The following is a 57,671-nucleotide window of genomic DNA, read 5'->3' on the forward strand; positions in this document are numbered from 1 at the left end:
GATCAGATTAAGTGGCGTAAGTGGGCAATAAGAGGCAGCCTTCACATTGGCGTTATTTCACGTCTCATTGCACAAAAGGATGTAGAACTCTATGGAAATTAAGACATTAAATACCGAGTCTAGTAAAGACAAAAATAGCCCGATGGTCAGTGTCATTATTACTTGTTATAACTATGAAAAATTTATTCAAACCAGTATTGAAAGCGTACTTAATCAAAACTACCCCCATATAGAGCTGATCGTGGTGGATGATTGTTCAAAAGACAATTCACGTGCGCTAATTATGGAGTATCAAGACCAATTAATTCCTGCTTTTCATGAAGAAAACAAAGGCCATGGCGGTGCATTCAATACGGGCTATGATACTTCTAGTGGCGATATCGTTATGTTTCTTGATGCCGATGACTACCTACTACCTAACTCCATAGAAGACGCTTTAGCGCAATTTCCTGCACAAAGTGGTATGTGCCAGTATAGAATGCACCTTGTCGATGACCAAGGATCTCAGTTTGATATATTTCCAAAAAAAGAACTGCATTTTGATGAAGGGAATAAGGCAAAAGAAAAATTACTCCACTGTGGACAATATCAATCTACAGTTACATCTGGCTTACTATTTAAACGCGAATATCTAGATCAAGTGATGCCGATTCCACAAGAATCTTTTCGTCAAGGTGGGGATGGCTACTTAGTGACTCTAGCACCCATTTTTACAACGGTATCAAGCAGTGAATATTGTTTATCTGCATATAGACAACACGGACTCAATCATTCCGCATTTTCATGTCAATTAACTGATCGTGCAAAGTGGCTTCTAGATCATAACAAAATGCGACATTCTGCTCTTATGAACGCCAGCAAAAATAAATCACTACCACTAAAAAACGAGTTTTGGTTCAACGACATGGTTCATTTGAATCAAATCATGTGTTTGGCACTGTTCGAGCCCAACAATAGCTTTGCTTCTACATCCCGTCTCAAGATCGTCACAAAAGCGATGAATAGCATCAAAAGTCAGAACTTAAGTACAATAAATCGATTGATTTTATCCATGTGGTGGATTTCTATTTCTTTTTCTCCACGCGTTATTGCAAAGCCACTCTATTCATGGCGTTTATTAGCATCAAGTCGACCTAAATTTGTGCAACAAGCTTCGACCTTTTTAAGACGGTTGTAAAGGAGCGCTTGGTGAACACTTCCCCATTAAATCGAGCTATCAATATGTTCAAAACCTTAAGCATTATATCCCTATTGCTTTTCAATACTGTTATTTCTGAAGCGAGTGAATGTGATCGTCAAGACTACGAGTTAGTGTGGGCAGATGAATTTGACTATTTAGGACTCCCTGACGATAGTAGATGGAACTACGAGGAAGGATATGTTCGAAATAAAGAGCTTCAATATTATCAAGTTAAGTCGTTGGAAAATACCTATGTTCAAAATGGCATGCTAACCATTGAAGCAAGGCGCGATTCATCCACTCTGAAACCCTACACCTCTGCTAGTATAACCACCGAAAACAGGGCGACTTGGAAGTATGGCAAAATAGAAGTACGTGCAAGCATACCTATCGCTTCAGGTACCTGGCCTGCAATATGGATGCTTGGTGCGAACATAAGGCAAGTCTATTGGCCAAGGAGTGGGGAAATAGACATCATGGAGCATGTTGGCAGTAACCCTAACTTTATTCATGGCAATGCCATTTATTATGATTATGAGACGAATGCGAATGGAAGTGATAGTGCACATATTGCGCACGATTCAGTGAATTCGTTTAACCGGTACGCAATTGAATGGACACAGCAACACATTACATATTTCATCAATGATAAACCATTTCACCAATTCGATATCAACACCGCAGGCAACAAAAATAACCCTTTCCATAAACCATTCTATCTCATCATTAACCTAGCCCTTGGGGGGTGGGGAGGAGAATTGAATGATGATTTCACCTCAGAAAAACTAAAGATCGATTACGTTAGGGTCTACCAAAAATTCTGTCATCAATAATATAAATTCATACTTTTTTAATCTGATGTGTTTTGCACTCATTAAAATGTAGGGCTATCACCAAAGCACAGAACAACTAAAAAATAAATCACTGAAAAATAAGTACATTACTTTAATGCTTATATCGTACATATGAATCATTGAATTCCATTATATTTACCGTGTCCATTCGACATTTCAGTTTCAGCTTTTGAAAAATGGACGCTGCTTAACTAGCAATGTTTTTTTTCAAAATATAACTTATCACTGAAAGAGGAATTCACATGTTTCAACATATTTACGACGTTTTAGAAGAAGCTAAAACTCTTACTGACACTTCTGCAAGCACAAACCAAAACGATACCATCGTAACAGGACAAGAAAACACAACCGTTTTTGCTAAACATGGTGATGACGTTATCTTTAGTGGTGCGGGCGATGACATCCTATCTGGCAATACTGGCGATGATATTATCGATGGAAATGCAGGCGATGACATAATTGTTGGTGGTGTAGGAGAAGATACACTGAGAGGTGGTGCCGGTAACGACCAACTCGTTGCAAGTGTTGATGATAAAATGGTTGCCGGTGGTAATGGCTTTGACACTGTTTACATGCGCGCCGAAGAGGGTGATGACAACTTTTTCGACTTGGTTACTCAAGCTCGATCAGTGGAAGCCATTGTAGGCTACGGTACCGAAGACGTTTTCGCTAATGTCAGCCTTTCAAATATTCTGTTTCAATCTCAAGATGATGGTAACGAAGAGACGCCAGATACAGATAACACATTCATCGCTGTTGGGTTGGAAGGTTTATCACTAGAGGGGATTTGGCGATTCCTAGAAGACGGCGAACTGAACTTCACATCAGAAGACATTACGGGCGAGCAAGAGCAAGCTTATATCGAGATGCTTGGTCTATCATACGTACCTGACGGTGTACTTGATCTGCATGCATATACCTTCGGTGAAGGTGAAAATGCCGTCACTATTGTTACTGATCTATCGGCAGATGACATCACTGTAGGTAATGAGTCACTCGCAGAAATGTCAGACATGATGCCTGTATAAATTAAATAGTTAATCAATAGTTAACTAACCAAAATATCTAAGGTGAAAGTTACGGCTTTCACCTTTTGTCGTCAATGAACGACTTCTGTCGAGGAAGAGACATTGCACCGTAACAACAATCAGGATAACTCTCCCAAAGTCGCATTTTCTCTTGCTGCGGCACAGCTTAGAACTAGCCTACTCTGGGTGCTCTTTTTTTCATTTTTCATCAATATTTTTGTCTTAGCACTTCCCTTTTATTCACTCCAAGTTTTTGACCGTGTACTCACCTCTCAAAGCCTTGATACTCTATGGCTACTTTCAATCATTACCATTGCATTCATCATATTGCATTCTGTTCTTGATTGGATAAGACAGCGTATGTTGCTGTCTATCAGTGAAAATTGGAGCACTGGAGTCGGAGCACCTCTCCATAGCGCCTCTATTTTTGCTAGTAACGGTAACAATGCTAACAATTCACAAATAATCGACTTAATGAAAGGCGTTCGCAATACGCTCTCTTCTTCTCTAGGTCCGCTATTCGATTTACCTTGGACACCGTTGTTATTACTATTTTTAACGGGGCTACATCCTTTATATGGCGCTATTTGTCTGGTTGTAATCGCTTTGCTTTTTGGCTTGTCATTACTGAATTTTCGCCACAGAACCAATACCAATATCCATCAATTAACTCTCACTCAGAGCTCGATTGATGATACAAATAGCGTAAGAGCGATGGGGATGACTCAAAACATTGCCGCTCTAGCGAATGCTCAGGATACGACACTCTACCAAAAACTAGTCAATGGCTTAGGCCTGACAGCAAATCTTACCAGCATAACCAAATTTATCCGCGCACTGGCTCAAGTGTCCCTTGTCGCGATAGGCGCTGTTTTAGTCATTGAACGAGAAATAACCGCTGGTGCTATGATAGCGGCAACAATGCTATCAGCCAGGGTATTTTCTCCATACGAAGCACTTGTAAATAGCTTATACCCCTGGATTAATGCCATTAGATATTGGAAAGAGCTCTCTCAAATCGCATTAAACTGCCCAAAAGAACCTGAAGAAGCGAGCTTGCCAGCAGCACAAGGTAAACTCATCGTAGAAAACCTCATGATTCTTTACCCTGACAGCAATAAGCCTTTTTTATCTCGTATTAATATCGATATCCCATCAGGCAGCTGCATCGCGATAGTAGGAGACTCGGGAAGTGGGAAAAGTACACTTTTGAAAGCACTAGCAGGACTTATTAGACCCAATCTAGGGCAAGTCCGACTTGACGGCGCTACTTATCTTCAATGGTATTCTGAAGGGCTCTCTGATGTATTAGGGTACTACTCCACTGACTCCAAATTCTTACCAGGCTCTATCGTCGACAACCTATCTTTATTCCAACCTCAGTTCGATGTGCAAACCGTCTACAACGCCTGTAAAGCCGTTGGCATGCACGAACAAATTTTGAAGTGGCCAAAAGGATACGAAACCGATATAGAAAAAGATCTGGTTCCTTCAAGCTCCGAATACCATAAGTTACTCTTAGCTCGCACCCTCTTTTCTACCCCAAAAGTACTTATTTGGGATCAACCAGATGCTTTTCTAGGGCCTACATCAGAAAAATTGTTACACCAAATTCTGATAGCCCGGAAGCGACTCGGCCTAACGACTCTTTACACTACCAATCAATCACCATTGCTCGGGTTTAGCGATCGCATCATATTCTTAGAGAACGGCACTATTAAAAGTGATACCGAAACCAAACACATTGCGGCAGCGCAAAAAGTACCAATGAAAAAGGTGTCCAATAATGGCTGAACAACAAACAACGATTGAACACCAAAAATCTACGACTCAATATTGGATAAAATGTGGAATTGCGCTGTTGGTATTAGGTGGAGGGATTATTGGAAACTGGGTTTATTTTGCTCCACTCAGCAGTGCTGCGATTGCTCAAGGCCATGTCATTGTTGAAGGTTATAGAAAAAAAATACAACATCTTGATGGGGGTATTGTTGAAGAGATCTACGTCAAAGACGGGCAACTGGTTTCAGTCGGTGACCCTTTAGTTACGCTCAACTCCACGAAAGCAAAAACGCGTTTCTTACAAATTAAATCCCGTTATTACAATGCGTTAGCAAAATACAATCGCCTTCAAGCAGAAATCAACGAAACACCAGACATTGCATTCATACGCTCTTTAGACAAATCGGATGCATTGATTGCTCAAGCTATCGCAACTCAAACAAAGCTGAGGCAAATCAGAATGGAAGCCCTTGATGGCGCCATTCAGATCGCGAATAAGAAAGTAGAGCAGGCAAAACAAAACCTGAATTCCTATGTCGCCCGGAGTAAAGTGGATGCACAAGCCCTCGGATTACTCGATGAACAAGTGAACATGTTAGCCAAGCTTTCAAAAAAGGGGTTTGCATCACGTGAACAGCTTTTATTTTCACAACGTGAAAGGCTTGATATCCAACGACGAATCGATGATTACGATGCTGTTATGGCAAGAGAGGAATTACTGATTGCCGAAGCAAAACAGAGCATTGCTAACTTAAGATTAGAGTTTATAAAAGACGCGTCTGAAGAACTAGAACTTGCAGAGCGAGATATTATAGAACTTAAAGAACATTTATCCCAAGCAGAAGAAGAGCTAGGCAGGTCAACTATCGCTAGCCCAATCAACGGCAAGATCGTTGAGCTCAACATTCACACCTTAGGTGGTATTGTCACCAGTGGCGAAGTTCTTATGGAAGTCATACCTGTAGATAGTAACCTTATTGTCGAAGCCAATGTTACCCCTCAAGATATTGATGCGCTGCAACTTGGTCAAATGGCTGAAGTTCGTTTAACTTCATATAACTATCGCCGCTTATTACCTATTACAGGTAAGGTTGTTTACATTTCTGCTGACAGCATTATCGACGAGCGAAAAGATCAATCTAGCTACACCATAAATATTGAGCTAGATATGAAGACAGTTGAAAAAAACACCCACATAAAGCTCTACCCAGGCATGCCCGCCGAAGTACTGATTCTTTTAGATGAACGTACTGTGCTGGATTATTTGTTAAACCCGTTACTAATATCGCTGAACAGAGCATTTAGAGATTCGGATCTATAGGGCCTGTTGATCTTTCAATAAAAAAGAGTCTATAAACTAGTTCATAGACTCTTTTTTTGCATTACAGCGAATCACTATAAGTGTTTTTTAGCCCAAGCCATTGCCTGAGTTCTATTCTTTACTTCTAACTTCTTAAAAATATTATACAAATGGGATTTAATTGTATGCTCACTTACAAACAAAGAGTCTGCTATTTCAACATTAGAACCTCCTGTTTTAAGAGATTCCAATATTTCTAGTTCTCGTCGTGTTAGCTCAGTTGCTAAATACCCCAGATCTTGAGTCGTATTTATATTTAGTTCATAGTAACTGATTAATTTACTGATTATTTTCCTAGGTAGCCAATTATCGCCACTAGCAATGGATTTCAAACCTTGGCAAACCTGTGGTAGCGTATCTTTAGCACTAAAAGTACCACGTAGAGATTTCCAACTAAGAACCTCTTCCACGCTCATATCTTCATCTGCATTGAATAAAACGGTTCCTATTACTTTATCTGATTCTTGGATTATTCGACTTACCTCTTCAAGCTGTTCCGACGCTGAAACATCAACGATAACAATACTGTTATAAGGAATAGTAGCGACATCCATTTTTTTAGACGGATCAACGCTACTGATACTAAGCTGAGTTGCTTGCTGCAGCATCTGACAAAAGTTTTCACTCTGTAGATTGTATTGAGTCATCATTAAAATCTGAACCTCTGGCTCAGATAAACCCATATTTAGACCTTTCATACATTCCCTTTAACTAATACTTCCAAAGTGCTAACAACACTAAATCTACAAACACAAAGACTCGAATAACAAGATGGTCAATATATAGTAAAAATTAGGTCATTAATATTTGGAAACATTAGGAAAGTATTAGAATCTCAAAAGTGAAACATCAACTTTACTATTATTCTAAACTTTTGAATGAACTCGCGTTAGATATAAAAAAGTCTTTATAACTAGGTTTGCACTTTCTACGCTATATTCAAATATGATTATTTGCCCACAGTAGTGCTTGTAATCGATTTTTTGCATTTATCTTCTTAAATATATTGTGTAAATGCGTTTTAACCGTATTTTCGCTGACGAATAACTTGTCTGCAATTTGCATGTTTGAAGCCCCATGACCAAGTAGCTGCATGATCTGCTTCTCTCTTTTGGTCAAACTAGCAAACTCCCTAGTTCCCGTATGCTGTCTACTGCCACGAAAATACTGAATGTAATCTTGAGCAAAGCGCCTAGATAACCACATTTCGTTCTGAAGAATCTTTGTCATACCTTTTACGAAATTGTCTATATTATCATCAATATAAAATACGCCGACAAGGTCTCTCCACCTGAATAGCTTTGAAGACTCTACATTTTTAGGGCAGTTTATAAGCACTTCTTTTAGCGAGTTAGATTCTTGAACACGAAGGCGGCCATAAACTGAAAAGTCTTCATCACTGAATACTGAAAAGTCCGCTAACACGATAGGGTGAATAACAGGTTGCTGACTTCTATGGTCTGAAAGAGAAGTAAGAGGAACAATCTCTACAGAAAGATCCAAATTAGATTCTAACGATTGCTTAAGCAGGTTAGATTGCATACTAAGTTCAGATAGTAAGGTTACCTTAGTACGCTGGCTTTCATTCATGTCTGGCTCCTGGTGACGCATTTTACTAAAATTAAATGACAGTAAATGAATCTAACCGCCACACTGGATATGTGGCTATTTTAACAACACATTGTGATGACAAAAAGAATGAAAATATCAGCATTTTGGCCCTAGTTTGAGATCATACTTTCTCATGCTTTAGACCTAGAGACGAGCACAAGCATCGTTCCACAGGAGAAGAGAAGCCGCTATCTACTCACTTGTTAGTCGTCTAACGCTGTCTAATGGTAAGTTTGGTAGAAGAAGTAAAGTGTAATCGCAACACTAGAACCGATCACAAAGTAACGAATGTACGCTTGAGGTATTTTTGAAGATATTCTCGCCGCAGCATAACCACCAACTAAAGAGCCAACCAATACCGCGCCGCCGCGCTGCCAATCAATCATATTCTCAACAACAAACAACACAATAGCCGAAAGAGACACGCAAGAAGAGATAACAAGCTTAAGCCCGTTCATTTGGTGAATATTTTGACAGCCCGCCAAAACCAGATAACTTAAGGCGACAACACCTAATCCTGCGTTGAAAAAACCACCGTACGCAGAAACAAACAACAAGGTCAGCGCCAACGTAATGCTTGCCAATCTTTTTGAATATTGACCCTGGGGAACGAAACGTTTAACCATCTGTTGCATCGGTTGACCAAAGATGAACAGAAGGGTTGCAAACCCAAGTAACCATGGAATAGAAACGAGAAAAGTGTTCTCAGGAATACTCAAAAGCAGGTACGCACCCAGGGCCCCACCTAAGAGGCTGATGACGATGAGTTTGAGTAATTGCTTATCGTTTGTCAGTTCATGCCGAAAACCATAAGCACCACTTAAGTATCCAGAACTGACTGCAAACGTATTCGTCGCGTTAGCGGCAATAGGCGGAACTCCACACGCAAGAAGAGCAGGAAACGTTATAAAACTGCCTCCACCAGCAACAGAATTCAATATTCCACCAGCAACACCTGCGCTAAACAACAACATCCACTCTAATAGCATTGACTTTCCTTGTCTCAAGCTAGAACGATACGTTAACCCAACATACACGTTATTGATTTAAAAGTAATCAGCCTACTTTTTTAATCAATAAGAAGGCTTCACATGATGTTAGCAAAAAACCTTGCGGCGATAAGTTACCTCAAATTATGGAGTTTGTAGATCCGCTACGATCTCTTTCCATTCGGTTAATTCACTGCGAAATCGTTTCAACTGCTTATCACTCACGGTTTTAGACAACTCAACAATGTAGCGTTGACTCACTGAGCGGTTGTACTCAATTATTTTTTTAAGCTCAGGCGAAAAATACTGTTCAGATTCAAACAGTAGTCGATGAAAGTTGGGCTGGAAATAACTCAAGTCATCTCGCTTATCCAAGAGGCGCTGCCATTCTTCACGCATTCTCGTTTGATAGGCCATCCACTCATAGGCTGAAATCCTAAAATCTTGGGACCAACGCTCTACGATTTTCTGCTGTTCGTTATTCAGACGGCCTAACCAAGTCTCAACTCGATCACTAATACGCTCTTGATACCGTGCATAGATTTCTTGCTCTGACAAATCTTGGTACTTATTTCTGTATTCCTCGTGCCGCTTAGAAAGATTCTCAAGAAGTTGCTCTACCTGCTCATCGGTCAACGTTTGAATCAGCGAGTAAAGATCCGGAGCGACTCGTGTTAACAATCGCTCGGAGTGCTGCTCTATTTGTTTTAAATGTAGGGCTATGGCATCTTGCGTTAGCGTGTCGGGGGAAATCAGTAACAGCGAATCAATATGTGCTTCATACAGAGGAAGCTCTTCCTGTCTATGCCAATCTTTTAATTGCTGAATTTGGAGTGTCAAGATGTCGTCTTGATCGCCGGTTAGATCAACAAAATCATCAAGATACTCCAGGATAAACCAGTCTACGTTGCGATAGGCAAATTTCGTCCCGCAACTCATTAATAACATACAAACTAACACGATGACTGCGCTTCTCAATGTTCACCTCCTTTCTACTGATCATAGGCATACTCAAAATATAGCACCTATTGTATTGATATCGCGAGGGTCTTGATTGTTTTGGTTCACCCCTTTAAGTGAGACCACAGGACGGCTTCAAAAACAGATTACCTTGCAGAGAACTAGTAATTGAGGAACAGACGAGTAAAATCAGCATTCACTTCATCATTAAGCCAGTTTTAGTCTAGATATGAATATCTCAGAGCCCTGTTTTACTCGATTTATCGCTTCCCCTAACGGGATCGCCATGCCCGAGCGTTTTACTTTTCCGTTCTACTATCAGCCTCACCCACTGTGTGAGCAAGCGGCTCATGAATTACAACATAGGCTCGACACTCAAACAGACTGGGTACATGATTTTGGGCTAGTCAACGGTTCAAAGCGCGGCACAGGAAAAATGTTTGGTGTATTGGTGGTACAAAATGCACGAGGTGAACTTGGTTATTTAAGCGCTTTTTCAGGGAAAATTGCCGATCAAAATCTTCTTCCCGGCTTTGTGCCACCTGTGTTTGACATGTTAAGTAGTGACAGTTTTTTTCGCTCAGAGCTGGATGAAATCACTCAAATTAGCCATGAGATAAAACAGCGACAATCTAATCCGAAGATCGCAGAGTTGACGCAACAACTCAAGCAACAATCAACAGACTTCGCTGAGCGTATCGAAACACATCGACAAGCGATGATAAAGCATAGGGCGCAGAGAAAAGAGCAACGACGAGTGCTCGATGATGGTAGTGAAAAGAACAAGCAAGCATTGATTCAGTTGAGTCGAGAAAGTGTAGCGGAAAAAAATGGCTTAAAGCAATTGAAAGCGCATCAAGATGAAATCCTGTCTAAACTCCAACACCAATTATCGCAATTAACGGATGAGATAAGCGCTATGCTTGATCAGCGCAGGAGCATGTCGAATGCGTTACAGCATAAGTTGTTTGAACAGTACCAGTTTTTGAACCAGGCTGGAGTAGAAAAGTCACTCAACGCTATTTTCAACACAACATCAACGCCAGTACCACCAGCAGGATCAGGTGAATGCGCAGCGCCTAAGCTACTGCAATACGCATTCATGCATCAACTTAAACCTGTATGTTTGGCTGAGTTCTGGTGGGGGGTATCCCCTAAGTCTGAAATACGTCAACATAAAAAATACTATCCATCTTGCCAGAGCAAATGCTTACCCATTTTGACCCATATGCTTGAAGGCATTGAATTGGATCCTAACCCGCTGCTGGAGAACCCAGCCGAAGGCAAAGAGATCGATATCCTCTATCAAGACGATGCCATTGTTGTAGTGAATAAGCCCGCGGAGTTTCTCTCGGTACCGGGGAAACACATCAGTGATTCTGTCATCACTCGTTTAACTGAACAATTTACCGATGTTGAAGGGCCTTTTGTTATCCACAGATTGGATATGTCGACATCAGGATTACTGGTCTTTGCGTTAACGCGCCGAGCCAACAAGAGCTTGCAAAAGCAATTTATTACCCGTTCGGTTGAAAAGCGTTATGTCGCACTCATCGAAGGAACGCTTGAGCAATCATGTGGCGATGTATTGCTTCCCCTGCGAGGAGACTTGTACGACAGGCCACGGCAACTTGTCTGCTTTGAACATGGTAAAGCCGCTGAAACGCATTGGGAAAAAATCGCCACGACAAACGGCCGAACTAAACTATACCTTTACCCCAAAACAGGTCGAACTCATCAACTTCGAGTACATTGCGCACACCAAAATGGGCTCAATATGCCGATCGTCGGTGATGACCTCTACGGCACAAAAGAACAGCGGCTTCACTTGCATGCTGAATCACTGACTTTTGAACACCCTTACAGCAAAGAGCGGATGCACTTTCAAGTCGATTCTGATTTTTAGTCGTGACCTAAGCGTTACACCAGGCGATACATAACATCAGGCAACACATAAAAAAGCCCCTCATTAAGAGGGGCAAAGTTTCCATCGCTTATAGTTATTTTAATTTTTATACACCAGTTCGTCTGCCGAGCGTTTTCCAATGTTCCCAAGCAGCCCCTAGTATGATATTGAGTCTCTAGCCGAAATCTCCGTTAACGTAGCCTTTCGTGCGGTCATCTTTTGGATCACTAAAAATCACCTGAGTATCATTGTGCTCAACGAGCTCACCCATCAAGAAAAAGGCCGTTCTGTCTGAGATACGACGCGCTTGCTGCATCGAGTGCGTCACGATAACAATGGTATAATCTTTCTTGAGCTCTTCCATCAGCTCTTCAATCTTGTGTGTCGCGATTGGGTCAAGGGCAGAAGTCGGTTCATCCATTAAAATCACATCCGGTGCCATCGCAATGGTACGAGCAATACAGAGTCTCTGCTGCTGCCCCCCTGATAGGCCAAATGCGTGTGCTTTTAAGCGATCTTTCACTTCATCCCATAATGCAGCACCACGTAACGAACGTTCTACGACTTCATCAAGATGCTTTTTGTCTTTGATGCCTTGAGCACGTAATCCATACGCGACATTTTCATAAATGCTCATTGGGAATGGGTTGGGCTTTTGAAATACCATCCCCACTCGAATACGAAGGTCTGATACATCAATGTCGCCGTAAATATCCTGACCATCCATTTCAAGGCCGCCGTTAATCGTCACACCTTCAATCAGATCATTCATACGATTAAGGCAACGCAAAAGCGTCGATTTACCACAGCCTGACGGGCCAATGAGTGCCGTCACTTGGCGAGTGGGAATCGGCAAGTTAATCGATTTAAGTGCTTGGTTCTGGCCATAAAACAGGTTCAGGTTTTCAATGTTAAATTTGTTCATTTTGTTTATCTCTAAATTCGGTCAATCGTCTTATTTCAACACGCTTTATATCGGCTCTTATATGTCCTGAGCCTTACTCTGAATACTCTTTCTCGCGAGTGATTTTTCGAGTTAGTGCTTTTTCAAATTAATGCTTTTTCAAGTTAGTAAGTAGCGGTGTTAAAACGACTTGCAATCAATTTGGTTATTGTGTTGATAAGCAATACAACAACAATAAGAACCGTGGCAGTGCCATACGCTTGATTCCACTCTTCAATGGTAAAAAGCTCAGTGGTTAATTTGTATAAGTGGACAGTCAATGTACGGCCAGAATCCATTAAAGAATCCGGAATTCGAGCGACCATACCCGCCGTGAGAAATACAGGGGCGGATTCACCAATAACTCGACCAATACTTAAAATGACCGAAGTGATAATACCGGGCATTGCGCTTGGTAAGATTAAGCGCCAGATGGTGTAAATTTTTGGCGCACCCAACCCATAAGAGCCTTCTCTGTACGTTTGTGGTACCGCCATTAATGCTTCTTCAGTGGTTCGAATGATGACCGGAAGAATCAATATGCTCAGCGTTAATGCACCCGATAAGATCGAGAACCCGAAGCCCATGATCACGACAAAGAAGGTCATACCAAACAGGCCGAAGATTATCGACGGAATACCCGCCAAAGACTCGGTACAGAATCGAATCACCTTAACCAGTCTACTGCCCACCTTGGCGTACTCAGTGAGATAAATAGCGGTCATAATGCCCAAAGGCGCCGCTACCGAAATGGAAGCAATCACCATGTAAATAGTAGACACGATCATCGGGAAGATCCCCTGAGAATCGCCAGTGTGGCTGTAATCGCCAGTGATGAATGCCCAATCTACGTGTTGAAGACCATTAGAAAGGATGTACCACATAATCCAAAACAGGAAACCAACCGTCAAGCCTGCTGCGGCCCATACAAATGCCGTAAGGACGTTGTCCTTAAACTGGCGAGATTGTTTTAATTTCACTCTATTCATTGTCTTTACCTCGCCTTCTCACGATTTAAATACAGAAGCGCCGCGTTCAGCATCATAATGAACACCAATAAAACGACTCCTGTCGCATACAATGCATTCGCATGGACGCCACTTGCGTACGACATTTCAATAGCGATATTCGCGGTTAACGTTCGGGCTGAATCAAGAATCCCTTCTGGCATCGCTGGTGCATTACCCATCACCATAATGATCGCCATGGTTTCCCCTAGCGCTCGACCAATGCCTAAAATTACCCCCGTCATGATGCCAGATCTGGCTGCGGGAACGAGTAACTTAAAAATGGTAAAAATCTTCGATGCGCCGAGCGCCAATGAGCCTTCTTTATAGGTTCGTGGCACGGCTCTAATGGACGTTTCAGACACGGTAATGACAGTAGGAAGGATCATCACACCAAGCACAATAATCCCAGCTAAAATGGTGTTGCCTGCGGGTACTTGAAAGATGTTTTGAATCAGGGGAACAATAATCACCAAACCAAAGAAACCATAAACCACCGATGGTATACCTGCTAAAAGCTCTACCGCTGGACGAATAATGTCGGCAACGCGCTTAGGGGCTATTTCAGCAATAAATATCGCGGTCAGAACACCAATCGGCACCCCAACAACAACCGCACCTAACGTTGAAACCACCGATGCCACAATCATTGTTGCGACGCCATACAACGCTGGCGGTAACCAGTTTTGGCCTAAAACAATTCCAGACACACCAACTTCTCGGAATGCGGGAATACTCTCTTTAACGATGAAATAAGCAATAACGGCTAGGGAAACAATACCAATAATGGCACTGGTTAAGAATAAACCGTGGAAAATTCGCTCTTTCCAATCCACACGTTTTTTCGTGCGCAGGCCAGACCGATTAACTTGAGTCGCTTGCGTATTCATAAGCTCTTCACTATTTGCGATGGTCATATCAAAATCTCATGCTTCAATCACAGCATTAAATAACTCTGATGAAGTGAATAAACGCCTAGCCCAAAGTGGGCTAGGCAAAGGTAACGATTAAATTAGTTAACTGAGATGTAGCCTTTTTTCGCCACTAACGCTTGCGCTTCATCCGTTAGCATCCAGTCTAAGAATTTCTGAGTTTCTGCAGATGGCTTGCCTTCTTTGTAAAGAACAAGAAATGGACGCGCTACTTTGTAAGAACCGTTCTTAACGTTATCAACAGACGCTTCAGTACCATCGACCGCTAGCGCATTGACCGATTCATCGACAGTGCCAAGTGAGATATAACCGATAGCGTATGGGTTTGAAGCCACCATCGTTTTCAATGCACCGTTACCATTAGCAACTTGAGCACGCTGAGAAATCGCCGATACTTTAATACCAGACACTTTCATTTTTAGACTCATGATGTCTTCAAATGCACCACGAGTGCCTGAAGCTGTATCACGAGTGATCGCGACGATGGGCTTGTCTGCGCCACCGACATCTTTCCAGTTTGTAATCTCGCCTTTATAAATCGCTGTGACTTGCTCAGCCGTTAAACCTTTTAGTTTGTTGTTTGGGTTTACAACCACCGCGATACCATCGCGAGCAACCACTTCTTCGACCAGCGTTGATTCTTTTTCAGAGTCTTTTAAATTACGAGAAGACATACCTAAATCTGCGGTGCCATTTTTAGCCGCTTTCACACCCGCTGAAGATCCTGGTCCTTGAACTTCAATAAAAACTGAATCGTTTGATTTCATATAAGTTTCAGAGAAAACTTCCATCAGTGGAGTAACGCTGCTAGAGCCTACAGCAGAGATGGTTTCTTTTGCAGAAACGGTTGTTACTGCCATTGCGCCTAGAAGTGCGATTGCACCGATAACTGTCTTTTTCATCACTATTTCCTTAAGTGGCCGAATTGCCGTTGTGTTTTACTCGAACGGTGCTCACTTTAGGCGCCAAGTGTGACAGTTGTGTTTCAGTTAATTTAAGCCTCTATGACAAAACGAGTAACCTGACCGAAATCAAAAAAACTTCATTTTCTTTAAAGCCTACCTATCGAGCTCCCTATACCTACCTATAATTTGCTCAGTACAAAAAACGAACGTGATGAATACTGGGGTTTTAAAGTGCATAGTAGTGTGTCGTAAAAACCGAGAGATTAGTTCAATAAATTATTGATATATTCATCAGGAAGATTACAATCAGCCCTCACCATGCAAATGAGAACAGTTTGCATCTGAGTATAATAAAGAGAGGACCTCAATGCGTCAGTTACTCAACGGCTTATCCATAAAAATACAAGTAGTCATCCCCGTCATATTTACGATGTTACTTTTACTCACCGGCATTATTTATAGTACGACGAATTTAAAGCACGCGTTCAGCCAAGTGTCCGATTCAACCGAAAAGTTGATTGTGCATAAAGATGAATTGACTGAAATCATTGATAACACTTATGCCATGCGAATTAGCGCAATATACAGCCTATTCAGAGCTGATGAAGTCAAAGTATTACCGAGCGTGTTAAATGAAAGAAGAAAGCAGAATCAAACGCTGCTCAGGTCACTGTCTCAGATTAATGGGATGGAAAGAGAAGTGAACGCAATGAATGTTGCTATGGACAACTATATTGACCATTCGATTAACGTCATGATTCCACTTCTTAATGCCAAGCAACAGAACAACCTTCCCATAGGTTTTGATGAAAAATACCAACGTGCTGCAGACGAATATCGCGATGCAGGTAAAATGATGGTGAAAGCGATCTCGGACCTGTCAGATAAAATCAACCTGCTTTCACTTCAACGGGTTGAAATAAATAGCCAAAAGCACACCGCCGTTATCAATAATTCACTGATCGCTTTTGCTGCACTAGTGGTTGTTGGTGCGTTAAGTTGTTGGCTACTAGCGGGGGTTATCGTTAAGCCGATCATCGAGCTTCAATCAACAATGAAAGAAGTGGCTAATGGTAATCTACTCGTGGAAGCGAATGAAGACGGTGATAATGAGATCACGGCTTTGGCTAAAGACGTCAACTCTACGGTAAAACAGCTTCATGGTACGGTCGATGAGTTAGTTCGAATCAGTGTTGATGTCGCCTCCGCTTCAACAGAACTTGCCACCGTGATGACCCAATCAACAGCAAATTCCGATCAAGAAAAAATCGAAATGGAGCAAGTGGCCTCTGCAATTAGCCAGCTAGAACATACCGCAAGTGATGTCACAGCCAACGCCAACATTGCCGACACCGCATCGGCTCAAGCCAATGAATTGGCGATAAACAGCTTAACCATGTTTGAAGAAAGCAATCGTGCTAACGACAAAATGGCGGATCAACTTAATGATGCGGCTGAGGTCGTTCACTCGCTGAAAAACCAGTCTGAGCAAATTGGCAAGGTCATTGAAGTGATTGAGAGTATTTCCGAGCAAACCAACTTGCTGGCACTGAATGCGGCCATTGAAGCTGCGCGTGCAGGTGAGAGTGGAAGAGGGTTTGCTGTGGTCGCTGACGAAGTGAGAATGCTGGCTGCACGCACACAAGAATCGACCAAAGAAATACAAGCGATTGTTGAAGAGCTGCAATCGAAATCGGGCTTAGCGAACGAGAGCATGAATTCAAGCTTAACCATGTTGCAAAATAACCAAACGCTTTCGGGCCAAGTCAGCGCCGCATTGACTGAGATTTGTGATTCCATAACAAAACTCTCTAGCATCAACACTCAAGTTACGACAGCATCAATAGAACAAGGGCAAGTTACTTCAGATATTAATGTCAATTTAGGCAACATTTATGAGCTGGTGAGCCAAAACGTGATTGGTATTACTCAATCAGCGGCCGCTAGCCAGGAGCTCTCTCAATTAGCAGAGAAACAGCGACAGCAGTTGGGTTACTTTAAAGTCTAATATTGTCTTTTGAACATCGATAAAAAAACCGCCAATTGGCGGTTTTTTTGAGGATAAGGATAATCCATTTCATCAAATGGTACTGAGCCCTATATTTACTCGTCATCCACTTTAGGAGCAACTTTCTTTTTAGGGATAAATACGGTGTCACCCACGGCCACATTATTGTGAAAGCTCTTATCACGCTTAACCGGTTTCTTTGGTGCTCTCTTCGCTTGAGGTTTGGCTTTTTTGTTATCCGCTTTACCACCACGGTAATCTTTTTTCACAGGCTTTAAGCCTTTGAACTTACCCTTCAAGCCTTCGAGCACTGAGAAACTAAGATCTTGCTGAAGATACATTTCTACGCGCTTAAAACTGTCCCAGTCTTTAGGACCAACCAAAGATATAGCATCGCCTTTGCTACCAGCGCGGCCTGTGCGACCGACACGGTGAACGTATTCTTCGGTATGTTTTGGCATATCAAAGTTAATCACGTGAGTCACATTAGAAATATCCAGCCCGCGGGAAGCGATATCGGTTGTCACTAGAATCTTGAATACCGCACGCTCGAACTGACTCATGATGGTGTTACGCTGAGGCTGAGTTAAGCTGCCGCTTAGTGCAATGGCTTTAAGCTTCTTCTCATTCAACTTTTCAGTGAGGCGTTCAGTATCAGCACGAGTCGCGGTAAAGATGATGACTTGTTTGTATTGCGCTTCTTCGATCACTCTATCTAAAATAGCTTCTTTGTGATCTAGGTGGTCACATAAATAGAATTTCTGAGTAATGTCTTTATGCTCTTGATTTGAAACACCCACCGAAATGCGCTTGGGGGCATCCAACATTTCTGAGGCGATTTCATTGACGTCTGAATGCTCTAGCGTGGCCGAAAACATCAAAGTCTGGCGACGACGATGTTTAGCTGCACTATGAATTTTGCGTAACTCTGGCGCAAAACCCAAATCCAACATACGGTCGGCTTCATCAAGAACCAATGTATCGAGCCCATCGAGATGAAGAGAACGATGCTCTAGGTGATCGGCCAAACGGCCCGGTGTTGCTACAACAAACCTCGGATAACGACGAAGCGCTTTCACTTGATCATTGAAGTTTTCCCCACCAACCACCAACGCAGCCTCATAGGAAAGGCCACCTAGCATTGTTTTCAGCTCTCCGTAAACCTGCCTTGCAAGCTCACGAGTTGGAGCCAGTATTAACCCACGAGGATCTCTCGCTGAAAATGCTTTGCTCTTTAGCGCTTTATGGAGCATAGGGAGCACAAACGCTAATGTTTTACCTGAACCTGTTTTCGACGACGCTAAAAGATCCTTACCTGCGATCGCCACAGGAATGGCTTGCTGTTGGATCTCTGTCGCTTTTCTAAAATCGTAATGGCTGAGGTTTTTTAGTAAACGATTGTCTAAACCTAAATCTTTAAAGTGCAAAGGACTCTCCAGTTAATAACTCTATACTCCCATTGATGGTCAATGCGCATACGCTCTGACACTAGGGAAAACAAAAACGCGATATAATACCGTGAAACAGGCTAGTATAGATATAGATCACACAAAATTAATCCGAATCTCTCGTTCATTCGCCCTTCTAATTTCATGTATTTAGATCAAAGTGCTTCTATCTCGATTCAGTATTATGTGAATGAATTAGGTAAATTTTGTCTCTTAAATGTGAGATGAATCCATTTTTTTTTGCTAATCACTTAAATTCTGGGCTTTTTTTGACGTTCTTTAACTAGGAGTTCTGTTAAATTGTTACTACAATTTACTTCGTCACTATATTGTTATAGAAATTTATAGGACGAATCTTCGACGCAATGATAATTTAAGGAATTCATATATGAACAAGATGTTAATCGCAGCTGCAGCATCGTCAGTACTTCTTCTTGCAGGTTGTGCTACACCTGATCAAGAAACAATGGCAAAAATGGATGACATGAACAGCCAACTGACTCAACTTCAAGACGATGTTTCATCACTAAAAAGCGAACATGCGATGCTAAAATCTGAAGCTCAAAAAGCGAAAGAAGCAGTGATGGCAGCGAAAGAAGAAGCTGATCGTGCAAACGAACGTATTGATAACATTGCCCAGTCTTACACCAAGTAAAACATTCAACGTCATATGTTATTAGATAAAGGCCAATCTCTCTGATTGGCCTTTTTATTATTACTCATTTTTTTATTATTTAGTTACTTTGATTTGAATGATTGCTTAGTCAGTTTAGTACTTCTTATTGTCGGGCTTCATCCAGATTGGCCCCTACAACCTCAATCGGTACACCATTTTGTGCCAAAATCGCCGCTCTGGCTTTGCCATCAGAAATCTTAAATTCATCCAACCACCAAGTTAATTGTTGCGGTAACAACAAAGCCTTCTTGCTACCATCATTTCGCGTTAGCGGCTCATGAGCCTCTAAAAACACACTGCGATCCGGCTCCAAAGCGATTTTAATGGGTTCATCAATGATTTTAACCGGTACGCCAGTACTTACTTGATTAAACAACCACTCGATATCCTTAGGATCCATACGAATACAACCCGAACTGACTCTTAACCCAATACCAAAGTTCTTATTCGTTCCATGGATAAGATAATCTCCCACGCCGTAAGCCAGTCGAAGGGCATACTCCCCTAGTGGATTTTCAGGGCCGGCAGGCACCACTCGCGGTAGTTCAATCCCCTTTGCCAAATACTCTTTACGAATAGACTCTGGCGGCGTCCAAGTTGGGTTTGCACGCATTTGGCTAATGCGTGTTTCCATTTCTGGCGTGTCTCTGCCAATCTTGCCAATACCGACCGGGAAAATATGAACAAGGTCAGCGTTTGGATCGAAATAATAGAGACGCAGTTCAGCCAAATTAATCACAATCCCTTCATAACTAACTTGAGGTAGAATCACCTGAGAAGGAATCGTCAGTACATGGTCAACTTGAGGAAGAAACGGATCGACCCCCTTATTCGCCGCCATTAGAGACAAAAAACCAACATCGTATTGCTTTGCTATATCGGCAAGGCTCTCACCTTCATTGATCGCATGGTATTGAATTCGACCAACAATACTGCTTCCTTCCGGCGGTAAATCATAAGTTGCAGAAAATGCTGATGCACTCACTAGGCACAATGCCGCTAACCGATACCACATGAACTGATCCCTTCAATACTAATTATTAAAATCATAACTCATTAACGATATGGTTTCTCCCTTGATGTTACTTTCCGACGACGAAGCGTATTCTCTGACCAAAACGTGAACAATTGCCCCATCAAATCGATTGCCTTACCGGTTTCAACATATTTGGTTATCAATACCCTTGATTCCTGCCGCTTTGGGTAAATATGTGATGAACTTCTCAAGGAGCATGGTTATTACTCGCTAGAATTGCCTCAACAGAATCAGAACGATTCAACAAAATTGGTAATTTAGGATACAAGCATCCGTAAATACCCGTTAACTTTGGAGAATAACAATGGCTACCCCTCATATTAATGCTCAACTTGGTGATTTCGCAGAAACAGTTTTGATGCCTGGCGACCCTTTACGTGCTAAGTACATTGCAGAAACTTTTTTAGATGATGTAAAACAAGTATGTGACGTGCGTAATATGTTCGGTTACACCGGCACTTATAAAGGCAAAAAAGTATCGGTTATGGGCCATGGTATGGGTATTCCATCGTGCTGTATTTATGTTCACGAACTGATTGCTGAATTCGGCGTGAAAAATGTGATTCGTGTGGGCAGCTGTGGCGCAGTACGTGATGATGTTAAATTGATGGATGTTGTTATTGGTATGGGCGCATCAACCGATTCTAAAGTAAACCGCATTCGTTTCAACAACCACGATTTTGCAGCGATTGCAGATTTTGGTCTTCTAGAAGAATCCGTAAAACAAGCTCGAATCCAGGATGTACCGGTGAAAGTAGGCAACGTATTCTCTGCGGATCTTTTCTACACACCTGAAGCTGATATTTTTGAGAAAATGGAAAAATTAGGCATTTTAGGGGTGGATATGGAAGCCGCTGGTATCTATGGCGTAGCCGCCGACCTTGGTGCAAAAGCATTGACCATTCTAACCGTTTCAGACCATATCATTCGCGGTGAAAAACTCAGTTCAGAAGACCGCCAAAAGTCATTCAACGATATGATGAAAGTAGCACTAGAGACCGCTATCAATATCTAATTCATCATAAAGCCGACTGCAGAGCGACTCTGTAGTCGGTCAATTCTCGAGGGGGTGATTGTGTCTGACGGCAAGCTACCAAAGGAAGCTGTAGGGTTACAACTCAACTTTTGTAAAACATTGGCGTGTGACAACTTTGGATTGAGCAACGCAGAACGGTATGTTCTGCAACATACGAATCCTAAACGACCAGCGATGGTATGCCGTGAATGTGGTGCTTTCCCCCCCTTACTTAATAACCAAGAAGTTCTGAATGAACTTCAGCGGCTTCAGCATCTCCATAGTGAGGGGCTACCCGCTTGTCGCAACCAAGATTGCGAAAGCTTCGACCTTTCTGTTCATACTCATAAGACCCTCTATCATGCTTTTGGTTACAGCGGTGATCGGCAAAGATACCGATGCAAAGCTTGCCAATCTACTTTTGTAGATAAATGGTCGGGTGGGAACAAAAACCTCTCATTCCAAGAAAATTTGCTTGGGCTATTGTTCATGAGTTATTCAGTGCGTGAAATCTGCCGGAAACTCAATATTAACCCCAAAACCTTTTATGACCATGTCGAGCATATTGCCAGTCGATGTCGTCGAAAATTGGCGATGATTGACGCTCGATGGATGAAACACAGCGACAGTTATCAACTCGCGTCAGATTATGTTGCACTGCAACCCAATAGCGACAACGGAGTGATATGGATTGCAACCGGTGAAGCCAATACCGGTTATATTCTCTGTCAGCACGTCAACTACTCGGCTCAAGAACAAGCCGAGGGTTCGATTGATCATGACCCCTATGCCACGCCCGCTCGATTCGTTTCAAAAAATCATTCATCAGAAGCAAGTGAAGCTGTAATCAATGCCAATCAACCTCTCAGAGCACGTATTGACCAAAAATACCAAACGATTCTGGCCCGAGGAAATGTTGAAGATCCTATGGGTAACCTTAGTCACTTCAATTACCCTTCGAAAGGCGCTTTAGTGCGTGCTCCTTATACTTCATATGCACACTATTTACACATACTCGAACTCTGCGACGACAATAAACGTTTGAGCGTATTTATGCCTCAAGACCCACTGCTTCGCTCCGCAGCACTCAGTGTCTGCGTCTCTCGCATCAAACGCCAAAATGTTGACTTAATGTATGTAGAAGAAGATTCAAACTGGAAAAGCACAGATAAGAACCAAAAAGTAGATATTGTTCATATGGGATGGTGGCGCGATCGTTGGGCTATTGCTAACCAAGCCGATAGCGCCAAAGGTATCTGTTATCTTGCAGGCAACAAACCAGACCCAACTCATTGGTTACAAAACGCTTCTATCCATCACACTTCATTTTACCAGCAACGTTTTCAGCTATTATTTGCAAGTTTTATTAACGAGCCACGACGAAAATTGCGCCCTGGTGGCATTCTTCCTATGCTCGATATTTTTAGAGCATGGCATAATTTATGCTATCAAGATAAGCAAGGAAAAACCGCGGCGCAGAACCTTGGGCTATCCGAACTGCCACTGACTTTAAGAGATCTACTATCCTAAAGAGGCTTTTCCTTAAAAAAACAAGTGAACTACACCGTAGTTTTCGTTTTATATTAGTGAGGTAGTATATACTTGTGTAAGTTAGTTAGTGCTAAAACACACAAGGCTATTATAATTGTTCTAAAGGATTTAGACCTCATTATCATTGAGTAGGGATACCGTAGATTTGGATAAAACTCAGCACCTTTTAGAAGTTGAAATTGAACAACTTAAAGCTCGAATAGAATCTGAGCCGGAAAAGGTATTGGTGGCAGCTGAGCAGTGTTATCTTCGAGCAACACAAACTCAGTTTCAAGAGGGCACCATACAAAGCTTGATCATCATGGCTCGATGTTCGTGGTGCTTAATGGATTACCGTAAAGGGCTAAAATCCATCAAAGAAGCCTACCAGTGTCAAAACTCACTCGATACCGACGACTATCTTCCTGAAATTTTACATATCCACGCCCTACAATTTTGGGGACAAGCAAAGTACTATTCCGCTCAGCAATATTGGATTAACGCACTTGAGCAAGCCTCGTTAGTTGATGAAGTTGAAATTCAAATTGAATGTCTTATCGGTTTGGGTAATGTTTGGCGAATTACACATGAATACAAGCTAGCCTGTTCAACTCATGAGCTTGCCGTAAAAGTCGCCAACAACATGAGGATTGACTGGCTCGAGGGCAAAGCTCGAATCTTACTTGCTTGGGATCTTTACCTACTCAATAATTTCATCGAAATGCTGACGGTGCTCGATGGTGCGGAAGAGGTACTGAAAGATCACTACGATAAAACCTGGACCGCAGAAGTCTGGGACTTTCGTGGCCTGGCATTGCTTGGGCTAGAGAGATTAGAAGATGCCGAAATAGCCACAAATACTGCGCACGATTTAGCGATTAAAAATGATCTTGTCTGGATGAAAGCCCACTCTTACATCAGTCGAGCGCGACTAGAGCTCCTCAGGAAAAACCCAGAAAAAGCCACAAAATTACTCATTGATGCCGAAATATCCGCCACTAAGTTTGATAATGGTGAGCTACTGTCTCAAATCTGTTTCCAACAATCCCTAGTGGCAGAGCAAAGCAATAATCACGAACAAGCGTTTATTGCGTTTAAAAAGTACCGAAAACATTCACTCGAAATGCTGCGGGAACAAACCGCTCGTATAGGCCTTGATAAAGCTCGTACTTCGAAAAGACAACTTGAGCAACGTGCTCGTAAACTGATCAACAGAATTCGCGGGCAGCATGAGTTTGACCCAGAAAAACACTTAACCAATATGGTCTCCGAGACCTACTGGTGGGAACAGTTAGTCTTATTTAAAACCGAGCTAAAACGCTCCAATCATGCCATCATCATTATCCAGCATGAAGACAATGCCTACTTGGAAGTCTGTACCGAAATAGCGCACTCTCTGTGTAACAAACAAGATCTTCTTTCTCGTCTTAGTAGCGATCGAATCGCCCTTCTACTCAGTGACAAAGACGACGTAGCAACAGATGTTTTTCAAATACTAGCAAAAATGATTGAGATCTACCCTTGGCAGCGAAAAGGCCTTAATAGCCGTTTGCCTAAGGTTATTTTACAAGACATTCTGACCTTCCCATTCACTTTGGAGCAACTCGTGCAAAGCCAAGAAAAGGAGGTATCCCATGGAAATGCTCATCAATAAAATATCTGATTCTGGGTTAGATGCCTCCTCCGTTACTGGCGAAGAAGCGATCATTTTTTGGAATCATGTCCGACAACACATTGCGACCACAAGCGAAGAAAAAGCTCAAACCTATATTATCAGTGCTGAATATCGTGCGGAGCTGAACCAGATTCAAGCGTGTATTGATGAACTTCGCCTCGCATTAGAGCAACTCCAGCTGCCCAAAGACGCTGAATCGATTTTATCGGTCAAAAATAGTTTGAGTGAACATCTTGTTGATATCGGCGATTACTCAGCGGCACTAGCCGAGTATTCCTCTGCCTCCTCTATTGCCGTAGAACATGGATTTATCGATCATTACGCTTTGTCTATTCTGGGTATGGGCAATTTATGTGATGCCTATGGGGATCACAGTCGAGCGTTACGCTACTACCAAAAAATCGACGGCATTGATCATGCGATTTCCAGCCGCTCCCTGCGCTTACGATACAAACTCTACATGTTGTCTTGTTTTATTGAGCTAGGTCGATTAGCCGCCGCGAACGATCTTATTCGAGAATGTGAAGAATTAAGTATTTTAGTCAGCAACAAAATCCTTGCCGGGCAAATTCACCTCTATCAAGCAAAACTGTACCGACAGCAAGGGAGAAGCGATGAAGCTTTGCTCTCCATCGCGAACATTCAGTACAGCTCAGGTAACATTCAGTCAGCCTGGCTATCTAATATGATTCGCCTTGAATTGGCGTATTGTCTAGGTGATACCAACAGGCCGCAGCTAGCCAACCTTGTCTTGCACAACGCGAGCAAACGAATTAAAGCCAATGCCACGCCGATTTTATCCAAACGATTGTTTGATACATTAAGTGATGTCAGTGAAATTCAGGGCGATTTCGAACAAGCATTGAAGTACCAGAAGAAAGGCTATCGTATTGAGTCGGACTTAATGAAGAACATCCCAATCACAGAGTTGGGAGCCAGCCAATTACGTCGCTTATCGCGTTATGAATTACAGCTTAAGCTCATTCTATCCGAGATAGAAAACCGTGAATTAAAAGAAACAACCGAGAACCAGAAAAACACGGTGAAAAAACTTCAACAAGATGTCTTCACTGACCCACTGACCGACCTGCACAATCGACGTTGGTTAGATGTAAAGCTCAAAGACTTACTATTGCATGAAACCCCTTTTTCATTAATGGTTATCGATATCGACCACTTCAAATCGATTAACGATGAGCTCAGCCATCTGGTTGGGGATAAAGCCATTGTTAGTGTTTCCCATGAATTATCCGCTTACTTTCGCTTCCGTGGTGCCTCTTGTGTTCGCTTTGGTGGCGAAGAGTTTTTGGTCATTTTAGAGAAATCTACACTTGAACAAGCGGAAATGCATGCTCAAAACTATCGCGAGAGAATTTTTCAATTTGGGTGGAAAGAAATTCTTGGTGAACGAGGGCTAACCGTGAGTATCGGTGTTACCCTTCATCGAGAAGGTGAAAATACCCAGCGAACCTTCTATCGCGCCGATAAAGCGCTTTACCGGGCTAAGGCGAATGGTCGAAACCAAGTATGTACCGAATAACAAGCGTAACAAATGGTCTCTACTCTTCTTTCCAATCAAGCCTAGCTACCGGTTTTAGCGGCTAGGCTTGATTGCTTTAACCTCAATAACTTTAGCCTTAATTGCTTTAGCTTTAATTACTTTAAACTTGACGGTTTTAACCTTACTAGAGGCTTAGTAACTAACGAGTTGGTAACTAACGGCTTGGCAACTAACTGCTTGGCAACTAAAGAAAAAATAACGATATTCCCAATAGCGCAAACAACGTACCAAAAAGACTGAGCTTGCTAATGGTTTCACGTCTGATGGCGTAAATGACCAGCATGAACAACGGGCTGGTTGCAATGAGTGTTTGTGCAATAGCAGGGTTCGCATGTTTCAACGCCACTTGTTGTAACCACAACGCCAAAAACGTCCCGACAAAAATAGCACTGAGTAACCCGATAAATGAACGACTCCCCATTGAACCGAGATTCCTTTTTATCGCTCTAAACGGCTTATCTTCAACCCACCAAATAATCGCTACTACCGCAAGCACCCCTACCGCCAAACGAATCAGTGCACCAAGTAAGGGCGGAAGGTTTCCCGCGACTAATGCGTAGTGAGAAATAACAACGCCACTTGCCTGACACACGCTCGCGAGTAGGCCATAGCCAACCCCTGAACGTGAAACCTGGTTAGCATCACCATTAGGCTGAAACACAACCAACGCGACGGCAAACGTGGTGATGACAACGCCCAACCATGCCTGAATTGAGATCACGGTCCCCAGAAATACCAAAGCCAGCACACCTGATAACGGTGGAGCAAGAGACTCTAGCAACAATGTTTTATTTGGACCAATGCGCTTTAAGGCCGCGAAGTACGCAGAATCACCAATCGCGATACCTATCACTCCAGACACAGCAAGCACAAAAAAATACTCCGTTGTTAACGTAAAATCTGGGCTTGGGATAAACGGAAGAACGACTAGCATCATCGCAGAAGCGACTGTCCCTTTCACAATGTTAAGCTGCATCGCTGTGAACTGGTGACTAAACTGACTGTAAATCCATGTTGCACTCGCCCACACAACAGCTGCACATAATGCAGCGACTTCACCGTAGAACATTCCCTATCCTCTTATTTTTGTTTGGGCGCTTTCTAACCCATTTAGGTAACTCATTGCTATTTACAGAAAAAAAACACCACGCTTGACCAAATAATCGATTTTTACCTATACATTCAAACTCAACTTACATATCTTTTACATTAAGCACTGAAAGCTCACATACGTTAGCATTTTAGATAAAAGGAAGTATTTATGTTTCTCGATTATTTGGCCCTTGGCCTACTTATATTTGTCGCATTAGTTATCTTTTACGGGATTATTGTCATTCACGACATTCCGTACGAGATAGCAAAAGACAGAGAGCACCCTCATCAAGATGCGATTCATTACGCAGGCTGGGTCAGTCTCTTTACCCTCCACGCTATCTGGCCTTTCTTATGGATATGGGCAACGTTATGGCGAAAAGAGCGAGGTTGGGGATTCAGTAAGCTTGAAGCAGAACAACATGACATTCATAACCGAGTGGATCAACTCGTCGATCAAATCGAGCAGCTTAGAAGTGAAGTTTCGAGCCTAAAGTCAGAATCAAATCAAGCCAATCCAAGTCAGGAGGACAAATAATGGATTTACTATTAATTCTTACTTACACCGCCTTCTGTATCGCGATTTTCAAGATCTTTAAAATCCCACTGAATAAATGGACGGTACCCACTGCGGTACTAGGTGGCGTTGTGTTGATTGGTACGTTGATTTTATTGATGAACTATAACCACCCATTCACACAAATTGGTAATCAAGTCTACTCAACGACCCCGATCGTATCTGGTGTTAGAGGTCGCGTCATCGAAGTACCTGTAGAGCCCAATAAACCATTACGCCAAGGCGATGTGCTGTTTAAAATTGATCCCATTCCGTTCCAAGCGGAAGTGGCTAAACTCAAAGCGAAAATCAAGGAAGCCAGCCAGGATGCACTTGGATTAGAGTCTGGTGTAGGAGAAGCGGAATCTGCACGTTTAAAAGCCATCGCTGAACGCGACAAAGCACAACGTGAGTTTGACCGTTACCAACGAGGCTTCGACAAAGGTGCCTTTACAGAGCAACAACTTGATACCAGACGTCAGGCATTTAAAGCAAGCCAAGCCGCTTTAGAAGTCGCTGAAGCTCAGGTTGAGCAAGCACAAATTGCCTTAGAATCAGAGATTGATGGTGAAAATACCGCTGTAGCAGGTTTGCTGGCCGACCTGAGGAAGGCAGAATTTAATCTAGAGCAAACGGTCGTCACCGCGCCCACTGACGGATATGCCACACAACTTGCGCTAAGACCGGGCGTCATGGCAGTTCCTCTGCCACTGGCTCCTGTTATGACCTTCATTCACTCCGAAGAGAAGATCTACACAGCGGCTTTTCGCCAAAACTCGTTACAACGTCTCAAACCAGGGTACGAGGCTGAGTTCCTGTTCAGAGCCTTACCAGGGCGCGTGTTTAAAGGAGAGGTAATCGAGGCTCTTCCAGCCATTGGCGAGGCTCAGTTCCAAGCTCGAGGTGCACTCCTAGGGACAGACGCACTTCGGACCAACGGGCGAGTTCTGATTACTTTACGCATTAACGATGATCTATCTGAGTATCACTTGCCGCTGGGTACTGCAGTTGAAGTTGCCGTCTATTCTGATAGCTTCACTCACGTATCCATCATGCGTAAAATATTGATTCGCATGAAAAGTTGGCAAAACTACTTATACTTAGATCACTAGTGAGACAATAAAAAGACAATGGCGAGGCTCATCATCATTTTTGAGTTCTCGCCTTTTCAATATCCCACCGTCATTCAGAGGTCCTGCATTGAGTAACCATAAACTGTCTACTTCTGCGCTGGCAAAAATAAGAGACATAGATTCTAAACAGCTCTTTGCTGACCTTAAAAAATCAGGCTATATCAATCGTTTTGAAGATAAATGGGTGGTGACTCAGATTGGTGCTAAATTTGGTGGTGAGTACTTTCATCACCCTAAATTTGGTGATTACATTGTCTGGCCCGCTCATCTACTGATTGATATGGACCGCTATTCCGGTGAGGCTATGTCCTCTACCGACATCGGCATGACATTCAATCTTAGCGCGAAAAAAATCAATCAGTTGCTCGCCGAACTGGGCTGGATCACTAGAACAGAACGGGGCTGGAGTGCAACCCGATCTGGAGCCTGCGTTGGTGCAATTCAAAAAGAAAATGCGTCTTCAAAGCAAAGCTTTGTTCTTTGGCATGACTCTATTGCAAACAACAAGCATTTAAAACAGTCGGTTATAGAGTTCCTTGGGCAAGAGGCGTCGGCACACTCTACCGATAAGTCACTCTTCAATTTCCGACAAAAATTTGAAGCCAAACACCGAACTTTAGATGGCCACTATGTCTGTTCTGTCGGAGAGCTGCGAATTGATAACTGGCTTTATATGAACGGTATACCTCACGCCTATCAGCGCCAATTACCGATTGAAGACAATGCCCTAAGTGACTTTTATCTTCCAACAGGCAATGTCTATTTGCAATATTGGGGAACTGATTCAGGCCCTGCAGAACAAGAGCACATAGCCCAAACCAAAACCCTCTACGAGCAGCACCAACTGAACTTGATCGAGATTTTCCCAAGCGACAGTGACCAGTTAGATGAAGTGCTGCCAAGAAAGCTTAGAGAGTATGGGATCAAAGGCTATTAACTCTATAGTCTGATCATTGTGCGATGACGTTCTAATAAGTACTTTCTCGTCCGTACTTTCTGATACGATCTTACGAACGATATGATGAATATTTCGCCGCAGCGGCTTCTTCTTTAGACACCACCATTTGCCCAATTGGCGCAAGCGAAATCAGTGCCAACTTCAAATGCTGTAGCGCAAACGGAATACCAATAATAGTAATAAAACAAGCCACTGCCGAAAGAATATGCCCAATGGCTAACCAAACACCGGCCAGTAAAAACCAAATGACGTTACCGACAAACCCAAATGCACCGGTGCCAATGTCTTCTTTATTCGTGAGCTCATCCCGTGCGATCGCTTCTTGGCCAAATGGAAAAAATGAAAAATTCCCCATCACGAAACAAGCTCGTCCCCAAGGAATGCCAACAATACTAATAAAAGCTAATAAACCAAACATCCACCACATTAGCCCCATAAAAACACCGCCGAACAGAAACCAAATGATATTACCTAATGTACGCATAACTACCTCGATGAAAAAACCGGCTCATAGTGCTCGACAGTTGGAAACGGATCATAGAAATGATGCAGTAACGCTTTCCATTCCTGATACTGCTCCGATTCTCTAAAACCTTCAGTGTGAGCCTGCAATGTTTGCCAATTTACGATTAAAATAAAACGATTAGGATCTTCAATACACCGCTGTAATTGATGATCGATATACCCATCCATTCCTGAAATAATGGCTTGGGCCTTTCTGAATGCTTGTTGAAACTCCTCGACAAGCAGCGGCTTCACATCTAAAACAGCCACTTCCATTATCATAGTGTTGCTTTCCTTAACTCAATATGAACTTAAATGATTAAAACGCTTGCCACACTGCGGTTACTCCACTCACAGAGCACAATACCAAGGCACCAGCACGTATTATTTCTTTGGGTAAGGTTTGTGTCGTGGCAATAGCCAATCTATAGCCGATCCAAGATGCAGGAATCAACGGAATCGTAATCCACAAATGATGTGTATTCAAAAATCCGGCTGGAATCTGAATAATGAGTGAAATAAGAGAACTGAACACGAAGAAGGCAGATAAATTGCCGCGAAGCTGATTGGCCTCCTGATGCTGAAGCAACAGTGCCATTGGAGGGCCTCCGATAGAGGAACTCGTACCAAAGAATCCAGAAAAGAAACCCGCAATACCCATGCGCATTGGCGTGGGTTCAATACGATAGGGGAGTAAACTCACAGCAACCGCAAATAGAACCAGAAAGCCCAGCCAAAGGGCCAACACATCCGTCGAAACCATAACCAGAAGAAACCCACCAGCAATCGAACCCGGAACACGCCCAATCAATGCCATTTTGAGGCCACCTATAGATACGCTGGCGCGATGTTTTCGTGCATTAAGGATAGAGATAAACAGTGCCACTAAACATATTGGCGCAGGTACATAATCTGGAGAGATCAAAAATAACAAAGGCGCTGCAACAATAGCCAGTCCAAAACCAATCGCCGTTTGAACGAAAGAGCCTAAAAAAATCAGAAACATTGCAATTAACGCGGGGGTAGTTATCCATTCGGACACGACACAATTCCTTACACCTAGATACCAAGCCTCATCATAATCTATCTATATGAAAATCATATAACTAAATCAAAACGGCTAAATCAAAACGGCCAAACAATTAAAGCTAGAAACAAATACGGCTAGAAATAAAAACCCACCGTAATAGCTGATGGGTTTATCGACAATAACAGGAGCAACAACAATTCAGATATTTAGTTCTGAGCAACCAATCTTGCCACTGGCTTATCGTTAATAGGCAAGTGTATCAATGCTGCAATAATAAAAGCCAATGCTACCGTGGACCACCAAATAGGGTCATAAGAGCCATAGTAGTCATAGATAAGCCCACCAACCCAAGCCCCTAGAAAGCTCCCGACTTGATGGGTAAAAAAGACAAGCCCATACAATGTCGACAAGTAACGAGCGCCAAAGATCTGCCTAACAAGTCCAGAAGTCAAAGGGACGGTTCCAAGCCAGCAGAATCCGATCGCCGCACCAAAAATTGCAGCCGTATGTTCGGTAATCGGTAGAGTCACAAACGCGCCAATAACAAGCGTGCGCATAAAATACAAAGCAGCCATCACATGACGTTTATTAAAACGATCCCCCATGACTCCCCAAAAATAGGATCCAAAAATATTAAATATGCCCACATACGCTAACGCCATGGCTGCGCTTGAGGCTGGCAAATTTTTGTCTGCCAAATAGCTTGGTAAATGCGTCGCGATAAACATGACATGAAAGCCACAAACAAAGAAACCTGCATGAATGAGCCAGTAACCTTTATGTGAGAAAGCTTCATTCAGTGCTTGTTTTAGGGTTTGATTCTCTTCTGAGTTCGATGCCAAATTAGGGGCAGGCTTAGCGGTTTTCATGAACATTGCAAAGGCAATCATGACCGTACAGAGTAACGCAAATACCTGCATTGCTCCTTGCCAATCGAAATGCGCAATGAATGTTTGAGCACCAGGGATGAGTGCAAACATACCAAACGATCCAGCCGCGGTTGTTAATCCAAAAGCTTTAGCCGCATGCTGAGCCGGTACTACTTTAGCAACCGCACCTAGCACTATCACATAGCTGGTCGCACTTAAACCTAGACCTACTAAAATCCCCAAAGACAGATAAAGCATGCTCGGATCGACAGCGATGGATGTTAAGTACAAGCCTGCCGAATAAGAGATGGCCCCCAGTATGATAATCCGCTTGGGTCCCCATTTATCCGCCGCCATGCCTACAAATGGCTGAAACACGCCAAACAAAAGGTTTTGAAGGGCAATGGCAAAGCTAAAAAACTCGCGCCCTGTCCCGAAGTAATCCGAGATAGGCATCATAAAGATACCGAAAGACTGCCTTATCCCTAGGCAAACAACTAAGATGCCAATCCCTAGCCATACTAAAAGTGGAAATCGAAAAATGCTCATAGACTCGTCTTACTCAATGTTAATTAATGGTGGTGAGAATGGTTGATGTCACCCGTTTGTTGATGACACCCGCTGTTAATTGCTTGCTCAGCTAACAGCGTTAAAAGTCGTGGGGTGTTGTGAACCACCACTAACGATAGAGACAGCAATAACACCATCCTTGCAAGTTGAGCCAAAATAGATTGTGAAAACCAAAGAGACTTAAAAGACATCTCGCTCACCAGTGATATCAGGGTTAAAAAATCAGCGCGAAGTGTAGTGACTATTCCCAAATGACGCCAATGACATTTTGGTACAAGGGCCATGCATAATTTGCATACCTGTTTTATTCGATGCTATCGAGTTCACTCTTCACGCCAAGGCTATTCAAATCGAGTTTGAAGTCCGTTCTAAATAAAACACACAAGTGCTATTTAGCATCGGTTCCTACTCATCACTCAATCATTCTTTCTCTTGCTTCTCTTGCTTCTCTGACTGGTGAGGCGTTGCGATAAGTTTAAAGCCTTCATCTAACCACCCAGTGACACCGCCGATCATCTTCTTAACGGGCCTTCCTAACTTGGCTAATCGAATCGCTGCTTTTTCAGTGCCATTACAGTGAGGGCCAGCACAGTACACTACAAACAATGTCTCAGCAGGAAACTCATTCAGTCTCTTTTCATTTATTCTCGTGTGGGGAATATTAATCGCACCATCAATATGGCCTTGATCAAATAGATTTTCCCCTCTCACATCGACGAGTACAAAGTCTTGACGATCATTCGTTGTCGCGTGGTGAACATCCCAGCAATCGGTTTCAAATCTTAGTAATAACTCAAAATGGTTTAATGCCGCTTGGCTATCTGCCGCCTGAATTCTTGAAACTGCACTTGTCATAACGATTCCCTATTCATGTTTGTCCTGGGGTTATTATCAACGGCACTACCCAACAAAAACATTGGCTCAAAAGACAATATGCGTTAATAATAAGCCATACTATTCAAGAATGATGACCAAAGATGACGATGATTAAGGTGGCAATACTGTCTCATGCGGATGTTTCTCTGTTTGAATTGGCTTGTGCCGTAGAGCTTTTTGCTCTTCCAAGGCCAGAATTTGATGATTGGTATCAAGCCGACGTTATTAATCTCGATAACGAACCAATCACAAGTACTGCTCATATTGGCCTCTCAACTCAGTTTGTCCCATCCATTGACAAATATGACGTCCTCATTATTCCTAGCTGGCCGACGATGGAGAAAACCGTACCGTCGATAATACGAGCACAAGTGAGCCAGTTTCACGCGAGGGGTAAGCGAATTCTTTCTTTCTGCTCTGGGGCTTTTTTATTGGCTGAGCTAGGTATTCTTAACGGCAGAAAAGCCACGACCCACTGGAAATTTGAATCTTTATTTCGCCATCGTTTTCCTCATATTCAATACGCAGCCAATGTTTTGTACTTGTTTGACGGAAATGTTGGGTGTTCAGCCGGAAGTGCTGCGGGGTTAGATCTTGGGCTCGCAGTGATTAGAAGTGACTATGGCTATGAAGTGGCAAATCAAGTGGCGAAGCGGTTGGTTGTTTCCGGACATAGGCAAGGGGGTCAATCTCAATTTGTTGAAACGCCAATGCTCGAGGTGCCAAACCAGTTTTCACACGCACTCGCATGGGCGCAAGATAACCTCGATAAATCGATCTCAATTGATGAACTGGCCACCAAAGCAAACATGTCTCGCCGTACCTTTGATAGAAAGTTTAGAGGTTGCTTTGATTTGTCACCAAAAGAGTGGATCATTTGTCAACGTATTGAACGTGCGAAGGGGCTTCTTGAAAGCAGTAATATGACCATTGAACGGCTGTCACAAGCGTCTGGTTTTGATACATCAATGACAATGCGGCATCACTTTCGACAGTTGGTTGGTGTTTCTCCCAAAGTGTACCGACAGCAATTTTTCCAAAATTCAGGCGCTGGTGCTACTCACACCGATGAATCTTTTGCAAAGTAATGCTTCTCAACAAAGCCAGAAAACCGTAGTGAGTACTTACTGAAATCACAGAGTATCACGACAAAGAAGAAAAACCGTGTCACACTCTTTATAACCCCTACATTTAAGGAACACCCTTTGGCGAGCTCTGAGCGGCATATAAAAGTCTGTACGATTAATCTGTTTAACTACGTAGATCCACCGAATGCGTTTTATGATTTTGCGAACATCTATACAAAAGAAGAATGGGCAATTAAAACCCGCTGGTTAAGCCAAACCATCACCGAAATCGATGCGGATATCATCGGCTTTCAGGAAGTATTCAGTATTGATTCACTAAGAAAAATGGTGCATTTGCTTGGCTACCCCCATTTTGTCACCGTGGATACGCCAGAGGTTGAGCAAGATTACATATACTCAAATCCTGTTGTGGCACTTGCATCACGACACCCAATCAGCCAAACCCTCTCTATTGACTCATCATCAGCTATTGCTCGTTCCCAAAGTAGTTTTGAATTTAATCGCACTCCAATTCATGCTGTTGTCGACATACCACAATTAGGTCCCATCGATGTTTATGTGGTGCATTTAAAATCTCAACGTCCGACTGAACTCGACAGTCAACCTGACGAAGAGCGACATGAGGAACAATCGACTAGCGAACGTTGGTTACTCGAAAATCAAGGTAAATGGCTGTCAACGGTTCAGCGTGGTATGGAAGTCCACGTTCTTCATCACCATATGATTGAAACTAAAAAGCAGAATGGACGGCCATGCTTACTCATGGGTGATTTTAATCAATCACTGCAAAGTAACGAATTTCATTGCTTAACATCAAGACACCTCTTTCGTCTTAAAGAATCAGAAACGGCCTTATCGGCTTTCCACCTTCATAACAGCCGAGATCTGGTCCTTGAACAAACAGAAAGTCCATCAACACCCACCTACTATGTCGGGGCACAAGGAAAAGAACTGGACTATATTCTGCTGTCCAACGAATTCTCTGATTGCTCAAATCAAGCCCGTGCGATCGTCACCGACTATCAGGTCATCGACTCACATTTAGTCAACCCACGCTACGGCCATGACCACATAAGTACCGATCATGGAATCGTAACGGTAAATATTTCAATTATTTAATTCAAAATGCACGCTGTTTGTGGTTTAAATATGGGAATAGCCACTGACCCAATGGAGCAATATCAGATGGACATCATAGTCAGACCCACTCGAGTCGAAGACGCGGCGGCGGTATGTCACGTTTATTCCCAATACCGATCTCAACGCGAAACCTTACAACTGCCCAACCCTTCTGCAGATATGTGGGAAAACCGTTTACAGAACATCCCGACAGGCGTTTACTCCTTCGTGGCCGAAGTGGATGGGAAAGTGGTGGGTAATATTGGTTTCGAACACGCACAAAACCCCCGCCGATCGCACTGTGGCAGTTTTGGTTTAGGGGTTCACGATGAATACCAAGGAAAAGGCATCGGCAGCAAACTGATTGAAACAGTACTAGATTTGGCGGATAACTGGCTACAAATAAAACGGGTGCATATCGAGGTTAACGTCGATAATCACAACGCTATCGCCTGTTATAAAAAGTTCGGGTTCAAAATAGAAGGCGAAGCGGAAAACTCGGCCTTTAGGGACGGACACTACGTAAACACTTACTACATGGCAAGAGTGAAAGCCGATTAAGCTAGAGTTTAGGGTGTCGGTTATTATTCGAGTATTCGTCTTGCTCGATGGCTAACCCTACTTAGACTCAGTGAGTTGCTTTAACGCCCTTTCTTTCAACGATTCAGTGTAGTTATTGATCTTCCAATGCCCTGGACTCCAACCTTTAACAAACCGTTGAAAGTCAGCCCAAGCAATCGGAAACAAAGGTCGCCAAGCGGATTCTACAGACTCAGAATCTAAATGGGGTTGATAGAGTGCCAGTGCCGATCTTAAGTAGAAAAAGTACTCATTGAGTACGTCTTTTTCAGCGTCATGACACGCTTTAGGGTCAATGGCACTGCTCATAAACAATGCCACATCCTTCATCGCACACCCTTTTCCGACATATTGAAAATCAACGGCCGCTGCTTGGGTTCCGCAGGCCGTGAAACAAAAATTCGCCAGCTTAGCATCGCCGTGTACTAACGTTTGATAAGGCGCAAGAGTTAAGATTCGATCGATTTTTTTAGCCGCTTGCTTAAGTTCTTCGTCGGCTAATTTCTCTAATTCATCGGGGCGAGTTTGCAAGTGCCAATAGGTTCCCGATGGCCAAAGCCCTTCCCCTTCATGGCCAATGTGTTTTGCGTGAAAGTGAGCTAGCCATTTCAAACTCGCAGATATTTGAGCTTTCGTTGCGACCTCGCTCACCGTGTTAAACCCCACACTGGCGAGATCTTCCATCACTAACACATGTTTCAGATCGTATTGCTCAATATGAATCGGGGACGGAACGTAGCAGAGCAGATCGCATTTCGCCGCGTATTGGCGATACCACTGCATTTCAACGAGATAAGAATGGATCTTTCTTTGATGAGATAACTCCGTATTCCACCCTTTGGGATGACAACTGGGCTTTGGAAGCTCAATGCGTTTAACGATGACACTCTTGTTGTCAGCAGATAGCCTCACCAGCTCACCATACCCACCCCAAAGTGGCTGAATGATGCTCACTTTAATGGGAAGGGTAAGATCCAGTATCGCTGCTAATTGAGAATAATCTGGCGTCACATTATCTCCATCTTATCCAATAAAGCTGATATAGCTTTGTAAAATAATCAGGTTAACAATATCAATAAAGAAAGCACCGACAATAGGCACCACCATAAATGCCTGTGGCGATGGGCCAAACTTATTCACTAAAGACCCCATGTTCATGACCGCAGTCGGTGTTGCCCCTAGACCAAAACCACAATGCCCTCCAGCAATGACCGCTGCATCATAATTCGAACCCATGACTTTAAAGGTAATGAAGTAAGAAAATAATCCCAGAACCACCGATTGAACGGCCAAAATAGTGAGAAAGGGAATCGCTAAGTCGAAGATATTCCACAATTTCAAACTCATCAATGCCATGGCTAAGAATAGAGACAGTGAGACAGTACCCAAAATGTCGACCGTTTCAGAATCAACCTTATGTACTTTTGTCACTTCCAGTATATTCGTGATAAACACACCGATAAATAACGCATATACAAAGTCTGGGATCATCAGCCAACCAATGTTAAATGAACTTACCCATTGCTCTAAATACGTTGAGCCAGTAACACAAATCAGGAGGATAAACAGAACTTCAATGACCTTTTTGGCGGTTACTTTATCTTCTTCATATTCGTTATAGGTGACTAATTCTGGGAAGCGTTCATGGGTGTTGATGCCGCTGCCATATTCAGATTCAAGGTCGTTTTTGGATATCAGCTTCTGTGCAACAGGGCTGCCTATAATGCCACCAATGATCAAACCAAATGTGGCGGATGCCATTGCTATCTCTAGGGTATTGGCTAAGCCAAAACTATCAGAGAAGGTTTGTGACCAAGCGGCTCCAGTACCATGCCCACCAGACAGTGTGATCGACCCTGCGATTAGGCCCATCAGAGGATCGAGCCCAAAGGTACTCGCAAGTGTCACACCGACGCCGTTTTGAATGATGATATAAACAGATGCGACCGCTAAAAATAGAAAGACTTTCGCTCCACCTTTCATTAATTGGGTGTAATTGGCCGCAAGGCCAACGGTACTAAAAAACATCAACATGAATGTATTTTGCAACGGCAAAGAAAAAGAAAGGCTAATACCTTTGAAGTGCATAATGGTGATACAGATGGCGATGATCAAACCGCCGACAATAGGCTCTGGGATATTAAAGCGTTTTAGAATTGGTAGCTTGGTGTTAACAAAATGGCCTAAAAATAAGACGCTAATTGCGATTAAGAAAGACTCTAGTGGCCCAACTGAAATTAGATGATTCATATAACCTCTTCCGTTGTTTCACTCATCATCCTTAACGAGTAGGAGTTTCCGCGTTGTAAAAAGAATCACATCAACGCATCTCTCTATTTTAGATGAATTTTTCATACTGATTGCCATGATGAGCAACGCCATTTTACTGGTCTGACTGGCGGATACGAGTATCAAACTCGTCGATGTTGATGCTCTCAGAATGAGAATATGGCGTGCATTATTAAACAATTCGCCCCTAATTGTCGAATTTTATGAGAAATCACTGATGGATTGCATTGCGTCTAACACAACTATTGGAGGAATACTGTTACGGATCTTCAGGCAAAAAAATGGCCAATCGCAATAGAGCGATTGGCCGATATAATGTGTGAACAAAAAATTCACTAACAACGTCAGTTGGCTAGGTGACCCTCGGCTTAAGAAGGGTCACAATGTATTAAGCAGTTATCGTGCCAACTTTTAAAACCTCAAAATAGAGCATTTAGATCGCATAAGTCTCCCCTTTTCAGTGCTAATCCAGATTTACCTTTGCATTTTGCAAATGCATTTTGCATAAATGAGCAAAATGCTATACCACCAGTTTCTTATTAATAAAAGACATAGTATTGGCACTTTCTTATCCTGCAATCTTAAACTCACCACTTATTTTCATACTTCTTTTGAGCAAGACTTAGTATACTGCGAGCATCATTTACCACACGTTGTAACAATGAACTATTTCACTACATTTTTGAAAGGTATGGCAATGGGTGCCGCCGATGTCGTTCCGGGCATCTCTGGTGGCACGATCGCATTTATCACCGGTATCTACGACACACTTCTAGAAAGTATTCGCCGAATTAATCCGTCTGCATTAACTCTATGGAAAAAAGAAGGGTTTTCTGCGGCGTTTGCTCATATAAATGGGCTCTTTCTGATCGCATTATTTAGCGGAGTTCTCACCAGTATTGCCACATTGGCAAAATTGATATCTTGGCTATTGATTGAACACCCTATCCCTCTTTGGTCGTTCTTTTTTGGCTTAATCTTAATTTCAATCGTGCATATCGGAAAACAAATAGAGCAACGTTCTCTTTCTCGACTGGCGTTTTTCTTGTTGGGTATCGCAGCGGCCTATAGCATTACCGTGCTTCATCCTCTTGAACTTGAAGTCACCCATTTCAATATACTACTCGCGGGCGCTATCGCTATTTGTGCGATGATTTTACCCGGCATTTCAGGCAGCTTCATTCTCTTGCTGATCGGTATGTATTCACCCGTTCTAACTGCCGTGAAATCATTTCAGGTTGATGTATTAATCTTGTTTCTCAGCGGCTGTGTTATTGGGTTACTCTGCTTTTCACACCTAATCTCTCGCTTATTACATTCATTTAGAGATCTTACCTTGATTTTCTTAACTGGGTTAATGGTGGGTACTTTGCCAAAAATTTGGCCTTGGAAGCAAACACTGTCATGGCGCACTAACTCAAGTGGTGAAAGCGTTCCTTTAGTTGAGCAAAACTTGTCCCCATTTCAGTATGAGACGATCACATCAGAGCCGTCTCAACTATTGCTAGCAATTGTGATGATGTTTTGTGCAATGGGTCTAGTACTCGGACTAGAAAAATTTGCTGAAAATCATGATGTTTAAATGATCGTAGAATCTTGTCCAATTTTTGTCTCTCTTTACCCATTAGAGACAAAGAATAGAGATAACGTACAGTCCATCCTTTAGCATCAGTGACGCCTCGTGTCGGAGCCTTCAATGTTCCGACACGACTGTTAGCACATTTTTATAATTGTCTTAAAATACATATCGCTAAGCATGTTAGTATTCCATTTTCATAACGTATTGAAATGGATATACCCATGCATCCTGCACTAAAAGTTGCAGCTGTTATTGCAGCGCTTGTGATTGGTTTTTTTGCCAATGACCTTCGCCAACTGGCCTCATCTTCAACATCGACATCTTCTATCGATGATTACTGCTTTATTTCGACAGAGCCTTGCCTTCAAGACGGTGTCACCATGAGCCTCGATACTGACACAGTGCAACCACTGGTACCGACAACGCTCACCGTGAAATGGAGCAACCCTCAAACCAAAACTTTAGTCCTAGATTTAGAAGGATTGGAAATGGATATGGGCACGGTAAAATATGTCCTGAATGCAAACGAGGAGAATCTTTTCCAAGTTGATATCCTTTTACCCGTTTGTACCACTGAAAAAATGACGTGGGTTGGAAGTTTAACCGATGGCGATCACTCTGTATCGCCCGCTATAAGGATGGAACGATGAGTAAAAATTGGTCATTAATATTGGTCGTCGCTTTTGTGCTTGGCCTCTCGGTCAATACCTACCTGACAAAACAAGCTGAATCAGATGCTCAAAAGGCCATGGATTCTACAACCGCCAAAACAGAAAACACAAAGAGCCACCCCGATCCGGTTACCTTCCATGGTAAAGACAAACAAGCCATTGATTTATTCGATATCACCGATACCCGAACACGAATCATTTACTTTGGCTTTACCCGCTGCCCTGATGTGTGTCCAACGTCACTCGCCATGCTTGCCGGGGCCATCAACGAATTAGATGAAGCGTCAAAAGAGAGCATTAGACCGGTATTCATATCACTCGATCCTGAAAGGGATTTTGCTGAATCCGCACATCAATATGCGCAGTATTTTCATCCCATGATCGAAGGATTATCTGCCCCTCTTGCGACCACTACAGAGCTGGCACATCACTATGGTGTTATTTTCAGAAAAACGGAGCTTGAAGGTTCTGAGCTTGAATACACGATTGACCACAGCTCATACTTCTATTTCACGGCACCTGATGGGACCTTATTGACCAAAGTTCCACACACGCTCTCTCCAGCTCCCTTAGTGGACGCAATCACGAGAATTGACATCGATAAAAGCCACACTCAATAGAAGCCATATTCAATAAAAATAAAGTTCAATAGAAACAGGCTCCAATGCAAACCGAGTCCAATAGAAACCAAAACAAATAAACAAATAAACAAATAAACAAATAAAAGAAACATAAAAGGAAAACGCCCAATGAAACTGAATGCTCTTCTTCTTTGCAGTCTAATCCTAAGCCCGATCGGTTATGCATCAGCAGAAAAAGTGTCGTCAGACCAGACACCAGAAAGCACACCGATGGATGTTATGGTCCATCACGCCTATGCAAGAGCGACACCTCCTAACGCAGTCAACAGCGCTGTTTTTACACAGTTGATGAATAAAGGAAATACCGACCGCATATTAGTGAGTGCATCAACCAACGCGGCAGGGAAAGTTGAATTGCATGATGTCATTACTGAAGGCGATATGATGAAGATGCGTCAAATTGACGAGATCAAGATACCGGCAAATGATCACGTTGAGCTTAAACCAGGTAGCTTGCACATCATGCTATTTGACCTAAAAGCACCATTAATCGAAGGCGAAGCTATTGAGGTTAACCTGACATTTAAAAATGGTGAGCAACAGGTGTTTACAGCCCCTGTTAAAAAAGTCATGAGTGGCATGAAACACCACTGATCCTACTTTATACAACTCTATCTCCTAGGGAAGCAGAAATGCTTCCCTTTTTTACCTCTTCTATAAATGCCAACCAAACCCCGCGCTAGAATTGATAATCACCAATAATAATTAAAACCACAAAATCAACCGTAATCAGCATTAAATTTTACACTGTTAGCAAAAATGCAATTTTTAACACCAAATTAAAATTATTTATAGACATGAAATTGTGCATCTATATCATTGCGCCGTTCAAATGGATGAACTTTATTATTACAATCCAAACACTCGCACATCACAGGAATGACCATGCCAAACAGCAACATTTTTGCCCGTTTTACCAGCGGAAATCTGGTTCTACAAATCCTAGCCGGAATTATTCTCGGCGTTCTTCTCGCGACAATATCGCCAGAAAGTGCCATTAGCGCCGGACTCTTAGGCAGTCTGTTTGTTGGTGCTCTGAAAGCTGTTGCCCCTATTTTAGTCTTCATTTTAGTCGCAGCTTCGATTGCCAACCAAAAGAAAAATCAGCATACGCACATGCGTCCAATCATCGGTCTGTATTTGATTGGTACATTAACCGCATCATTAACAGCGGTTGTACTCAGCTTCATGTTCCCAACAACGTTGACACTGGTTGCCGGTGCAGAAGGCGCTACGCCTCCACAGGGAATTACTGAGGTTCTCAATACTTTGTTATTCAAAGTCGTGGACAACCCAGTTAGCGCGCTAATGAACGCGAATTACATTGGCATTCTGGCTTGGGCAATTGGCTTAGGGCTTGCGCTTCATCATGCTTCAGCGACGACCAAAGCTGTGTTTGAAGATCTCAGTCATGGCGTCTCTCAGATTGTTCGCTTCATCATCAGGCTTGCGCCATTTGGTATCTTTGGTTTGGTATCGGCTACCTTTGCAACAACGGGCTTTGAAGCTCTAGCTGGCTATGCACAGCTCGTGTTTGTATTGCTAAGCGCCATGGCTTTCATCGCATTGGTTGTAAACCCAATCATTGTGTTTGTGAAAACGAAAGAAAACCCTTACCCATTAGTTCTTCAATGTCTTAGAGAAAGTGGTGTTACCGCGTTCTTTACTCGTTCAAGTGCTGCCAATATCCCAGTCAACATGGCACTTTGTGAAAAACTAAAATTAGATGAAGACACCTATTCTGTCTCCATTCCACTGGGTGCGACTATCAACATGGCAGGCGCAGCCATCACGATTACCGTACTTACCCTTGCGGCAGTTCATACTGTGGGTATTGAAATCGATCTCATGACTGCGCTGTTACTGAGTGTCGTTGCTGCGGTATCGGCTTGTGGTGCTTCAGGCGTCGCTGGTGGTTCACTGCTATTGATTCCATTAGCATGTGGGCTATTTGGTATCCCTAACGACGTCGCAATGCAAGTCGTTGCTGTGGGCTTTATCATTGGTGTGATTCAAGATTCAGCGGAAACAGCACTGAACAGTTCAACTGATGTTGTCTTTACTGCTGCGGTATGCAAAGCTGAGCAAAAGCGTGGACAATAATCTCACTCACTTGAGATACCCCCCTTCACTCAGCGAGTGACAATCCCTTACTAATAACAATCCCTGCGAATAAAGCAGGGATTGTTCGTTCGATTACCATGAAAATCACATCGCTACTGTATCGGTTTATCGATTTGATTGGACGAATAATTAAAGTGATTTTCTAGCCCTGAATCGTTCGTTTTTGTCGGTTCGTTTATTTCCGATTCGGATTTTTCGAGGCCAACACCCAAAGCATCTAATGCTTCATCTTCTGATTTAATCACCTTCTCCGGCAAATAGACTCCCCGTTTATAGAGCTTATTCAACGCTTTAATGATGGAATGCTTGCCCACTTTCTTCGCGCTTATTTTCTGAAAGAGCGGTTTAGCCAACGACTGAAGACCGACAACAGAATCAACCCCAATGTTACCGCCCACCCTATCTCGTATCGCTTTAGCGGGCTCGTACCCAAAGTACGCTGATAAAAATAACCAAATATACGCAATGGCATTACCACTGCTGCCTCTATCAATCCAGGCTTCACCGGCATGACACATCGATTGAGCGTGGCCTTTTTCAGCGGCACGCTCTAACCAGTAACAGCCCTTACTGTGATCTTTCTCTACACCAACGCCATTGAGATAAGTAAGCCCCAGTTTCATTCGACCTTCATTACTGTGTAATTTAGCGGCTTTGGTATACCAAAAACTCGAATCTTTTGGGGTAGGTAATGGATTACTATCAGACGTGCACCAATCTCCCATAAATAGAATGGCAGGGACGTATTTGTCTTCCGCTGAAGCCCGGATCATATCCAAAGCTTTCTCTGCATTTACCGCAGTGCCTCGCCCATTTAACAAGGCCATTCCCATGTCAAACTTCGCTTGCGAGTTGCCCTCTAATGCCTTTATGCATATCTGCCAGTACTTCGCTTTCTCTTTAAGTATGAGGTCTTCTCTGACTTTCTGGCTAATACGAATCACGCCATACATGCCAGTAATATTATCCAGCTCCGCGGCTTTACTGTACCAATACAACGCTTCTTTAATGCTCTTCCTTTCTCCTTCCTTCGCCAGATAAAGAATCGTAGGAATATGACCGTTCTCCGCTTTATTCAAACGTTCTTGTCTTTCCATTTGGCGCGATTTCTCTAGTGCTTTTCGATAGGCCGCTTCTCGTTGTTTTTTTTCTTCTTCTAGCCTTTTTTTGCGCAGCGATAATGACAGCATCCACAGAAACGCTATGATCAATGACAAACCGGTTGCGCCAATCGCAATCCCTATAATATTCATGTGCAGAATTCTTTTATTATGATGCTAAGTTATCGGTAATTTGATCGAGAAGTTGAAAAATACCGACTCGTTTGACTTACCCAAGTAAAATTATATGCGAATGAACCCTAAGTAACATAGCTTATATTTCTGACCTTAAACTACCACATCCATCATTCATCGTTACTGTTTCCATAAAAAAACCCCGCAAAAGTGCGAGGTTCTCACTGTTTACCACGCGAAGTAGTAAGGCTACTGAGAGCTAGTCCGTGTCGCGTTGCTATCGACCATTTTAGGCTCTGACATCTTCTTCGCATCACTCAATTCAACCACTTGCTGTTCGGGCATTGCGTGAGTCACTCCAGTGAATCGTCCACCCGTTTGAATGCTCAAATTGTCACTGTATATCGTTCCTACCACACTGCCTCGTGACAAGATTTCAATCGTCTCAGCGTGGCAAGTGCCTTCAAACTTTCCGTTGACTAACACTCGCTCAGCGTAGATTTCGCCACTGACGATGCCCGTTTCACTAATGGTGAGTGTGTGTTCAGCGTGAATCTCTCCATCCACTGCACCATCCACTTGTAGATCACTTTCTAACCTGAGTTGGCCTTCGATCGAACAGCCTTTTGCGATGACAGTTGTAGCTGACTGCTGACTCTTGACTCGACCTTGTTTACTAAAGATTCCCATCGGATACCTCTTACTTTACTGAATATGGTCTCAAAATCATTAACTCCCCAGTCCACAAAGGGTCTTGGGTCTAATGAGCGACCAACAAATCTAATTTCATAATGTAAATGTGGACCAGACGACAACCCACTATTCCCAGAATGGGCAATTAAATCGCCTTTCTGGACGAAATCACCACTTTTAACCAAAAACTTATTTAAGTGAGAATACGAACTCGTAAAGCCATAACTGTGTTGAAGTCGAAGAAAATTACCCGACCCTTTTTGGCTTGACCGAGTTACCTCGACAACCCCATCAGCAGGTGCATACACAGGTGTACCCGTATTGACCGCAAAATCCTGACCGCGATGCATTTTAATCGATCCGGTCACCGGGTGTTTTCTCTTGCCGTATCCTGACGAAATTCTCGCATTATGAACAGGCGGACCACTCGGAATTTGAGTCAACATCACCATCCTGACCGATGAAGTAATCGCAGCGGTATCTAAGCGTGATTCAAGTTCACTCGCATCTTCGATGTCACCCATGCCCAATACTTTTTCAAGATCACCCAAGCGGTCAGAAACGAGGTTCATCCGCTCTTCTCGATCGAGCAAATCACTTTCCAAATTAATCTTGAGTTCTTGAAGTGAAGAGACCTCTTCCGTGAGCGACATAGATTTAGTTTCTAATTCTTTTTGTTTTAGCTTCGCAAAATCAACTTCATCGACTAAATGATAAATAACACCAACTGTGGCAATAACGGCAATTAACGAAAAATAACCAAGCCCTTTTAAACCGTGCCTGATCCACTTTCCTAGATGAAAATGTCTCGTCCCGTGAATAGACGAAACTGAAACTACGACTCTATCTTCCATACTTCCATCAGTTCAATTACATAAAATCAGGCTGGATTCTAGCAAACAAGTTCTATTAACAAAACTAAGTCCTGTTTGCGATTGCGCGAATATCACAGCTTTATTGTTAACTCTGTGATTTACGACGAGTCATTTTTAGCCCTGATTTAACCCAAGCTACCAGAAACCTTCACAATTTTTTGCTGTACTGGAGTAAAGCCATTTCTTTGCTTTTTTATTGTTTCAAAATCTCTTAATATCGCTCCATGATTTTTTAACCGTCACGATTATGAACAAAAGCTTATTTACTAACGTTTCTGCACTGATCATTCTCATCCTTGGCTTCTACTTTGACAATGAAATCGTTTTTTATGCCGGTCTTTTTGCGTTTTCAGGCGCGGTAACAAACTGGTTAGCCGTACACATGTTATTTGAAAAAGTACCTGGACTTTACGGCTCGGGTATCATACCGGCCAGATTCGAAGAATTTAAAGCGGCTATTAAAGTCCTCATGATGGATCAGTTCTTTACCCGAGAGAACATTGACCGTTTTCTAAATAAAGAGATGGCTGGCGATAAAACCCTGAATTTAGAGCCAGTACTAGAAAAAGTGGATTTCAATCCGACCTTTGATTCTTTGGTTGAGGTCATTGCCAATTCGTCTTTTGGCGGTATGTTGGCCATGGTTGGTGGAACAGAAGCACTTGCACCATTAAAAGAACCTTTCGTTGAAAGAATGCAGCAGGCTGTTGTCGAGATCAGTCAAAGTGATTCGGTTAAAGAAGCCATCAAGGCACAGTTTGAAACACCGGAAATGATGGATGAAATAACCGTCAATATTGAAAACATTATCGATCAGCGATTAAATGAACTCACGCCTCAGTTAGTAAAATCCATCGTTCAAACGATGATCAAAACTCACCTTGGTTGGCTTGTGGTTTGGGGGGGGATTTTTGGCGGTGTCATCGGTGTGATTTCTTCGTTGGTTCTATAGCCAGACTTCACGATGACGCTTAAGAAAACATGTAGAAAGGAAAATGTGGATGCATTTTCCTTTTAAATCGTTGAAAGCAATTCCGGGTTAACCCCATATCCTCGTTTGTGCTCTTCTATCACCACTTCACTTCGGGTTTGAATCACCCCTGGTAAGGTTCCAAGCTTACTCGACATAAACAATTGATACGCTTTCATGTCTTTTACTCGTACTTTTATCATGGTATCGAAGTCACCTGATAATGAGTAACACTCTTCAATTTCAGGCATGAGAGACACGGCATCGGAAAATTTCTCAAAGATTGAAAAACTGGTTTGATCTAGGCGTATGTGAATAAAAACCTGCACGTCTAAACCGAGTTTCTCTGGGTTTAGTTCAGCACGGTATCCACTAATAAAGCCATCTTTTTCAAGACGTTTGACACGATCGGAGCAAGGTGACGTGGTGAGGTTAACCTGTTTAGCAAGCTCTACTATTGATAAACGCCCATGCAGGTGAAGTGTTCTTAATATTTCTCGGTCTATACGATCTAAATCCATTTTCGTAGGCGCATCCATCAAAGTTAAACGTGATCATATACTAATAGTGCTTGGTTGACGTTAAACTCGTTTTGCCACAGCAGTAGAGCGTGGATTAGATCACTCTTATGTTCGAAAAACTCGTTTCTGTTAGCGTTGAACGGCTATTACAGTCGCGACAAAATCCTTGTTTCTCCATTTTTACGTAGTGCTCTCCTTGAAACAAACTCGAAAAAAGCATCTGTAGTGAGTGCAATGTCGATTCGGGCTTTTCTGTCTGGCAACGCTTCATAACCACTTTATGGTGTGTAGGTTTGCGACAACAATGACAGTAGACCTTCGACATTTTGATTTCTCCAGAACGATAAATGGGTTATTGATAATGGACTCATTGTGAATCTGTTAGTTCCATTGGCTCAAACTTTAGTCTAAGAAACGTGACCTAAGTTACGAAAGAAAACCCTCTTGTTCACCAATACCAGCGACTTTCTAGCCTAGATCTCATAATTTGAATGAAAAAATGCCCCGCCAAAGGCAGGGCATCACTGATACTAGAGCCTTAGACCAACGATTAAGTCAGGCCAAGGTCATTGCTTTTCAAATTATAGTCAAAACTAGTCAAGCTCTTGCAGCTGCTTTTCAAACTTAGCATGCTGTTTCATAACGGCATCTTCTGGTTCAGCCGTTAATAGGCTAACAGCAATGATACTTATTGTTGATAGTATGATACCCGGGACAATTTCATACACATCAAACCAACCACCACTGAGTTGCTTCCAAATTACGATAGTGACACCACCAACAATAATACCCGTCAAAGCGCCATTGCGGTTCATTCTTGACCAGTAAAGGCTAAGAACAACAGCAGGACCAAATGCAGCGCCAAAACCAGCCCAAGCGTAAGAAACCAAGCCAAGAACTGAGCTATCAGGGTTCATTGCTAAAAATAGCGCAACAATAGAGATACCAATGACAGCAAAACGACCGATACGAACGATGTCTTCTGAACTCGCATCCTTATTCACAACCTGCTTATAAAAATCTTCAGCCAATGCAGAAGAAGACACCAATAATTGAGAATCAGCAGTACTCATAATCGCAGCGAGAATAGCGGCCAATAGGATACCCGCAATCACTGGGTGGAAAATCGCATCCACTAACAGCATGAATATTTTTTCGCCATCAGCCAAACTTCCCATCGAAGAGTTGGTGACATACACCAAACCTACCAAGCCAACTAACATAGCACCAACCATAGACAGTGCAGACCAAATGACCGCGATACGACGAGCTGTTGTTAGATCTTTATTTGAACGAGTGGCTTTAAAACGAGCCAAGATATGAGGCTGACCAAAGTAACCCAAACCCCATGCCGCTAAGGAAATAATAGCAATGGCCGACAAAGGCTCACCTTTCGTATCATTCCATAGGGTTAATAGTTCTGGATTAATGTTATTCAGGTCCGCTGTCAGATCACCAATACCGCCTTGCATTGCTGCAATAGGGACAATCAATAGCGCAGCTGCCATCAGTAAACCTTGGACAAGATCGGTCCAAGATACGGCCAGGAATCCACCAAACAATGTGTAAGAAACCACACACAAAGTACCGATAACGAGCGCAACCGTATAATCAATACCAAATACGGTCTCAAATAATTTACCACCAGCGACTAAACCAGAACTTGTATAGAAAAGGAAAAATAGCAGAATGAAAAATGCTGAAATAGTCTGAATCAATTTCGTGTTGTCGTTGAATCTTCTTGACAGGAACTCAGGTAAAGTCAGTGCATCGGTCGTGATACTGTACGTTCTTAAACGTTTCGCACTGATAAACCAGTTGGCCCATGTACCTAAAAGCAGACCACCAGCAAGCCAAAATGCTTCGATACCCGCAGCATAAGCGTAACCAGGCAAACCAAGCAGTAGCCAGCCACTCATATCCGACGCCCCAGCAGACAATGCAGAAGGCCAAGGCCCAAGAGAGCGGCCGCCTAGGAAATAGTCGGTAGAATTTTTTGTACGTTGGTAAGCGATAACCCCAATGGCTAACATCAAAATGAGATAGGCAATAAAGGTTGTTGTAATAGCAAAGCTATTTTCCATTTGTTGTTCCTCTGATAAAAAGACAGTCTTCCATGAACGCCACGACAAACCCGTGGCGATTACTTGAAATCGTTAATGAGCTTCATTTCCAAGCTCAAGCAGTGTGGCATTCCCCCCCACTGCCGTGATATTGATGGTTCGTGTTCGCTCGGTAATAAAGCGCAAACACAGTGCAGGGTCTTGCGCATGGGTCAGTTGCGCCATATCCGTTTCTGAAGTCAATAATACGATCGCTCCATCTTTCTGAGATAAGTGGCGATTGATCGCGATTTCTGTGTCCATGCGGCCTACATAGCCGAGAGACCGAATATCGGCATCCAGTAATGGTTGATGCGCATCGAGAGGCTCAAACTGCAATACGTTGGCGGGCAATTTTGCTGCTCTAAACGCCTCTTCCAGAATTGAAACCAGCTCTATATCATCGCTACAAACAATCACGCTATTGCCTGCAAGCAACGCCGTTGATACGTATGACATAACGACGAGATTAGCGTTATTTTCAGCGCTGTCATGAACAACAAGAGCAACGCCACGCCCTGTTGTATACAGTTCATTGGTTTCACCGGTTGGTCCAGTAAGTTGATGAGTATCAGCAAGCAACTTAGTCGAATGCTGAAGGTGAAATTTCATCACAGAGCTTAAAGAGGTTTTCTTTTTTTCAACCTCCGTTAACGCGCTCAGCAAGTAAGCACTTCTGGTTTTATAATTAAGCTGACTCCAACTTTTCCATGCAGTGTAAGAATCAGAAAAACGTGTGATTTGATGCATTATGTTCTTTCTCCTACACCGATGGTGTGAGTTTCAATTGAGTAAATCGATAAAGATAGTGAGGCCCACCCGCTTTAGGACCCGTTCCCGATAGACCTTGCCCACCAAATGGTTGAACTCCGACGACCGCGCCCACTTGATCTCTATTGATGTAGCAGTTACCCACTCGAGAATGCGCTTCAATCCAACGGTATGTTGTTTCGTTTCGGCTATGGATTCCCATCGTTAAGCCAAATCCCGTTTGATTGATTTTTTCAACCACACTGGCGAGCTCATGAGCTTTATAACGAACGATATGCAAAATCGGCCCAAACTGCTCTTCTTCGAGCAATGCGATGTCTTCGATTTCAAAGGCACAAGGCGCAATAAAATCGCCGTATTCACAGCTATCATCTAAGGAAAGTTGAGCCACTTTTTTCGATGACGTCATCATGTTTTCAATGTGTGCGAGTAGCTTTTGTTTTGCTACTTTATCAATCACAGGACCAACATCTGTGCTATGCAGATACGGTACGCCCACTTTGAGTTCATCCATCGCACCTTGAATCAGCCCAATGATGCGATCAGCGATGTCTTCTTGCACATAGAGCACTCGCAATGCTGAACAACGCTGACCTGCCGAAGCAAACGCAGAGCGAATAACATCGCGCACCACCTGTTCCGGTAAAGCCGTGCTATCAACAATCATGGTATTTTGGCCACCGGTTTCCGCGATAAATGGCACCGATGACTGATCTCGTTTCGCGAGAGATTGATTGATGCGTTGCGCGGTGAGTGTTGACCCGGTAAAAGCGACACCAGCGATAAGAGGATGCGTCGTCAGTGCCGATCCAAGATCACTACCTCTGCCAGGCAGAAGTTGAACAACGTTGCTTGGAAAGCCCGCTTGATGCATTAGCTCTACCGCTTTAGCAGCAATTAAGCTGGTTTGTTCCGCAGGCTTAGCCACAACCGTGTTACCCGCTACCAATGCAGCCGTAATTTGACCAAGGAATATCGCAAGTGGGAAGTTCCAAGGGCTAATACATACAAAGACACCCAGCGCTTCACGAGAGGTATAATTTAACGTGCCGTCAAACGCGATAATTTGCTCTGGTGTGAACTTTTCAACTTGCTTTGCGTAGTAACGACAGAAATCCACCGCTTCGCGAACTTCATCAATACCATCATGAATCGTTTTGCCCGCTTCTTGATGGCAAAGCGCAACCAGCTCAGCTAGGTTGTCTTCCAGTAAATCGGCTAATCGGTCAAGAGCAGCGGCTCTTTCGCTTACTTCTGTCTCATTCCACTCTGAAAATGCCTCGGAGGCACTGGTGATCGCTTGGGACACATGATCAAGGTTTGCATAGGCCACCTGACCGACGTTAATGCGGCGATCATAAGGCGCGGTTACCGTTACCAACTCTAATGGTCCACTTTCCTGCTCAGCATCTATCTGGAGACCATCAATCATCGGCCCCGCTGACCATTGTTTATCGAGGAAGCTCGACACTTGGTTTTCAAAAACCTTCGCTTCGCTTTCGATATCAATATTGACGCCAGAAGAGTTTTTGCGCTCAGAAAAAACCTGTGCTGGTAAAGGGATACTCGGGTTGTGAAGAGAATCGAAAGCCAACAGCATATCAACTGGATGCTGAGTCAAGCTACCAATAGGGCAGCGCGCATCGACCAGTCTATGAACAAATGAACTGTTCGCGCCATTTTCCAATAAACGACGAACAAGATAAGGCAAAAGATCTTTATGGCTTCCAACCGGAGCGTAAATACGAACAGGCTGCTTGAAGGTTGCTTTTGCGTGCTCGTGCAAAGCATCACCCATACCATGCAAACGTTGGTACTCGAATTGATCGTGGGTCGCCATTACCGATATAGCGGTTACAGTTTGCGCATTATGGCTGGCAAATTGTGGGAAGATATGCCCTTTAACACCCTCACTCAATAAGAATCGAGCACAAGCAAGGTAGGCAACATCGGTGGCTTCTTTTCGAGTATACACCGGGTAATTTGTATACCCACCTTGCTGAGATAACTTAATCTCAGTATCCCAATAGGCGCCTTTCACTAAACGAAGAGGGATTTGATCGCCTTGCTCTTTAGCCAGTTTCGTTAACCAGACAAGAACCGGAAGCGCTCTTTTTTGATACGCTTGCACGACAAGACCGAACTTACCCCATCCTTTTACTCTTTCGCTTCGATACAGCTTTTCAAACAGATGCAGTGACAGCTCCAAACGGTCCGCTTCTTCTGCATCAATGGTAATCGCGACATCCAATTCAACCGCTCTATCCAGTAATTGCATCACCGTGTCGTGCAGTTCATTGAGAATACGCTGCGAATTGGCCACTTCGTACCTTGGGTGTAATGCCGAAAGCTTAATCGAGACTGACGAGGGCGAGCCGCTGGTTTGCCCTTGGATTTGACGTCCAACCGCTTCAATGGCCATCAAGTAACTTTTAAAGTACTTGTTGGCATCGGCGGTCGTTAATGCCGCTTCACCTAACATATCAAAAGAATAGCTGTACCCTTTATCGACGAGTGGACGCCCATTCTTTTGCGCTTGATCGATACTGCGACCAAGCACAAATTGATGCCCCATGATCTTCATCGCTTGGTTCATCGCTTGACGAATCACCGGCTCCGATAACTTATTGACTAATCGATTCATCGCCTGAGTTGGGCTGTTCGACTCTTTTTCTGATAGACCGATCACTTTACCCGTTAACATCAATCCCCATGTTGAGGCATTAACGAAAACGGAATCCGAATTTTTCAGATGAGACTTCCAATCAGCAATGATCAGCTTATCTTTAATCAATGCATCAGCCGTCGCGCTGTCGGGAATTCGCATCAATGCCTCAGCCAGGCACATAAGTAAGATACCTTCATGGGTATCTAGACTGTATTCCAATAGCAGAGCATCGATCATTTGAATGGATTTTTTGTCCGCTCGAATCGACTCAATCAAATGCGTTGTTTTCTCTTCTATTATTTGTTTTTCATTGTCTGAAGAGGTTGCTAAAGGAATGAGCTGCTCAAGCCATTGTGATTCATCAACCATATATAGGGGAGATATCTGCGCCCACAGGGTATCCAGTGGCTGATCCATAAACTCTGCTTTCAACACATCGGTCGCTGTAAACATGGTTTTCCTCAATTTGACACCTAAAGAGAATCTTTAGATTTCCTACCATGGCTGGCAGTGTATTTTGAGCCGACGACGATTACTTGTCAAAAACTCCGAAGGATTTGCTGTATTCTACGTTATTTAACAGAATATAAACAAAATCACACCGAATTTACTAATGGATGATACTGCATAAACAATTTTATTTAACATTAAGTACGTTTTTGTATTGACGAGGAGACATCCCCTGCAACCTAGAGAACGCATGGGCGAAAGTACTTTGGCCAGAAAAACCCGTTAACTCGGCCACTTGACCCAAAGAATAGTGGCCTTTTTCAATCAATGATTTAGCTTTATCAATGCGTTTACCTAAGACATATTGATGTGGCGTAATCCCCATCTGCTCTTTAAATAAGTAATGAAACTGACTTTCCGCTAGAAATACACATCCAGCTAACTGAGCGACCGATATCTTACGACTAAGGTGATGCTCAATGTATCGATCAATCGTGTCTAAAGAGAAACGTGACTCTTTCTTTGAGTGTTGAAACGCCGAGATATGCCTCTGTAAAAGCGCGACCACCGTATCGTTGCAGGCGCGACTCAATAAAAGATCGTCAGGGTGCAGCTGCATTTCGTTGGTCAGCATCTGAATCAATTTTTGTATCTGATCGTCTAATTGAAAATAGGTGTTGCTACAAGAGAGTTGATTGAGTTTTTGAAGCAGCAATGGATCATCACTGCTGGGCATAGGCATATTGAGAACCAAGATTTTTGAGTTTCCGACAACGCCACCAAAAGCATGATCGCTTCCTGATGTCACAACGCAACCTTGCCCAGGACCAACCAAATTACCTTTGCCTGCTACTTCAAACTCTGCTTTGCCTTTTAAACCAATGACAATTTGCGTGTATTGATGTTCATGGCAGTCCATATAGGAAGGTAAAGTGATCAATTCTGCAGGCTTAGGCGACAAAAGATTGGCTCTTTTTTCAAAAGTAGGCGTCATGATTTCATTCATCTCTTTCATTTTTGCTAATCTACCCTGATGTATTGGCACATACTATCGCAAAACGCATCGATTATATAATCATGCCAATCGATTAAAACGCATGTAAAATCACATTCATATCCCAGACTGTCCACCTAAACCCCACGGTTAAAATTTGAACAATTACATAAATGGAACAATGATCAAGTGCACATTAATTACGGTTAATGTCGATTCAATCGAAATAGATGGATGCTGCATCAAATTATAGGCTTGCATATTTTAAGATAAAGACCAAAATGGACAGGTACTGATAAAAATTTATCGAACACGCTATTCTATCAACTTGTTATTGATAAATTTTCCGTGCTGATAGAAATATAATTTTTATTATGAGACGACGAAATAAGTCGTCAAAAGTTTGTCTTTTCCACTGATAAGTGGGTTAACACGTTAATTTGTTGCAGGGACCTATGATCAAACGTCGAATCCCAGCGCTCTTGCTTGCGCTAAGCCCTTTTTGGGTATCTGTATCGGTGAATGCGGAAGAAGCCAACCAGATAGACCCGGTTGCCGCTATCGATGAAAAAATCAACATTAAGCAAAATGAACTCGATACCATTGCTTCAGATTATGAAGATGAAGCGAGTAAACTTCAGCAGCTTAAGAACGAGCAAGCTCGTCTAACTCGCGATGCCAAAGATCTCAATGCGAAACGCAATCGAGCTAAATCTGCGTTAGATAAGCAATATGGCCGCCTTCTTGACGACCCTGAGACTGACCTGATTTCATTCCAAAAGAAATATCAGGAAACTTGGGCAGCGGTTAAGAAAAATCAATCTGATACACTGGAAAATGATCAGGCGATGACCGAAGTCGAAATGCGCCTTTCTCAAGTAAAACAGAAGCAAGCTCGTCTTAACACAGAGTTTTCTAATTTAAGAGAATTGCGCGTAGATGCTCGCGTCAAGCGCATTCAATCAGAACTTCGTGAAAGCGATGTGCTTGAAACCAGCTACAAGACAACCTGTTCTACCACAATGACATTAGGCGAGTGTGCCAACCAAGGCAGTCACTTAACCAAACAAAAAGCCGTTAAAGCCTTTAGATCTCAGCTGCTCAATAATCTTACAGAGTCGGTCATTGCTAAACAGAATCTGAAAGGTGTTCAGCTCAATATTCATATCCAGGAAAGCCAAGTTATTCGTAGTGGTTTCGAAGGAAACAACGAATACTTCACTCAATTACAAGCACAACTTCAAGCCAAACCAGAAGCGGTAGCCGCTTGTAAACTTCTTAATGTATCAAGCCGTTACTGCCTAACCAGTGATTCGGCGGCTACGACAAACAAGAAAGATGATAAAAAATGGGCAAACGTCACCGTTCGTTCCGATCAATATAATGACTCTGTTGTCATTAACGGGGTCAATTATGGCAGCACTCCTGTTGAAGTTGTGTTACCTAATGGTCGTCATCAAGTGAGTGTTTCTAAAAGTGGATTTGAGACGTATAACCGCGTAGTCACTATCAACGGTAGTGACACGGTTTGGGTGAAGCTACTCCCACGCAAAGAAAGCTAATATTTGGGAAATGAAAGCAAGCGCGTATTCGTTCTTACTTTCGTTTTTTAAGATCGTTATGACATGACGCCATTTTCTCATTGCCTCGACAGGATGTAATGAGCAAAAGTGGCGTTTTCGTTCAAAATATAACCGTTAATTTTTAATTTGATGAAGTAGGAAAACAATGCGACGAGGTTTACCCGCTCTCTTGCTAGCACTTGCTCCTGGTTTAGTTGCAACCTCAACCATTGCAGAAGATGTACCGACATCGGTCCTTGCAATCGATGACGCACTCTTTACCAAGCACACCGAGTTATCAAACGCTCAGAAAGACTCAGATACCCAACAGCAAGTCGTTGAGACCCATGAACAGCAATTGAGTGATTTCAACAAGCAAGCGAAAAAACTGGACCGTTCTTTAGCCAAAGCTAAGGCTAATCTAGAACGCGATTATAACCGCATGATTGACGAACCCGAACTCGACCTTACTTCTTCGCAAGAAAAATACCAAAATGCCTGGGCCAGTGTAAAACAGAATCAAATTTTACGTCTCAATGCAGAACAAGCTCTACAAGAACAGCAATCCATCCTCACTCAAAAGAAAGCGATTGTGACTAAACTTGAAGAGGATGTTACTCACCTAGACCGCTCCAAATTACGCGCTCGTGCGGATCGTTTGAAGTCCGAGTTACGACAATCTGGCTCTCAAAATGTTAGCTTTACCAACGTTTGTTCAACGACAATGACCATTGAACAATGTGATA

At 42.9% G+C, this 57,671-nt stretch carries 55 protein-coding genes (2 of these 55 cut by a window edge); 27 read left to right on the top strand and 28 right to left on the bottom strand.

Annotated features, from left to right (window positions below; translation table 11 throughout):
• From QF117_RS00265 to QF117_RS00290, 6 genes are all read left to right on the top strand, one after another.
• A protein-coding gene (locus tag QF117_RS00265) for a glycosyltransferase (protein WP_282385415.1) crosses the window boundary here: on the top strand, window positions 1–102 show its 3' portion. Its footprint begins 801 nt before the window's first position; only the last 102 of its 903 coding nucleotides appear in the window; its start codon lies off the left edge, out of view; its stop codon occupies window positions 100–102.
• A complete protein-coding gene (locus QF117_RS00270; protein WP_282385417.1) occupies window positions 92–1,177 on the top strand; it encodes a glycosyltransferase family 2 protein in 1,086 nt (361 codons plus the stop codon). Before QF117_RS00265 ends, QF117_RS00270 begins: the two co-directional genes overlap by 11 nt.
• An 11-nt stretch (window positions 1,178–1,188) precedes the next feature.
• Window positions 1,189–2,013 carry a glycoside hydrolase family 16 protein gene (locus QF117_RS00275; protein ID WP_282385418.1) on the top strand — a complete coding sequence of 275 codons (825 nt, stop codon included), beginning with the start codon at window positions 1,189–1,191 and terminating at the stop codon, window positions 2,011–2,013.
• A gap of 263 nt (window positions 2,014–2,276) precedes the next feature.
• On the top strand, window positions 2,277–3,062 hold the full coding sequence (locus QF117_RS00280; protein WP_282385419.1) for a calcium-binding protein: 786 nt from the start codon (window positions 2,277–2,279) through the stop codon (window positions 3,060–3,062).
• 102 nt (window positions 3,063–3,164) lie between these two features.
• A complete protein-coding gene (locus QF117_RS00285) occupies window positions 3,165–4,856 on the top strand; it encodes an ATP-binding cassette domain-containing protein (protein ID WP_282385421.1) in 1,692 nt (563 codons plus the stop codon).
• On the top strand, window positions 4,849–6,165 hold the full coding sequence (locus QF117_RS00290) for an HlyD family type I secretion periplasmic adaptor subunit (protein WP_282385423.1): 1,317 nt from the start codon (window positions 4,849–4,851) through the stop codon (window positions 6,163–6,165). Before QF117_RS00285 ends, QF117_RS00290 begins: the two co-directional genes overlap by 8 nt.
• Window positions 6,166–6,239: 74 nt before the next feature.
• Here QF117_RS00290 and QF117_RS00295 read toward each other — a convergent pair whose 3' ends face one another.
• From QF117_RS00295 to QF117_RS00310, 4 genes are all read right to left on the bottom strand, one after another.
• Window positions 6,240–6,902, bottom strand: a complete 663-nt coding sequence (locus tag QF117_RS00295) for a LuxR C-terminal-related transcriptional regulator (RefSeq protein ID WP_282385424.1) — start codon at window positions 6,900–6,902, stop codon at window positions 6,240–6,242.
• Between the two features lie 241 nt (window positions 6,903–7,143).
• Window positions 7,144–7,794, bottom strand: a complete 651-nt coding sequence (locus tag QF117_RS00300) for a LuxR C-terminal-related transcriptional regulator (protein ID WP_282385425.1) — start codon at window positions 7,792–7,794, stop codon at window positions 7,144–7,146.
• Between the two features lie 242 nt (window positions 7,795–8,036).
• On the bottom strand, window positions 8,037–8,804 hold the full coding sequence (locus QF117_RS00305) for a sulfite exporter TauE/SafE family protein (RefSeq protein WP_282385426.1): 768 nt from the start codon (window positions 8,802–8,804) through the stop codon (window positions 8,037–8,039).
• Window positions 8,805–8,948: 144 nt separating this feature from the next.
• On the bottom strand, window positions 8,949–9,782 hold the full coding sequence (locus tag QF117_RS00310; RefSeq protein ID WP_282385428.1) for a DUF6279 family lipoprotein: 834 nt from the start codon (window positions 9,780–9,782) through the stop codon (window positions 8,949–8,951).
• Between the two features lie 211 nt (window positions 9,783–9,993).
• On the opposite strand from QF117_RS00310, the gene QF117_RS00315 reads away from it, so the two are divergent.
• Window positions 9,994–11,670: an RluA family pseudouridine synthase gene (locus QF117_RS00315; RefSeq protein ID WP_282385430.1), complete on the top strand. Its 1,677-nt coding sequence runs from the start codon at window positions 9,994–9,996 to the stop codon at window positions 11,668–11,670.
• Window positions 11,671–11,845: 175 nt separating this feature from the next.
• Here QF117_RS00315 and pstB read toward each other — a convergent pair whose 3' ends face one another.
• The 4 genes from pstB to QF117_RS00335 all read right to left on the bottom strand — a co-directional run bounded on the left by pstB (window position 11,846) and on the right by QF117_RS00335 (window position 15,454).
• A complete protein-coding gene (gene pstB, locus QF117_RS00320) occupies window positions 11,846–12,595 on the bottom strand; it encodes a phosphate ABC transporter ATP-binding protein PstB (RefSeq protein WP_017033195.1) in 750 nt (249 codons plus the stop codon).
• A 143-nt stretch (window positions 12,596–12,738) separates the two neighbouring features.
• Window positions 12,739–13,602 carry a phosphate ABC transporter permease PstA gene (gene pstA, locus QF117_RS00325; RefSeq protein WP_282385433.1) on the bottom strand — a complete coding sequence of 288 codons (864 nt, stop codon included), beginning with the start codon at window positions 13,600–13,602 and terminating at the stop codon, window positions 12,739–12,741.
• 5 nt (window positions 13,603–13,607) lie between these two features.
• Window positions 13,608–14,537: a phosphate ABC transporter permease subunit PstC gene (gene pstC, locus QF117_RS00330; protein ID WP_017033193.1), complete on the bottom strand. Its 930-nt coding sequence runs from the start codon at window positions 14,535–14,537 to the stop codon at window positions 13,608–13,610.
• Window positions 14,538–14,632: 95 nt separating this feature from the next.
• Complete coding sequence (locus tag QF117_RS00335) at window positions 14,633–15,454, bottom strand: phosphate ABC transporter substrate-binding protein (protein ID WP_282385435.1); 822 nt, start codon at window positions 15,452–15,454, stop codon at window positions 14,633–14,635.
• 370 nt (window positions 15,455–15,824) lie between these two features.
• Between QF117_RS00335 and QF117_RS00340 the strand changes: the two genes are divergently transcribed.
• A complete protein-coding gene (locus QF117_RS00340; RefSeq protein ID WP_282385437.1) occupies window positions 15,825–17,465 on the top strand; it encodes a methyl-accepting chemotaxis protein in 1,641 nt (546 codons plus the stop codon).
• Window positions 17,466–17,560: 95 nt separating this feature from the next.
• Here the strand turns inward: QF117_RS00340 and QF117_RS00345 are convergent, their stop codons facing one another.
• Complete coding sequence (locus QF117_RS00345; RefSeq protein ID WP_282385438.1) at window positions 17,561–18,892, bottom strand: DEAD/DEAH box helicase; 1,332 nt, start codon at window positions 18,890–18,892, stop codon at window positions 17,561–17,563.
• 409 nt (window positions 18,893–19,301) lie between these two features.
• Here QF117_RS00345 and QF117_RS00350 point away from each other — a divergent pair, with 409 nt between their 5' ends.
• Window positions 19,302–19,568, top strand: coding sequence for an Lpp/OprI family alanine-zipper lipoprotein (locus QF117_RS00350; RefSeq protein WP_017036226.1), 267 nt, complete (start codon window positions 19,302–19,304; stop codon window positions 19,566–19,568).
• 124 nt (window positions 19,569–19,692) lie between these two features.
• Here QF117_RS00350 and QF117_RS00355 read toward each other — a convergent pair whose 3' ends face one another.
• On the bottom strand, window positions 19,693–20,604 hold the full coding sequence (locus QF117_RS00355) for a L,D-transpeptidase family protein (RefSeq protein ID WP_282385443.1): 912 nt from the start codon (window positions 20,602–20,604) through the stop codon (window positions 19,693–19,695).
• Window positions 20,605–20,929: 325 nt separating this feature from the next.
• Between QF117_RS00355 and deoD the strand changes: the two genes are divergently transcribed.
• The 4 genes from deoD to QF117_RS00375 all read left to right on the top strand — a co-directional run bounded on the left by deoD (window position 20,930) and on the right by QF117_RS00375 (window position 26,385).
• On the top strand, window positions 20,930–21,640 hold the full coding sequence (gene deoD, locus QF117_RS00360; RefSeq protein WP_282385444.1) for a purine-nucleoside phosphorylase: 711 nt from the start codon (window positions 20,930–20,932) through the stop codon (window positions 21,638–21,640).
• Between the two features lie 60 nt (window positions 21,641–21,700).
• Window positions 21,701–23,170: a lactate dehydrogenase gene (locus QF117_RS00365; RefSeq protein ID WP_282385445.1), complete on the top strand. Its 1,470-nt coding sequence runs from the start codon at window positions 21,701–21,703 to the stop codon at window positions 23,168–23,170.
• Between the two features lie 166 nt (window positions 23,171–23,336).
• Window positions 23,337–24,824: a hypothetical protein gene (locus tag QF117_RS00370; RefSeq protein WP_282385446.1), complete on the top strand. Its 1,488-nt coding sequence runs from the start codon at window positions 23,337–23,339 to the stop codon at window positions 24,822–24,824.
• A complete protein-coding gene (locus tag QF117_RS00375; protein WP_282385447.1) occupies window positions 24,805–26,385 on the top strand; it encodes a GGDEF domain-containing protein in 1,581 nt (526 codons plus the stop codon). Before QF117_RS00370 ends, QF117_RS00375 begins: the two co-directional genes overlap by 20 nt.
• Window positions 26,386–26,590: 205 nt before the next feature.
• Here the strand turns inward: QF117_RS00375 and QF117_RS00380 are convergent, their stop codons facing one another.
• Window positions 26,591–27,475 carry a DMT family transporter gene (locus tag QF117_RS00380; protein WP_282385448.1) on the bottom strand — a complete coding sequence of 295 codons (885 nt, stop codon included), beginning with the start codon at window positions 27,473–27,475 and terminating at the stop codon, window positions 26,591–26,593.
• 192 nt (window positions 27,476–27,667) lie between these two features.
• Here QF117_RS00380 and QF117_RS00385 point away from each other — a divergent pair, with 192 nt between their 5' ends.
• The 3 genes from QF117_RS00385 to QF117_RS00395 all read left to right on the top strand — a co-directional run bounded on the left by QF117_RS00385 (window position 27,668) and on the right by QF117_RS00395 (window position 30,124).
• Window positions 27,668–28,036, top strand: a complete 369-nt coding sequence (locus QF117_RS00385; RefSeq protein WP_282385449.1) for a DUF3302 domain-containing protein — start codon at window positions 27,668–27,670, stop codon at window positions 28,034–28,036.
• Entirely contained in the window at window positions 28,036–29,166 is a 1,131-nt protein-coding gene (locus QF117_RS00390) for an HlyD family secretion protein (RefSeq protein WP_282385451.1), read from the top strand. Before QF117_RS00385 ends, QF117_RS00390 begins: the two co-directional genes overlap by 1 nt.
• A gap of 88 nt (window positions 29,167–29,254) precedes the next feature.
• On the top strand, window positions 29,255–30,124 hold the full coding sequence (locus QF117_RS00395) for a glycerol kinase (protein ID WP_282385453.1): 870 nt from the start codon (window positions 29,255–29,257) through the stop codon (window positions 30,122–30,124).
• A gap of 70 nt (window positions 30,125–30,194) precedes the next feature.
• On the opposite strand, the gene QF117_RS00400 is transcribed toward QF117_RS00395, so the two are convergent.
• From QF117_RS00400 to QF117_RS00425, 6 genes are all read right to left on the bottom strand, one after another.
• Entirely contained in the window at window positions 30,195–30,629 is a 435-nt protein-coding gene (locus tag QF117_RS00400) for a YccF domain-containing protein (RefSeq protein WP_282385456.1), read from the bottom strand.
• Window positions 30,630–30,631: 2 nt separating this feature from the next.
• A complete protein-coding gene (locus tag QF117_RS00405) occupies window positions 30,632–30,931 on the bottom strand; it encodes an antibiotic biosynthesis monooxygenase (RefSeq protein ID WP_282385458.1) in 300 nt (99 codons plus the stop codon).
• Between the two features lie 37 nt (window positions 30,932–30,968).
• The gene (locus QF117_RS00410) at window positions 30,969–31,655 is read right to left on the bottom strand and encodes a sulfite exporter TauE/SafE family protein (RefSeq protein ID WP_282386173.1); all 687 of its coding nucleotides are present in this window, start codon (window positions 31,653–31,655) and stop codon (window positions 30,969–30,971) included.
• A gap of 230 nt (window positions 31,656–31,885) precedes the next feature.
• On the bottom strand, window positions 31,886–33,097 hold the full coding sequence (locus QF117_RS00415; RefSeq protein ID WP_282385460.1) for an MFS transporter: 1,212 nt from the start codon (window positions 33,095–33,097) through the stop codon (window positions 31,886–31,888).
• 23 nt (window positions 33,098–33,120) lie between these two features.
• Window positions 33,121–33,309: a hypothetical protein gene (locus QF117_RS00420; RefSeq protein ID WP_282385461.1), complete on the bottom strand. Its 189-nt coding sequence runs from the start codon at window positions 33,307–33,309 to the stop codon at window positions 33,121–33,123.
• A 229-nt stretch (window positions 33,310–33,538) separates the two neighbouring features.
• Window positions 33,539–33,973: a rhodanese-like domain-containing protein gene (locus tag QF117_RS00425; RefSeq protein ID WP_282385463.1), complete on the bottom strand. Its 435-nt coding sequence runs from the start codon at window positions 33,971–33,973 to the stop codon at window positions 33,539–33,541.
• Window positions 33,974–34,095: 122 nt separating this feature from the next.
• On the opposite strand from QF117_RS00425, the gene QF117_RS00430 reads away from it, so the two are divergent.
• From QF117_RS00430 to QF117_RS00440, 3 genes are all read left to right on the top strand, one after another.
• Window positions 34,096–35,082 (top strand): helix-turn-helix domain-containing protein, encoded by a 987-nt coding sequence (locus QF117_RS00430; protein ID WP_282385464.1) that lies wholly within the window; start codon window positions 34,096–34,098, stop codon window positions 35,080–35,082.
• 117 nt (window positions 35,083–35,199) lie between these two features.
• The gene (locus QF117_RS00435; RefSeq protein WP_282385466.1) at window positions 35,200–36,201 is read left to right on the top strand and encodes an endonuclease/exonuclease/phosphatase family protein; all 1,002 of its coding nucleotides are present in this window, start codon (window positions 35,200–35,202) and stop codon (window positions 36,199–36,201) included.
• Between the two features lie 66 nt (window positions 36,202–36,267).
• Window positions 36,268–36,762: a GNAT family N-acetyltransferase gene (locus QF117_RS00440; protein ID WP_282386174.1), complete on the top strand. Its 495-nt coding sequence runs from the start codon at window positions 36,268–36,270 to the stop codon at window positions 36,760–36,762.
• Between the two features lie 57 nt (window positions 36,763–36,819).
• Here the strand turns inward: QF117_RS00440 and QF117_RS00445 are convergent, their stop codons facing one another.
• Together QF117_RS00445 and gltS are read right to left on the bottom strand one after the other, a co-directional pair.
• Window positions 36,820–37,791: a phosphotransferase gene (locus tag QF117_RS00445; RefSeq protein WP_282385468.1), complete on the bottom strand. Its 972-nt coding sequence runs from the start codon at window positions 37,789–37,791 to the stop codon at window positions 36,820–36,822.
• A 12-nt stretch (window positions 37,792–37,803) separates the two neighbouring features.
• Window positions 37,804–39,030 (bottom strand): sodium/glutamate symporter, encoded by a 1,227-nt coding sequence (gene gltS / locus QF117_RS00450; RefSeq protein ID WP_282385470.1) that lies wholly within the window; start codon window positions 39,028–39,030, stop codon window positions 37,804–37,806.
• Between the two features lie 700 nt (window positions 39,031–39,730).
• On the opposite strand from gltS, the gene QF117_RS00455 reads away from it, so the two are divergent.
• The 5 genes from QF117_RS00455 to sstT all read left to right on the top strand — a co-directional run bounded on the left by QF117_RS00455 (window position 39,731) and on the right by sstT (window position 44,063).
• Window positions 39,731–40,651 carry a DUF368 domain-containing protein gene (locus QF117_RS00455; protein ID WP_282385472.1) on the top strand — a complete coding sequence of 307 codons (921 nt, stop codon included), beginning with the start codon at window positions 39,731–39,733 and terminating at the stop codon, window positions 40,649–40,651.
• Between the two features lie 218 nt (window positions 40,652–40,869).
• Window positions 40,870–41,298 (top strand): hypothetical protein, encoded by a 429-nt coding sequence (locus QF117_RS00460; protein WP_282385474.1) that lies wholly within the window; start codon window positions 40,870–40,872, stop codon window positions 41,296–41,298.
• Complete coding sequence (locus QF117_RS00465) at window positions 41,295–41,939, top strand: SCO family protein (RefSeq protein ID WP_282385476.1); 645 nt, start codon at window positions 41,295–41,297, stop codon at window positions 41,937–41,939. The genes QF117_RS00460 and QF117_RS00465 overlap by 4 nt, the downstream gene beginning before the upstream one ends.
• Window positions 41,940–42,068: 129 nt before the next feature.
• Window positions 42,069–42,554 (top strand): copper chaperone PCu(A)C, encoded by a 486-nt coding sequence (locus tag QF117_RS00470; protein ID WP_282385477.1) that lies wholly within the window; start codon window positions 42,069–42,071, stop codon window positions 42,552–42,554.
• Between the two features lie 291 nt (window positions 42,555–42,845).
• A complete protein-coding gene (gene sstT, locus QF117_RS00475; protein WP_282385479.1) occupies window positions 42,846–44,063 on the top strand; it encodes a serine/threonine transporter SstT in 1,218 nt (405 codons plus the stop codon).
• Window positions 44,064–44,176: 113 nt separating this feature from the next.
• Here sstT and QF117_RS00480 read toward each other — a convergent pair whose 3' ends face one another.
• The 3 genes from QF117_RS00480 to QF117_RS00490 all read right to left on the bottom strand — a co-directional run bounded on the left by QF117_RS00480 (window position 44,177) and on the right by QF117_RS00490 (window position 46,866).
• Window positions 44,177–45,337, bottom strand: coding sequence for a tetratricopeptide repeat protein (locus QF117_RS00480; protein ID WP_282385480.1), 1,161 nt, complete (start codon window positions 45,335–45,337; stop codon window positions 44,177–44,179).
• A 231-nt stretch (window positions 45,338–45,568) separates the two neighbouring features.
• Window positions 45,569–45,898 (bottom strand): polymer-forming cytoskeletal protein, encoded by a 330-nt coding sequence (locus QF117_RS00485; RefSeq protein WP_282385481.1) that lies wholly within the window; start codon window positions 45,896–45,898, stop codon window positions 45,569–45,571.
• A gap of 14 nt (window positions 45,899–45,912) precedes the next feature.
• A complete protein-coding gene (locus QF117_RS00490) occupies window positions 45,913–46,866 on the bottom strand; it encodes a M23 family metallopeptidase (protein ID WP_282385482.1) in 954 nt (317 codons plus the stop codon).
• 268 nt (window positions 46,867–47,134) lie between these two features.
• On the opposite strand from QF117_RS00490, the gene QF117_RS00495 reads away from it, so the two are divergent.
• A complete protein-coding gene (locus tag QF117_RS00495) occupies window positions 47,135–47,839 on the top strand; it encodes a DUF445 domain-containing protein (RefSeq protein WP_282385483.1) in 705 nt (234 codons plus the stop codon).
• A gap of 62 nt (window positions 47,840–47,901) precedes the next feature.
• On the opposite strand, the gene QF117_RS00500 is transcribed toward QF117_RS00495, so the two are convergent.
• The 6 genes from QF117_RS00500 to QF117_RS00525 form a co-directional block, all read right to left on the bottom strand.
• A complete protein-coding gene (locus QF117_RS00500) occupies window positions 47,902–48,378 on the bottom strand; it encodes an Lrp/AsnC ligand binding domain-containing protein (protein ID WP_282385484.1) in 477 nt (158 codons plus the stop codon).
• Window positions 48,379–48,472: 94 nt separating this feature from the next.
• Complete coding sequence (locus tag QF117_RS00505; protein WP_282385485.1) at window positions 48,473–48,703, bottom strand: hypothetical protein; 231 nt, start codon at window positions 48,701–48,703, stop codon at window positions 48,473–48,475.
• 268 nt (window positions 48,704–48,971) lie between these two features.
• A complete protein-coding gene (putP, locus tag QF117_RS00510; RefSeq protein WP_282385486.1) occupies window positions 48,972–50,462 on the bottom strand; it encodes a sodium/proline symporter PutP in 1,491 nt (496 codons plus the stop codon).
• Window positions 50,463–50,534: 72 nt separating this feature from the next.
• Window positions 50,535–51,230, bottom strand: coding sequence for a 1-pyrroline-5-carboxylate dehydrogenase (locus QF117_RS00515; protein WP_282385487.1), 696 nt, complete (start codon window positions 51,228–51,230; stop codon window positions 50,535–50,537).
• Between the two features lie 13 nt (window positions 51,231–51,243).
• A complete protein-coding gene (gene putA, locus QF117_RS00520; RefSeq protein ID WP_282385488.1) occupies window positions 51,244–54,372 on the bottom strand; it encodes a bifunctional proline dehydrogenase/L-glutamate gamma-semialdehyde dehydrogenase PutA in 3,129 nt (1,042 codons plus the stop codon).
• Between the two features lie 184 nt (window positions 54,373–54,556).
• A complete protein-coding gene (locus QF117_RS00525; protein WP_282386175.1) occupies window positions 54,557–55,375 on the bottom strand; it encodes an AraC family transcriptional regulator in 819 nt (272 codons plus the stop codon).
• Window positions 55,376–55,818: 443 nt separating this feature from the next.
• Between QF117_RS00525 and QF117_RS00530 the strand changes: the two genes are divergently transcribed.
• Window positions 55,819–56,925: a PEGA domain-containing protein gene (locus QF117_RS00530; RefSeq protein WP_282385490.1), complete on the top strand. Its 1,107-nt coding sequence runs from the start codon at window positions 55,819–55,821 to the stop codon at window positions 56,923–56,925.
• Between the two features lie 166 nt (window positions 56,926–57,091).
• Window positions 57,092–57,671, top strand: partial view of an SUMF1/EgtB/PvdO family nonheme iron enzyme gene (locus QF117_RS00535; RefSeq protein WP_282385491.1) — the 5' portion only. 1,244 nt of this gene lie beyond the right edge of the window; 580 of the gene's 1,824 nt are visible here — the first part of the coding sequence; the start codon lies at window positions 57,092–57,094; its stop codon lies off the right edge, out of view.

Source organism: Vibrio sp. YMD68 (genome assembly GCF_029958905.1).
In the GTDB taxonomy this organism is placed as follows: domain Bacteria; phylum Pseudomonadota; class Gammaproteobacteria; order Enterobacterales; family Vibrionaceae; genus Vibrio.

Coding starts and splice junctions, on each gene's coding strand:
- QF117_RS00270 (WP_282385417.1), top strand. CDS start 92: ATGGAAATTAAGACATTAAATACCGAGTCTAGTAAAGACAAAAATAGC.
- QF117_RS00280 (WP_282385419.1), top strand. CDS start 2,277: ATGTTTCAACATATTTACGACGTTTTAGAAGAAGCTAAAACTCTTACT.
- QF117_RS00290 (WP_282385423.1), top strand. CDS start 4,849: ATGGCTGAACAACAAACAACGATTGAACACCAAAAATCTACGACTCAA.
- QF117_RS00295 (WP_282385424.1), bottom strand. CDS start 6,902: ATGAAAGGTCTAAATATGGGTTTATCTGAGCCAGAGGTTCAGATTTTA.
- QF117_RS00300 (WP_282385425.1), bottom strand. CDS start 7,794: ATGAATGAAAGCCAGCGTACTAAGGTAACCTTACTATCTGAACTTAGT.
- QF117_RS00305 (WP_282385426.1), bottom strand. CDS start 8,804: ATGCTATTAGAGTGGATGTTGTTGTTTAGCGCAGGTGTTGCTGGTGGA.
- QF117_RS00315 (WP_282385430.1), top strand. CDS start 9,994: ATGAATATCTCAGAGCCCTGTTTTACTCGATTTATCGCTTCCCCTAAC.
- pstB (WP_017033195.1), bottom strand. CDS start 12,595: ATGAACAAATTTAACATTGAAAACCTGAACCTGTTTTATGGCCAGAAC.
- pstA (WP_282385433.1), bottom strand. CDS start 13,602: ATGAATAGAGTGAAATTAAAACAATCTCGCCAGTTTAAGGACAACGTC.
- pstC (WP_017033193.1), bottom strand. CDS start 14,537: ATGACCATCGCAAATAGTGAAGAGCTTATGAATACGCAAGCGACTCAA.
- QF117_RS00335 (WP_282385435.1), bottom strand. CDS start 15,454: ATGAAAAAGACAGTTATCGGTGCAATCGCACTTCTAGGCGCAATGGCA.
- QF117_RS00340 (WP_282385437.1), top strand. CDS start 15,825: ATGCGTCAGTTACTCAACGGCTTATCCATAAAAATACAAGTAGTCATC.
- QF117_RS00350 (WP_017036226.1), top strand. CDS start 19,302: ATGAACAAGATGTTAATCGCAGCTGCAGCATCGTCAGTACTTCTTCTT.
- QF117_RS00355 (WP_282385443.1), bottom strand. CDS start 20,604: ATGTGGTATCGGTTAGCGGCATTGTGCCTAGTGAGTGCATCAGCATTT.
- deoD (WP_282385444.1), top strand. CDS start 20,930: ATGGCTACCCCTCATATTAATGCTCAACTTGGTGATTTCGCAGAAACA.
- QF117_RS00375 (WP_282385447.1), top strand. CDS start 24,805: ATGGAAATGCTCATCAATAAAATATCTGATTCTGGGTTAGATGCCTCC.
- QF117_RS00380 (WP_282385448.1), bottom strand. CDS start 27,475: ATGTTCTACGGTGAAGTCGCTGCATTATGTGCAGCTGTTGTGTGGGCG.
- QF117_RS00385 (WP_282385449.1), top strand. CDS start 27,668: ATGTTTCTCGATTATTTGGCCCTTGGCCTACTTATATTTGTCGCATTA.
- QF117_RS00390 (WP_282385451.1), top strand. CDS start 28,036: ATGGATTTACTATTAATTCTTACTTACACCGCCTTCTGTATCGCGATT.
- QF117_RS00400 (WP_282385456.1), bottom strand. CDS start 30,629: ATGCGTACATTAGGTAATATCATTTGGTTTCTGTTCGGCGGTGTTTTT.
- QF117_RS00405 (WP_282385458.1), bottom strand. CDS start 30,931: ATGATAATGGAAGTGGCTGTTTTAGATGTGAAGCCGCTGCTTGTCGAG.
- QF117_RS00410 (WP_282386173.1), bottom strand. CDS start 31,655: ATGTTTCTGATTTTTTTAGGCTCTTTCGTTCAAACGGCGATTGGTTTT.
- QF117_RS00415 (WP_282385460.1), bottom strand. CDS start 33,097: ATGAGCATTTTTCGATTTCCACTTTTAGTATGGCTAGGGATTGGCATC.
- QF117_RS00420 (WP_282385461.1), bottom strand. CDS start 33,309: ATGTCTTTTAAGTCTCTTTGGTTTTCACAATCTATTTTGGCTCAACTT.
- QF117_RS00425 (WP_282385463.1), bottom strand. CDS start 33,973: ATGACAAGTGCAGTTTCAAGAATTCAGGCGGCAGATAGCCAAGCGGCA.
- QF117_RS00430 (WP_282385464.1), top strand. CDS start 34,096: ATGACGATGATTAAGGTGGCAATACTGTCTCATGCGGATGTTTCTCTG.
- QF117_RS00440 (WP_282386174.1), top strand. CDS start 36,268: ATGGACATCATAGTCAGACCCACTCGAGTCGAAGACGCGGCGGCGGTA.
- gltS (WP_282385470.1), bottom strand. CDS start 39,030: ATGAATCATCTAATTTCAGTTGGGCCACTAGAGTCTTTCTTAATCGCA.
- QF117_RS00455 (WP_282385472.1), top strand. CDS start 39,731: ATGAACTATTTCACTACATTTTTGAAAGGTATGGCAATGGGTGCCGCC.
- QF117_RS00460 (WP_282385474.1), top strand. CDS start 40,870: ATGCATCCTGCACTAAAAGTTGCAGCTGTTATTGCAGCGCTTGTGATT.
- QF117_RS00465 (WP_282385476.1), top strand. CDS start 41,295: ATGAGTAAAAATTGGTCATTAATATTGGTCGTCGCTTTTGTGCTTGGC.
- QF117_RS00470 (WP_282385477.1), top strand. CDS start 42,069: ATGAAACTGAATGCTCTTCTTCTTTGCAGTCTAATCCTAAGCCCGATC.
- sstT (WP_282385479.1), top strand. CDS start 42,846: ATGCCAAACAGCAACATTTTTGCCCGTTTTACCAGCGGAAATCTGGTT.
- QF117_RS00480 (WP_282385480.1), bottom strand. CDS start 45,337: ATGAATATTATAGGGATTGCGATTGGCGCAACCGGTTTGTCATTGATC.
- QF117_RS00490 (WP_282385482.1), bottom strand. CDS start 46,866: ATGGAAGATAGAGTCGTAGTTTCAGTTTCGTCTATTCACGGGACGAGA.
- QF117_RS00495 (WP_282385483.1), top strand. CDS start 47,135: ATGAACAAAAGCTTATTTACTAACGTTTCTGCACTGATCATTCTCATC.
- QF117_RS00500 (WP_282385484.1), bottom strand. CDS start 48,378: ATGGATTTAGATCGTATAGACCGAGAAATATTAAGAACACTTCACCTG.
- QF117_RS00505 (WP_282385485.1), bottom strand. CDS start 48,703: ATGTCGAAGGTCTACTGTCATTGTTGTCGCAAACCTACACACCATAAA.
- putP (WP_282385486.1), bottom strand. CDS start 50,462: ATGGAAAATAGCTTTGCTATTACAACAACCTTTATTGCCTATCTCATT.
- QF117_RS00515 (WP_282385487.1), bottom strand. CDS start 51,230: ATGCATCAAATCACACGTTTTTCTGATTCTTACACTGCATGGAAAAGT.
- putA (WP_282385488.1), bottom strand. CDS start 54,372: ATGTTTACAGCGACCGATGTGTTGAAAGCAGAGTTTATGGATCAGCCA.
- QF117_RS00525 (WP_282386175.1), bottom strand. CDS start 55,375: ATGAATGAAATCATGACGCCTACTTTTGAAAAAAGAGCCAATCTTTTG.
- QF117_RS00530 (WP_282385490.1), top strand. CDS start 55,819: ATGATCAAACGTCGAATCCCAGCGCTCTTGCTTGCGCTAAGCCCTTTT.